At 54.7% G+C, this 56,997-nt stretch carries 53 protein-coding genes, 1 tRNA gene and 2 pseudogenes (2 of these 56 only partly in view); 34 read left to right on the top strand and 22 right to left on the bottom strand.

Features of this window, described 5'->3' with window-relative positions; all coding sequences use genetic code 11:
- The 3 genes in view from HV242_RS00565 to HV242_RS00555 are tightly spaced (at most 1 nt apart) and all read left to right on the top strand, a layout consistent with a single transcriptional unit that may run on beyond the window.
- A protein-coding gene (locus HV242_RS00565; RefSeq protein ID WP_032680004.1) for a glycosyltransferase family 9 protein crosses the window boundary here: on the top strand, window positions 1–503 show its end. Its footprint begins 592 nt before the window's first position; only the last 503 of its 1,095 coding nucleotides appear in the window; the start codon falls outside the window, past its left edge; it ends in the stop codon at window positions 501–503.
- A gap of 1 nt (window position 504) precedes the next feature.
- The gene (locus HV242_RS00560; RefSeq protein ID WP_050737639.1) at window positions 505–1,410 is read left to right on the top strand and encodes a sugar glycosyltransferase; all 906 of its coding nucleotides are present in this window, start codon (window positions 505–507) and stop codon (window positions 1,408–1,410) included.
- Window positions 1,397–2,560: an O-antigen ligase family protein gene (locus tag HV242_RS00555; RefSeq protein ID WP_050737640.1), complete on the top strand. Its 1,164-nt coding sequence runs from the start codon at window positions 1,397–1,399 to the stop codon at window positions 2,558–2,560. Before HV242_RS00560 ends, HV242_RS00555 begins: the two co-directional genes overlap by 14 nt.
- Window positions 2,561–2,574: 14 nt before the next feature.
- Here HV242_RS00555 and HV242_RS00550 read toward each other — a convergent pair whose 3' ends face one another.
- Window positions 2,575–3,537 (bottom strand): polysaccharide deacetylase family protein, encoded by a 963-nt coding sequence (locus HV242_RS00550; RefSeq protein ID WP_050737641.1) that lies wholly within the window; start codon window positions 3,535–3,537, stop codon window positions 2,575–2,577.
- A 150-nt stretch (window positions 3,538–3,687) separates the two neighbouring features.
- On the opposite strand from HV242_RS00550, the gene rfaQ reads away from it, so the two are divergent.
- From rfaQ to coaD, 7 genes are all read left to right on the top strand, one after another.
- A complete protein-coding gene (gene rfaQ, locus HV242_RS00545) occupies window positions 3,688–4,755 on the top strand; it encodes a putative lipopolysaccharide heptosyltransferase III (RefSeq protein WP_014168062.1) in 1,068 nt (355 codons plus the stop codon).
- The gene (locus tag HV242_RS00540) at window positions 4,755–5,882 is read left to right on the top strand and encodes a glycosyltransferase family 4 protein (protein ID WP_050737642.1); all 1,128 of its coding nucleotides are present in this window, start codon (window positions 4,755–4,757) and stop codon (window positions 5,880–5,882) included. The genes rfaQ and HV242_RS00540 overlap by 1 nt, the downstream gene beginning before the upstream one ends.
- Window positions 5,883–5,884: 2 nt before the next feature.
- Window positions 5,885–6,982 carry a glycosyltransferase gene (locus HV242_RS00535; protein ID WP_032679322.1) on the top strand — a complete coding sequence of 366 codons (1,098 nt, stop codon included), beginning with the start codon at window positions 5,885–5,887 and terminating at the stop codon, window positions 6,980–6,982.
- 14 nt (window positions 6,983–6,996) lie between these two features.
- Window positions 6,997–7,986: a glycosyltransferase gene (locus tag HV242_RS00530; RefSeq protein WP_020882686.1), complete on the top strand. Its 990-nt coding sequence runs from the start codon at window positions 6,997–6,999 to the stop codon at window positions 7,984–7,986.
- Between the two features lie 65 nt (window positions 7,987–8,051).
- Entirely contained in the window at window positions 8,052–9,326 is a 1,275-nt protein-coding gene (gene waaA / locus HV242_RS00525) for a lipid IV(A) 3-deoxy-D-manno-octulosonic acid transferase (RefSeq protein ID WP_014168058.1), read from the top strand.
- Window positions 9,326–10,096 carry a glycosyltransferase family 2 protein gene (locus tag HV242_RS00520; RefSeq protein WP_044866711.1) on the top strand — a complete coding sequence of 257 codons (771 nt, stop codon included), beginning with the start codon at window positions 9,326–9,328 and terminating at the stop codon, window positions 10,094–10,096. Before waaA ends, HV242_RS00520 begins: the two co-directional genes overlap by 1 nt.
- 3 nt (window positions 10,097–10,099) lie before the next feature.
- A complete protein-coding gene (coaD, locus tag HV242_RS00515; protein WP_014168056.1) occupies window positions 10,100–10,579 on the top strand; it encodes a pantetheine-phosphate adenylyltransferase in 480 nt (159 codons plus the stop codon).
- Window positions 10,580–10,581: 2 nt separating this feature from the next.
- On the opposite strand, the gene mutM is transcribed toward coaD, so the two are convergent.
- The 4 genes from mutM to radC form a co-directional block, all read right to left on the bottom strand.
- Window positions 10,582–11,391, bottom strand: a complete 810-nt coding sequence (mutM, locus tag HV242_RS00510) for a bifunctional DNA-formamidopyrimidine glycosylase/DNA-(apurinic or apyrimidinic site) lyase (RefSeq protein ID WP_032679319.1) — start codon at window positions 11,389–11,391, stop codon at window positions 10,582–10,584.
- Between the two features lie 74 nt (window positions 11,392–11,465).
- Window positions 11,466–11,633, bottom strand: coding sequence for a 50S ribosomal protein L33 (gene rpmG / locus HV242_RS00505; protein WP_003024094.1), 168 nt, complete (start codon window positions 11,631–11,633; stop codon window positions 11,466–11,468).
- Between the two features lie 22 nt (window positions 11,634–11,655).
- Window positions 11,656–11,892 carry a 50S ribosomal protein L28 gene (gene rpmB, locus HV242_RS00500; RefSeq protein ID WP_002436699.1) on the bottom strand — a complete coding sequence of 79 codons (237 nt, stop codon included), beginning with the start codon at window positions 11,890–11,892 and terminating at the stop codon, window positions 11,656–11,658.
- Between the two features lie 217 nt (window positions 11,893–12,109).
- Window positions 12,110–12,775: a RadC family protein gene (gene radC, locus HV242_RS00495; RefSeq protein WP_020882690.1), complete on the bottom strand. Its 666-nt coding sequence runs from the start codon at window positions 12,773–12,775 to the stop codon at window positions 12,110–12,112.
- 172 nt (window positions 12,776–12,947) lie between these two features.
- Between radC and coaBC the strand changes: the two genes are divergently transcribed.
- The 3 genes from coaBC (at window position 12,948) to slmA (ending at window position 15,312) form a co-directional block, all read left to right on the top strand.
- Window positions 12,948–14,159: a bifunctional phosphopantothenoylcysteine decarboxylase/phosphopantothenate--cysteine ligase CoaBC gene (gene coaBC / locus HV242_RS00490; protein WP_025206464.1), complete on the top strand. Its 1,212-nt coding sequence runs from the start codon at window positions 12,948–12,950 to the stop codon at window positions 14,157–14,159.
- Entirely contained in the window at window positions 14,137–14,595 is a 459-nt protein-coding gene (gene dut / locus HV242_RS00485) for a dUTP diphosphatase (protein WP_014168052.1), read from the top strand. Before coaBC ends, dut begins: the two co-directional genes overlap by 23 nt.
- A gap of 120 nt (window positions 14,596–14,715) precedes the next feature.
- On the top strand, window positions 14,716–15,312 hold the full coding sequence (slmA, locus tag HV242_RS00480; RefSeq protein WP_020882692.1) for a nucleoid occlusion factor SlmA: 597 nt from the start codon (window positions 14,716–14,718) through the stop codon (window positions 15,310–15,312).
- A gap of 39 nt (window positions 15,313–15,351) precedes the next feature.
- Here slmA and pyrE read toward each other — a convergent pair whose 3' ends face one another.
- Together pyrE and rph are read right to left on the bottom strand one after the other, a co-directional pair.
- Window positions 15,352–15,993: an orotate phosphoribosyltransferase gene (gene pyrE / locus HV242_RS00475; RefSeq protein ID WP_014168048.1), complete on the bottom strand. Its 642-nt coding sequence runs from the start codon at window positions 15,991–15,993 to the stop codon at window positions 15,352–15,354.
- Between the two features lie 68 nt (window positions 15,994–16,061).
- Window positions 16,062–16,778 (bottom strand): ribonuclease PH, encoded by a 717-nt coding sequence (gene rph, locus HV242_RS00470; RefSeq protein ID WP_013094888.1) that lies wholly within the window; start codon window positions 16,776–16,778, stop codon window positions 16,062–16,064.
- A gap of 125 nt (window positions 16,779–16,903) precedes the next feature.
- Between rph and HV242_RS00465 the strand changes: the two genes are divergently transcribed.
- Together HV242_RS00465 and HV242_RS00460 are read left to right on the top strand one after the other, a co-directional pair.
- Entirely contained in the window at window positions 16,904–17,767 is an 864-nt protein-coding gene (locus HV242_RS00465) for a YicC/YloC family endoribonuclease (protein WP_020882693.1), read from the top strand.
- 251 nt (window positions 17,768–18,018) lie between these two features.
- Entirely contained in the window at window positions 18,019–18,636 is a 618-nt protein-coding gene (locus HV242_RS00460; protein ID WP_020882694.1) for a trimeric intracellular cation channel family protein, read from the top strand.
- A 68-nt stretch (window positions 18,637–18,704) separates the two neighbouring features.
- Here the strand turns inward: HV242_RS00460 and ligB are convergent, their stop codons facing one another.
- Window positions 18,705–20,375, bottom strand: coding sequence for an NAD-dependent DNA ligase LigB (ligB, locus tag HV242_RS00455; protein WP_050737643.1), 1,671 nt, complete (start codon window positions 20,373–20,375; stop codon window positions 18,705–18,707).
- Window positions 20,376–20,626: 251 nt separating this feature from the next.
- Here ligB and gmk point away from each other — a divergent pair, with 251 nt between their 5' ends.
- From gmk to recG, 5 genes are read left to right on the top strand one after another with little or no spacing between them, the layout of a single operon-like run.
- Window positions 20,627–21,250 carry a guanylate kinase gene (gmk, locus tag HV242_RS00450; RefSeq protein WP_014168044.1) on the top strand — a complete coding sequence of 208 codons (624 nt, stop codon included), beginning with the start codon at window positions 20,627–20,629 and terminating at the stop codon, window positions 21,248–21,250.
- 54 nt (window positions 21,251–21,304) lie between these two features.
- The gene (gene rpoZ / locus HV242_RS00445; RefSeq protein ID WP_000135058.1) at window positions 21,305–21,580 is read left to right on the top strand and encodes a DNA-directed RNA polymerase subunit omega; all 276 of its coding nucleotides are present in this window, start codon (window positions 21,305–21,307) and stop codon (window positions 21,578–21,580) included.
- A 19-nt stretch (window positions 21,581–21,599) separates the two neighbouring features.
- Complete coding sequence (spoT, locus tag HV242_RS00440) at window positions 21,600–23,714, top strand: bifunctional GTP diphosphokinase/guanosine-3',5'-bis pyrophosphate 3'-pyrophosphohydrolase (RefSeq protein ID WP_014168043.1); 2,115 nt, start codon at window positions 21,600–21,602, stop codon at window positions 23,712–23,714.
- A gap of 4 nt (window positions 23,715–23,718) precedes the next feature.
- Complete coding sequence (gene trmH / locus HV242_RS00435) at window positions 23,719–24,408, top strand: tRNA (guanosine(18)-2'-O)-methyltransferase TrmH (RefSeq protein WP_014168042.1); 690 nt, start codon at window positions 23,719–23,721, stop codon at window positions 24,406–24,408.
- A gap of 3 nt (window positions 24,409–24,411) precedes the next feature.
- Window positions 24,412–26,493 carry an ATP-dependent DNA helicase RecG gene (gene recG, locus HV242_RS00430; protein WP_014168041.1) on the top strand — a complete coding sequence of 694 codons (2,082 nt, stop codon included), beginning with the start codon at window positions 24,412–24,414 and terminating at the stop codon, window positions 26,491–26,493.
- A gap of 2 nt (window positions 26,494–26,495) precedes the next feature.
- Here recG and gltS read toward each other — a convergent pair whose 3' ends face one another.
- Window positions 26,496–27,698, bottom strand: a complete 1,203-nt coding sequence (gene gltS, locus HV242_RS00425) for a sodium/glutamate symporter (RefSeq protein WP_014168040.1) — start codon at window positions 27,696–27,698, stop codon at window positions 26,496–26,498.
- A 225-nt stretch (window positions 27,699–27,923) separates the two neighbouring features.
- Between gltS and xanP the strand changes: the two genes are divergently transcribed.
- Window positions 27,924–29,315, top strand: coding sequence for a xanthine/proton symporter XanP (xanP, locus tag HV242_RS00420; protein ID WP_020882697.1), 1,392 nt, complete (start codon window positions 27,924–27,926; stop codon window positions 29,313–29,315).
- A gap of 119 nt (window positions 29,316–29,434) precedes the next feature.
- The gene (locus tag HV242_RS00415) at window positions 29,435–31,138 is read left to right on the top strand and encodes an AsmA family protein (protein ID WP_063858523.1); all 1,704 of its coding nucleotides are present in this window, start codon (window positions 29,435–29,437) and stop codon (window positions 31,136–31,138) included.
- Window positions 31,139–31,198: 60 nt separating this feature from the next.
- Here HV242_RS00415 and yicI read toward each other — a convergent pair whose 3' ends face one another.
- Window positions 31,199–33,517 (bottom strand): alpha-xylosidase, encoded by a 2,319-nt coding sequence (yicI, locus tag HV242_RS00410; protein ID WP_050737645.1) that lies wholly within the window; start codon window positions 33,515–33,517, stop codon window positions 31,199–31,201.
- A 12-nt stretch (window positions 33,518–33,529) separates the two neighbouring features.
- A complete protein-coding gene (locus HV242_RS00405; protein ID WP_020882700.1) occupies window positions 33,530–34,921 on the bottom strand; it encodes a glycoside-pentoside-hexuronide family transporter in 1,392 nt (463 codons plus the stop codon).
- 287 nt (window positions 34,922–35,208) lie between these two features.
- Here HV242_RS00405 and HV242_RS00400 point away from each other — a divergent pair.
- Window positions 35,209–35,303 (top strand) — tRNA-Sec (locus HV242_RS00400).
- A 322-nt stretch (window positions 35,304–35,625) separates the two neighbouring features.
- Here HV242_RS00400 and HV242_RS00395 read toward each other — a convergent pair.
- Window positions 35,626–36,063, bottom strand: a complete 438-nt coding sequence (locus HV242_RS00395) for a GNAT family N-acetyltransferase (RefSeq protein WP_047355965.1) — start codon at window positions 36,061–36,063, stop codon at window positions 35,626–35,628.
- Window positions 36,064–36,125: 62 nt separating this feature from the next.
- Here HV242_RS00395 and HV242_RS00390 point away from each other — a divergent pair, with 62 nt between their 5' ends.
- A complete protein-coding gene (locus HV242_RS00390) occupies window positions 36,126–36,281 on the top strand; it encodes a hypothetical protein (protein WP_153852750.1) in 156 nt (51 codons plus the stop codon).
- A gap of 75 nt (window positions 36,282–36,356) precedes the next feature.
- Here the strand turns inward: HV242_RS00390 and HV242_RS00385 are convergent, their stop codons facing one another.
- On the bottom strand, window positions 36,357–37,403 hold the full coding sequence (locus HV242_RS00385) for a class I SAM-dependent methyltransferase (protein ID WP_050737646.1): 1,047 nt from the start codon (window positions 37,401–37,403) through the stop codon (window positions 36,357–36,359).
- Window positions 37,404–37,480: 77 nt separating this feature from the next.
- On the bottom strand, window positions 37,481–38,005 hold the full coding sequence (locus HV242_RS00380) for a lipocalin family protein (RefSeq protein ID WP_020882704.1): 525 nt from the start codon (window positions 38,003–38,005) through the stop codon (window positions 37,481–37,483).
- 117 nt (window positions 38,006–38,122) lie between these two features.
- Between HV242_RS00380 and HV242_RS00375 the strand changes: the two genes are divergently transcribed.
- The 4 genes from HV242_RS00375 to HV242_RS00360 all read left to right on the top strand — a co-directional run bounded on the left by HV242_RS00375 (window position 38,123) and on the right by HV242_RS00360 (window position 41,657).
- Window positions 38,123–38,848 carry a MerR family transcriptional regulator gene (locus HV242_RS00375; protein ID WP_014168030.1) on the top strand — a complete coding sequence of 242 codons (726 nt, stop codon included), beginning with the start codon at window positions 38,123–38,125 and terminating at the stop codon, window positions 38,846–38,848.
- 99 nt (window positions 38,849–38,947) lie between these two features.
- Window positions 38,948–39,358, top strand: a complete 411-nt coding sequence (gene uraH, locus HV242_RS00370; protein WP_050737647.1) for a hydroxyisourate hydrolase — start codon at window positions 38,948–38,950, stop codon at window positions 39,356–39,358.
- Window positions 39,359–39,460: 102 nt separating this feature from the next.
- Entirely contained in the window at window positions 39,461–40,420 is a 960-nt protein-coding gene (locus HV242_RS00365) for a YbgA family protein (RefSeq protein WP_050737648.1), read from the top strand.
- 148 nt (window positions 40,421–40,568) lie between these two features.
- Window positions 40,569–41,657, top strand: a complete 1,089-nt coding sequence (locus tag HV242_RS00360) for an AAA family ATPase (RefSeq protein ID WP_050737649.1) — start codon at window positions 40,569–40,571, stop codon at window positions 41,655–41,657.
- A 528-nt stretch (window positions 41,658–42,185) separates the two neighbouring features.
- Here HV242_RS00360 and HV242_RS24385 read toward each other — a convergent pair.
- The 5 genes and pseudogenes from HV242_RS24385 to HV242_RS00335 form a co-directional block, all read right to left on the bottom strand.
- Window positions 42,186–43,061 (bottom strand): annotated as a pseudogene (locus HV242_RS24385) (VENN motif pre-toxin domain-containing protein); the annotation flags it as partial.
- A pseudogene (locus HV242_RS24435) lies at window positions 43,039–43,404 on the bottom strand (hypothetical protein); the annotation flags it as partial. The pseudogenes HV242_RS24385 and HV242_RS24435, both read right to left, overlap by 23 nt.
- A 5-nt stretch (window positions 43,405–43,409) precedes the next feature.
- Entirely contained in the window at window positions 43,410–44,363 is a 954-nt protein-coding gene (locus HV242_RS00345) for a GlxA family transcriptional regulator (RefSeq protein ID WP_047355961.1), read from the bottom strand.
- Between the two features lie 26 nt (window positions 44,364–44,389).
- Window positions 44,390–45,169, bottom strand: coding sequence for an MBL fold metallo-hydrolase (locus HV242_RS00340; RefSeq protein ID WP_050737652.1), 780 nt, complete (start codon window positions 45,167–45,169; stop codon window positions 44,390–44,392).
- 94 nt (window positions 45,170–45,263) lie between these two features.
- Entirely contained in the window at window positions 45,264–46,151 is an 888-nt protein-coding gene (locus HV242_RS00335) for a LysR family transcriptional regulator (RefSeq protein ID WP_020882709.1), read from the bottom strand.
- 198 nt (window positions 46,152–46,349) lie between these two features.
- On the opposite strand from HV242_RS00335, the gene HV242_RS00330 reads away from it, so the two are divergent.
- Both HV242_RS00330 and HV242_RS00325 read left to right on the top strand, forming a co-directional pair.
- Complete coding sequence (locus HV242_RS00330; RefSeq protein ID WP_050737653.1) at window positions 46,350–47,546, top strand: MFS transporter; 1,197 nt, start codon at window positions 46,350–46,352, stop codon at window positions 47,544–47,546.
- A 2-nt stretch (window positions 47,547–47,548) separates the two neighbouring features.
- Window positions 47,549–48,577, top strand: a complete 1,029-nt coding sequence (locus tag HV242_RS00325; protein ID WP_025206508.1) for an alpha/beta hydrolase — start codon at window positions 47,549–47,551, stop codon at window positions 48,575–48,577.
- Between the two features lie 43 nt (window positions 48,578–48,620).
- Here the strand turns inward: HV242_RS00325 and nlpA are convergent, their stop codons facing one another.
- Window positions 48,621–49,421 (bottom strand): lipoprotein NlpA, encoded by an 801-nt coding sequence (nlpA, locus tag HV242_RS00320; protein ID WP_020882712.1) that lies wholly within the window; start codon window positions 49,419–49,421, stop codon window positions 48,621–48,623.
- A 108-nt stretch (window positions 49,422–49,529) separates the two neighbouring features.
- A complete protein-coding gene (locus tag HV242_RS00315; protein WP_014168018.1) occupies window positions 49,530–51,047 on the bottom strand; it encodes an MDR family MFS transporter in 1,518 nt (505 codons plus the stop codon).
- A gap of 78 nt (window positions 51,048–51,125) precedes the next feature.
- On the opposite strand from HV242_RS00315, the gene HV242_RS00310 reads away from it, so the two are divergent.
- Window positions 51,126–51,773: a TetR/AcrR family transcriptional regulator gene (locus HV242_RS00310; protein ID WP_050737654.1), complete on the top strand. Its 648-nt coding sequence runs from the start codon at window positions 51,126–51,128 to the stop codon at window positions 51,771–51,773.
- Here the strand turns inward: HV242_RS00310 and HV242_RS00305 are convergent.
- Window positions 51,770–52,189, bottom strand: a complete 420-nt coding sequence (locus HV242_RS00305) for a GNAT family N-acetyltransferase (protein WP_014168016.1) — start codon at window positions 52,187–52,189, stop codon at window positions 51,770–51,772. The two genes, HV242_RS00310 and HV242_RS00305, sit on opposite strands and share 4 nt — an antisense overlap.
- A 186-nt stretch (window positions 52,190–52,375) precedes the next feature.
- Here HV242_RS00305 and HV242_RS00300 point away from each other — a divergent pair, with 186 nt between their 5' ends.
- From HV242_RS00300 to HV242_RS00290, 3 genes are all read left to right on the top strand, one after another.
- A complete protein-coding gene (locus tag HV242_RS00300; RefSeq protein ID WP_050737655.1) occupies window positions 52,376–52,945 on the top strand; it encodes a TetR/AcrR family transcriptional regulator in 570 nt (189 codons plus the stop codon).
- Window positions 52,946–53,091: 146 nt separating this feature from the next.
- Complete coding sequence (locus HV242_RS00295; RefSeq protein ID WP_032679304.1) at window positions 53,092–54,213, top strand: efflux RND transporter periplasmic adaptor subunit; 1,122 nt, start codon at window positions 53,092–53,094, stop codon at window positions 54,211–54,213.
- On the top strand, window positions 54,213–56,997 hold the 5' portion of the coding sequence (locus tag HV242_RS00290) for an efflux RND transporter permease subunit (RefSeq protein ID WP_047954863.1). 326 nt of this gene lie beyond the right edge of the window; 2,785 of the gene's 3,111 nt are visible here — the first part of the coding sequence; the start codon lies at window positions 54,213–54,215; its stop codon lies beyond the right edge, outside the window. The genes HV242_RS00295 and HV242_RS00290 overlap by 1 nt, the downstream gene beginning before the upstream one ends.

The following is a 56,997-nucleotide window of genomic DNA, read 5'->3' as shown; positions in this document are numbered from 1 at the left end:
TTTCTGCCGGTAACAAAGCAAAGACGGTTCCCCCGGCAATCTGGAAACGTATTGTCGATCATCTTGCCGACCTGCCCTGCGAGTTTTATGTTTTTGGCGCACCGAACGAGCAGCCGTGGATGGATGACATCACCCGCGCTTACGGTGAAATTCCCAATTTTATCAACCTCATTGGAAAAATATCGCTCGAAGAACTGCCGTGGGCGATATCCAAAATGGATTGTTATATTGCGTCAGATTCAGGGAATATCTACATTGCCGATGCGGTGGGCGTCCCGGTGGTGTTGCTGTTTGGCCCTTGCTGCCATTATGAACAACGTCCGCTTGGCAAGGTATTGCTGATTGGGAAGGATGAAAATATAAACTCTTACGTCTTTGAAACGCGTTACTACTTCAGCCAGCCGAAAGAAGAACTCTTTGAGGTAACAGACGAAGATTTGGCGAGAATCAGTCATTTGTTGTCTACTGTTGCGCATAAAAATAGTGAAATCGAGAAGGCTTAAGATGGGCTCTCTGACTAAGCAGTTTTACCGTTATACCCATAAACGAAACATGCGTCACAATGAAAATTTGTGGCCGTATGTGAAGATTGCGCGAAATGAAAGCGGCGAGATTTCTGATTTTGTCTATCGTGGTCAGCCCGTTCAACTTACAGCCCTTACTTCTCTCAAAAATGCATTTAGCGGAGAAGTGTTAATTACCGCCACTGGCCCCTCAGTCAAAAAAATAGATTTTTCTACATTACCCGTAGATGTCATTCGTACGGGGGTAAATGGGGCATGGCACCTTCATAACCAGCTTAATTTTAGCCTTTACTTTATTGTTGACATGACTTTTATTGACCGGCAAACAGCGTTGTTAAAGCGTATCGTGGCCAATAAAAATTTGCTTCTGTTTACAACGGCTATGGGGGTGGTTAAGCTTATTGACCGTTTTTCATACGAAAATATCTACTGCCAGATAGCCATAATCGAAGATATTTGCTACAAAACGTATAAACCCTCAATCAAACGCGAAGCGCTTTTTAATACCCTCAAGGATCGTCCTGGGATCGTTTTTTCTGAAAATACGCCAAATAGCGCTTTTAGCCTCGATATTTGTCAGGGTGTCGTTGATGCCGGTACAGTGGTTTACTGGGCATTGCAGATCTTAAATTACATGGGTTTCTCAAAAATCTATATTGCTGGACTGGATATGACACACTTTTCTAAACCGAGATTTTATGAGAAAACAGAAACCATGCTGCCTTCGTTTCTGGAAGATAAGGTACAGGATATTGTTCTTCCTGCACTCTCTCTTGCAAGTAAGATTTTTGCTTCTGCAAACAAAGAGGTGATTAATCTTTCCCCTCAAAGTGCTATACCTTCTTCTGTTTTTGTCAGAAAGGATTTTACGGATGTATTTAAATAGACTGCCGCGTATTACATTTTACCCTTTTGTAGCATTTATGTTTTTAAGCATGATATTCTGTGGGGTATCTAAGGTAAATATTCTTTTCCACGTTTCCCTGGCCCTTTTTCTTATCACCATAATGATGGTAAAAAGCGCCAGAGAGCGGTTTATACATGACAAAGAATTTCTTCCAGCACTTGGGCTGCTAACCCTATTTGTCCTTTATTTTTCACTCTCGAACCTTTGGGCCGAGACATCACACTTAAGTTCTGCTCTTACCCATTCATTTTACATCCTCATTTTCTTCTGCCTGTACCGGCAATGTGAGCTTGAAAACAAGAAGACATACCTGATTGGTTCAGCTTATTTTGGAATTGTTACACTGACTTTACTGACATTAGTCTATGTTAATAAAACACATCTACTTATCGGACGCCTAAGACTTGCTTTTCCCTATGCGCCCGACAACGTCATTGATCTGGGCGGATATATGGCATTGGGGATTATTTTAAGTGCGATTCTCGTGCGAGAAACCCGCAGCCTTTGGTATTATGTTCCGGTTCCGTTGTTGTTGAGTGGCTTATTACTGACGCAAAGCCGTGGACCATTATTGGCGTTAATGATAGCAACAGCTGTCGTATTCTGTATTAAACCAAAATGGAACAAGAAATTTGTGTTCTTGTCCCTGGCCACTCTGCTTATACTGGGCATTACACTTTATTACAGCGGCTTTTACGACCTGCTTATAAAGCGGTTTGAAGATTCTAACCAGGCTGGCTCCGTTCGTTTTGGCATCTGGCAGCATGCTTTTGAAGTAACAAAAGAAAGATTAGTATTTGGCTGGGGATTTAATAAAGATCTGTCATTCATTAATGGTTATAAACAGCATGTGACGACTACACACAGCCTCTACTTCGGTGCCTTTCTTAAGGGCGGAATCGTAGGGCTAACGCTGTTTTTAGCGATGATTGCCTACGCATTCAGGCAATGCCTGAGACACCTTGCTGTAGACCACAAAGCCGAGGTTGCGGTACTGATTTTCGCTCTCGTATTTTATTCCACTCAGGGGATGTTCGTTATCAGTAATCCGCGCGAATACTGGGTGTTATTCTGGATACCATTAGCCATCATATTTAGTACACCCGTGAAAAAAACCGTTCAGAGATAATCTTTAGGCGCTGGTTAACCGGCGCTTCTTTTACTCCGATAAAACTCCGCCAGCGTCATCCCCACCGTCTTGTCCGACAGCCATGTAAACAACTGGTCCAAATCCTGGTACAACCCTTCAATGGCCGCATCATCTTTGAACGTAGGACTTCCGCCGGGCATAAATTCTGAAGAATGGAGCATAAACTCCACATAATCATTGCCCTGCGAAAAGCACTGTTGTGCGACCTTAATCATCTCAGACGCATTTCCACCGGACGGACGCAGCCAGTTAACTGACGGGGAACGGTATTTCCCACGCAGCCGATCGTAGCCCTGTTTAACGGTGTTTAGCCAGGCTGGGTGTTTATACTGAATACTCATCGGCACTTCGAGCAAAGGGCTCTTTCCCGGGCGGGAAATATCCTCTGTATCGATAAAGTAGGCATGGTCAGGGAAATGCTGATAATTCGTTCCTCCGTGACCCTGCGGTGCCCCTTTGGCATTTCGCCAGTTCACCCGCGGGGTGACGGAACAATCAACCTGATAACCCAGCTCTATCAGCAAGTTTGCGTAGCGACGATCAAACGCCCAACGCCCGGCACGGTGGCTCAGCATTTTGGTCTGGAAGGTCTCTTCCAGTAAGTGCGTCATAAAAAGCACTTTCTCGCGCATAATTTCATCTGAAAACTCAATCAGATAAGGTTGCCAGCGCCAGTCATCACCGGTGAGGTCATGTTCAGGTGGGCTGTTCCACGCATGAAGATGCATGCCAACCTCGCCCTGGCCGCGGGCAATCACATCTTTTGCGAACTCAATGAAAACCGGTTCGATCGCCATCTCATAGTTGGTCAGCCAGACCGGCTTAAAACCAAAACGCTCGCATAGCGCCTGAAATCGCGCCAGGTAGCGTGCGTTTTCCGTTTTGATAACACGGTGGTTTTGCCAGAGATTATCGCCTTCTGTATCAATGGTGATGATAAACGCTGGTTTTTTCATAATGAGTCCGTAAGACGTAAGAGTGAGGGCTATGTTACGCACTCTGCGAAGGAGGAGTAAACCCTTCCAGGGAAATTCCTGACATTATGGAGAAAGAGTGCAAGTCGCCATCAGGTCTATTAGAATTGCTGACAGTATACCGCTGATAAGATGATGATGATTAACCTACTCGACACGCCTGATTTACGTATTTTACTTATCAAACTTCGACATCATGGCGACATGTTACTCACAACTCCGGTCATTAATTCGTTACGTCAAAAATGGCCCACGGCGCAAATCGATGTTCTTCTTTATGAAGAGACACGCGATATGCTCGCCGCGCATCCGGCGATCGGCACCATCTACGGTATAGATCGTAAATGGAAGCAGCTCGGCACCCTGAAACATCTGCAAAAAGAGTGGCAGTTACTCTGTGCCTTAAGAGCGCAACGTTATCATCTGGTGATAAACCTTGCCGATCAGTGGCGCAGCGCCATTGTCACCCGTTTCACCGGCGCGCCAGTACGCCTCGGGTTCGCGTTTAACAAGCGAAAAAACGCGTTCTGGCGTTTTTGTCATACCGATTTGGTTTCCGTCGCCAATCACCCGTCTCTCCATACCGTTGAGCAAAATCTTTCTATTCTTTCACCGTTGCCCGTCCCGGCTCAGCCAGACGTCACTATGGCCTATCGCGCAGAGGACTGGGATCGCGCGCGCCAGCTACTGACACAACAGGGTGTGGCTGATAACTACGTGGTGATCCAGCCAACGTCACGCTGGTTCTTTAAATGCTGGGACGAAGGCAAGATGGCGCAAACCATCACCGCACTCCAGCAGGATGGCCACACTGTAGTTCTCACCGCTGGCCCGGACAAAAAAGAGCTGGCGATGATAGACCGCATTCTCGCCGCGGCGCCAAAAACGGGCGTAGTCTCTCTGGCCGGTCAACTCACGTTGCGCCAGCTGGCATCACTTATCGATCATGCGCGCCTCTTTATTGGCGTCGATTCCGTTCCGATGCACATGGCCGCCGCGCTTCAGACGCCGTGCATTGCTCTCTTCGGCCCGTCAAAACGGGTGTTCTGGTCGCCATGGCAGGTCAACGGTGAAGTCATCTGGGCTGGCGATTTTGGCCCACTTCCCGACCCGGACGCCATTGATACCAAAACAACTGAACGCTATCTCGACGCCATTCCCGTTGATGTCGTGGTCTCCGCCGCCAGGAGATACCTGTAATGAAACACCATCGTCTGGCGATTGTTCGCCAAAAATATCGTCCTGATGGCGGGGCGGAACGCTTCGTTTCCCGGGCACTTACCGCACTGAGCAACCAAAACCTGGAGCTCAACGTCATCACGCGTGAGTGGCAGGGGGAGAAGCAGGACGACTGGCATATCCATATTTGCGACCCGCGTAAATGGGGCCGAATCAGTCGCGAACGCGGGTTTGCACATGCCGCGCGTGCGCTGTGGGAACAGCAGCAGTTTGACATTGTGCAGAGCCACGAGCGTATTCCTGGCTGCGATATTTACCGCGCAGGGGATGGCGTGCACCGGCGTTGGCTGCTGCAGCGTGCGCGCATTCTGCCTGCCTGGCGTGCACAACTTCTGATGCACGATCGCTACCATCGCTACGTCATGCACGCCGAACGTGAAATGTATCAGGCTCCTGAATTGAAAGCCGTTATCTGCAATGCGGAGATGATCAAACGCGAAATCATCGAAGACTTTGATATTGACGCAAAAAAGATACATGTGATTTATAATTCAATTGATTCCAGCCGCTTCGTTCCGGCAACCGAAGGACAGCGCGCTGCACTGCGTCGGCAGCTCGGATTGCCTGTCGATGCCGTGGTGTTGTGTTTCGTCGGGTCAGGTTTTGAACGTAAGGGGCTGGCCAGCGCTATCCGCGCTATTGCGGGCACACCCGCGTGGCTGATTGTGGTTGGACAGGATAAAGCAGAAAGTCGTTACCGTGACCTTGCCCGTTCATTGGGCTGTGAGGGGCAAATTCGCTTCCTGGGGATGCAAAAAGAGACACTGCCATTTTACCAGGTATCCGATGGATTACTGCTGCCAACGCTGTATGATCCTTTTCCAAACGTCATTCTTGAAGCAATGGCCTGCGGTTTACCCGTCATTACTTCAGTGAGTTGCGGTGGTGCAGAGTTTATTGAGCAAGGTCAGAATGGCTTTTACTGTGATGCACTTGATATCAGCAGATTGAAGGAGGCAGTCATGACCCTTCCATCTTTGGATAAGAATAACGATATGGGACGGGCAGCGCGTGAGCGCGTAAAAGAAGCGACCCCAGAAAAATTATCAAGTCAGCTTATTTCGCTTTATCAAAAATTACTGGATTAAAAATGCGCATCCTAATGATTATTGATGGTTTGCCCGGTGGAGGAGCCGAAAAAACGGTTCTCACCCTCTCCAGCGGATTGATAGAAATGGGGCATCAGGTCTCCCTTTTCTCCCTGCGAAAGGTGTGCGACTACGCCATCCCGGCAGGCATTGATTATCAGGTCATTCAGGATACGTGTAAAAAGCCCTGGAGAAAGCTCACCGAGATCCCGCGCCGGGCGCAACTGCTGGACAATGCCATTGAGCAAGCTGAGCGCAGCGGGAAGTTCGACGTCATATTCTCGCACCTGCATAAAACCGATCGTATCGTGGCGCACAGTCGTGCGCTGGATCGCGATAAGGTCTGGTTCTGCGTGCATGGCATGTTCTCATTCTCCTACCTGCGTCATCGCCACGGCCTTTCACGCTGGTTTAAGCATTACAAAATTCGTCATACCTACGAAAACCGAAACGTTGTCGCCGTCTCCGCCGCCGTGCTGAAAGATCTCTCAGAGACGCTGTCCATCGACCTTCGTCGCAAAGCGGTTATCCATAATCCCTTTGATATTCCTGAAATCCAGCGTCTGGCGGATGCGCCTTTTGAGATGCAGGGGCAGGATTACATTATTCACGTGGGTCGTTTTCATGAACATAAACGCCACGACCGCCTTCTGCGTGCCTATGCGCAGAGCAAAATAGACGCATCGCTGGTGATGATGGGCAACGGTTCTGACACCAAAATTCAACAGCTTAAACAGTTAGCGAAAGAACTCGGGATCGAAGACAAGGTTATTTTCCGCCCCTTCGAGTCCAACCCTTATCCGTGGATTAAAGGCGCACGGCTTTTAGTGTTAAGTTCTGACTGTGAAGGTTTTGGTAACGTACTGGTAGAATCCATCATCTGCCAGACGCCGCCTGTCAGTACGAACTGTCCTGGCGGGCCCGCTGAAATCCTCACGGGTACGCTGGCGCGCGGGCTGTCGGAGATGAATGACGAATCACTGGCGAAAACACTGGCCGATCTCTATACCTCCCCGCCTGTCGTTGATAGCGCAACGATCGCGTCGTTCGGGATAAACGCCATTTGCCAGCAATATGTTGCGTTGGTAGACAATCAATAATAATCAGGTTTCTTATGCAAAATTCAGCGCCATTATTAAGCGTAGTGGTTGCCGTTTATAACGGCGAAGCTTTCCTGGATCAGTTCTTTACCTGCCTTGCGAATCAACAGATCGACAGTATGGAGGTCATCATCGTCAATGATGGCTCCACGGACAGTTCGATGCAGATAGTCGAAACCTGGCGTGAAAAACTGCCGCAAATGCAGGTTATCGAACAGGAAAATCAGGGTGTATCAATTGCGCGCAATACCGGTCTGGCCGTCGCTACCGGCCAATATCTCTCTTTCCCGGATATTGATGATGTCTTTAAGCCGGGCATGTATCAGCGCTTGCTTGATATGGCCGTCACGCAGAATCTGGATGTCGCCACCTGCAACGGAAACTACGTCTGGGAAAACAATAAGAAACCTTCACGGCCGATTTTCCCGGAAGACAAGCTGGCCTCGACAGGCGTCATGACCGGTGCGGCATGGTTAAAAAAAGCGCTCGACTCACGCAAGTTTCTGCATGTGACCTGGCTGAATATCTATCGCCACGACTTTATTCGTCAGAACGGTTTTCGTTTTGAGCCCGGTCTGCGCCATCAGGATATCCCGTGGACTACCGAAGTCTTGCTCGCGGCTGACCGCGTGCAGTACACCAGTGAACGTTTTTACGACTATTACATTCACTCCGCATCGGTTTCTCATATGCCGGACAATGATGACACGCTGATTCGCTCGGCGCGCCATTACATGAAAATTCTGCAGATGCTGGATGCCATCAACCAGCGTTACCCGGAAAAAGTGAAAGATATCCCCGCCTGCCACTGGCAAATCGCCAAAGAGGGGCTTGGGATCATTCATACCTTCGACAATATGAAGGATGTACAGAAGAAGTCGATGATAATAAAAGAGTTCTTCGACACGGGTATCTGGAGGCTTATCTGGAAAAGTGCCAAAAGCCCTCGTTTGCGCTGGCGCCTGGGCCGACGCTACTTCCGTTTAAAACGGTATCTGGCATAAGAGATAGCTTTACCCGGCTTAAATGCTTAGAATTTCCCCGCCGAAACTAAAAAACGGATAATCGCTTGGAATTGTTGTATACCGCCCTGCTCTACATCATCCAGCCACTGGTGTGGCTGCGACTGTTGCTTCGTAGCCGTAAAGCGCCTGCGTATCGTAAACGCTGGGCTGAACGCTATGGTTACTGCCGCAATAAAGTCGTGCCGGACGGTATTTTGCTGCATTCCGTTTCTGTGGGCGAAACGCTGGCGGCGATCCCGCTGGTTCGCGCCCTTCGTCACCGCTATCCGTCACTGCCGATCACGGTCACGACCATGACGCCGACGGGGTCTGAACGCGCATTATCGGCGTTCGGTAAAGACGTTCAACACGTCTATTTGCCTTACGACCTGCCTTGCGCCATGAACCGCTTCCTGAATACCGTTCGCCCGAAACTGGTGATCGTCATGGAAACAGAACTGTGGCCAAATATGATTTCCGCCCTGCATGCCCGTAAAATTCCGCTGGTGATTGCCAACGCGCGCCTTTCAGAGCGCTCGGCGAAAGGTTACGGCAAGTTAGGTAAATTTATGCGCCGCCTGCTCAGCCGAATAACGCTGATTGCCGCGCAGAACGAAGAAGACGCGGCGCGCTTTCTCGCTCTGGGCCTGAAGCGCAACCAGCTGGCGGTGACGGGTAGCCTGAAGTTCGATATCTCCGTCACGCCTGAACTCGCCGCCCGTGCGATTACGCTGCGTCGCCAGTGGGCACCGCGTCGCCAGGTGTGGATTGCAACCAGCACCCATGACGGCGAAGAAGCCATTATCCTGCAGGCCCATCGTAAGCTGCTGGAAAAATTCCCCGATTTGCTGCTGATTCTGGTCCCTCGTCACCCCGAACGTTTTAAAGATGCGCGTGAGATGGTGCAGAAAGGCGGCTTCAGCTTTACCCTGCGCAGCAGCGGTGAGATCCCCTCCGGCAGCACTCAGGTGGTGATTGGCGATACAATGGGCGAGCTGATGCTGCTTTACGGCATTGCCGATCTGGCTTTTGTCGGCGGCAGCCTTGTGGAGCGCGGCGGCCATAATCCGCTTGAGCCGGCCGCACACGCCATTCCGGTGCTGATGGGTCCACACACGTTTAACTTCAAAGATATCTGCGCTAAATTGCAGCAAGCCGACGGGTTAATTACCGTGACCGACGCGGACTCGGTGGTCAAAGAGGTCTCAACCCTTCTGACCGACGAAGACTACCGCCTCTGGTATGGTCGCCATGCTGTCGAAGTGCTGCATCAGAACCAGGGCGCACTCACTCGTCTGCTGCAACTTCTGCAACCTTATCTGCCTCAGCGGAGCCACTAATGTCAACGCGTCTGTCGGTCGTGATGATCGCCAAAAACGCCGCCGACCTGCTTCCGGACTGCCTGGCCTCCGTCGCCTGGGCTGACGAAATTGTCCTTCTCGACTCCGGCAGCGAGGACAACACGGTGGATGTCGCCCGTGCCGCGGGTGCAAAGGTCTTTATCGATACCGACTGGCAAGGCTACGGCATCCAGCGACAGCGCGCGCAGCGCTATGCTACTGGCAATTACGTGCTGATGCTGGACACTGACGAGCGCATCACACCAGAGCTCCGCCAGACCATTCAGGCGGTGCTGGCAGCACCTCAGCCTGGCGCAGTATACAGCATTGCACGTCGCAACTATTTCCTTGGCCGTTTTATGCGCCACAGCGGCTGGTATCCAGACCGCGTAATGCGCCTCTACGAGCGTGAGCGATATCAGTACAACGATAATCTGGTCCATGAATCCCTGGCATGCGACAGTGCCCCCGTCATTCCTCTGACAGGCGATCTGCTGCATCTGACCTGCCGGGATTTCGCCAGCTTCCAGCGCAAACAGCTTAACTATGCCACCGCATGGGCACAGGAGCGCCACCTGCGCGGCAAGAAGGCCACGCTGACCGGAATTTTTACCCACACGCTGGGGGCATTTCTGAAAACACTGCTGCTGCGAGGCGGCGTGCTGGACGGTAAACAGGGGTGGTTACTGGCGGTGGTGAATGCCCAGTATACTTTCAACAAATACACCGAGCTGTGGGCGCTTTGCCGCGGCTACTCAGAGAAAACGTGAGCCATGAGCACAAAAGCGATTTATCCGGGTACCTTTGATCCCATCACCAACGGTCATCTTGACATCATCACCCGTGCGGCATGCATGTTTGATAAGGTGATTCTGGCGATCGCCGCCAGCCCCAGTAAGAAACCCATGTTCGATCTCAATGAGCGCGTTGCACTTGCCACTGACGCTATCTCACATCTGCCAAACGTCGAGGTGGTGGGCTTCAGCGATCTGATGGCCAACTTCGCCCGTGCCCGGCAGGCTAACATTTTGATCCGCGGGTTACGCGCGGTGGCTGACTTCGAATACGAAATGCAGCTGGCGCACATGAATCGCCACCTGATGCCAGAGCTGGAGAGCGTGTTCCTGATGCCCTCAAAAGAGTGGTCATTTATCTCTTCCTCGCTGGTCAAAGAAGTGGCGCGTCATCACGGTGACGTGACCCATTTCCTGCCGGCTAACGTCCATCAGGCGTTGATGGAAAAATTAAAGTAGCCCTATTTCTGGCACTGACGGCAATAGAACGTGGCGCGCTGGGCGTGCTTCGTTGCAATAATCGGTGTCCCACAGACTCTGCACGGCTCACCCTTACGGCCATATACCTGCAGCTCCTGAGCAAAATAGCCGGGTTTACCGTCGCTCTGCAGGAAGTCCTTCAGGGTGGTCCCCCCTTGCTCAATAGAACGCAACAGCACCGCTTTAATCACCCGGACCAGCAGTTCACACTCCTGGGATGACAGCGACGAGGCCAGCCGATCGGGATGGATCCCGGCGGCAAACAGCGATTCGCTGGCATAAATATTCCCTACTCCCACCACCAGCTTATTGTCCATCAGCCACGGTTTGATCGGGGTTTTCTTCTTTGCACACTTCGCTTTCAGGTATTCCGCGTTAAATGCCTCTGAGAGCGGCTCTGGCCCCAGATGCGCCAGAACGCTGTGTCCTTCAAGCTCTTTGGTCCACAGCCATGCGCCAAAGCGTCGTGGGTCGGTGTAACGCAGCACTTTACCGTTGCTCATCACCAGATCGACATGGTCATGCTTTTCCGCGGGCAGTTCTTCGGTAAGGATGCGCAGACTACCAGACATACCGAGATGGATGATAATCCAGCCGTCGGGCAGCTCCAGCAGCAGATATTTGGCGCGACGCTGGACGCTGAGAATCGGTTTATCGCTTAAAGCATGGATTTCATCGGACACCGGCCAACGCAGGCGACCGTTGCGAACGATAGCATGAAGAATAGTCGCGCCGACCAGATGCGGCTCAATACCGCGGCGGCTGGTCTCTACCTCAGGTAATTCAGGCATGGTTCCTCCGGAGTAAGATGCAGAATGCAAAAAACCCCGCAGTTGCGGGGTTTTTCAATACAAGGAGGCTAAAATTATTTGATTTTAGCTTCTTTGTACAGTACGTGCTGGCGTACAACTGGATCGAATTTTTTCAGTTCCAGTTTTTCCGGCTTAGTACGTTTGTTCTTCGTGGTGGTGTAGAAGTGACCTGTACCAGCAGAAGAAACCAGCTTGATTTTCTCGCGAATACCTTTAGCCATGATTTATTTCCTCTTTAAGTACTTAGTACTTTTCGCCACGGGCACGCAGTTCGGACAGAACTGTATCAATGCCTTTCTTATCGATTACACGCATACCTTTAGCAGATACGCGCAGGGTGACAAAACGCTTCTCGCTCTCAACCCAGAAACGGTGAGAGTGCAGGTTCGGCAGGAAACGGCGTTTAGTCGCGTTCAGTGCGTGGGAACGGTTGTTACCGGTCACCGGACGCTTGCCAGTAACTTGGCAGACTCGGGACATGTCTATTCTCCAAAAATCAAATTAGCTCGAGCTTCGTATGGGGTATCGGCGCCTCGTCAGGCTTTACAGCCCGGTCATCGCATAGTTCTATTGAACTCTCGATTGCCAGGCCCAAATGCCAAACCCGAGATTCTCAAAGGTGGCGTAGTATACGCTGACTCGGCGGTGTGCTCAAGTCCCGAACAGACAAAGATCCCGATGGATCGCGAGAAATAGCCTAAATCCAGCCATGTTCTGCAAAAGAAATGTACTCGCCGCGACCAATTATCAGATGGTCGAGCACACGAATGTCCATGAATTGACAGCATTTGATAATGCGTTCGGTCATCTCTTTGTCAGCTCTGCTTGGTTCTGCACAGCCAGAAGGGTGATTATGCGCGAGTATCACGCCGGCTGCATTCACTTTTATCGCTTCCCGCACAATTTCTCGCGGATGAACCTCAACGTGGCTCAGTGTTCCGGAAAAAAGACGGCTATGTTTTAGTACCCGGTTCCTGTTATCAAGAAAGATCACCATAAAGATCTCGCGCTCCAAATCTGATAGCTGGCTCTGGAGAAATACGCGTGTCATATCCGGGGTGAGTATGGGATCTTCCTCTTCCATACGGACGTCGTAAAAACGGCGGGCCAGTTCAGCAATCCCCCTCAGTTGGGCGAACTTCGCCACGCCAATTCCTTCGACGTGCCTGAATTCCGTCAGATCCGCCGTCAATAAGCCATACAGCGAACCAAAATGGTCGATGAGCTCCTTTGCCAGCGTAAATACCGTTTTGCCGGGCGTTCCGGTGCGTAAAAAGAGTGCCAGCAACTCGTCGTCCTTTAACAACGTGACGCCATAGCGCAGCATTTTTTCACGCGGTAGCAGCAGTTCAGTCTCTTCCATGCCTGTCTCCTTCGATTTGCCATCATGCTGCCACAGCCACCCCCGGCGCTCGACGCCCACTTTTCATTCCTGCGTAACGCCTCGCAAACTGGCCGAAGGACAAAATCACCCCCTTTTTGGGATTGTGATAAAATGCCCGCTCTCTGGTGAAACCCAACAGGAAAGAATCATGATGAGCCTGGCCGGTAAAAAAATCGTTCTTGGCGTGAGCGGCGGTATCGCTGCCTATAAAGCGCCGGAGCTGGTGCGTCGTTTGCGCGAGCGCGGGGCGGATGTGCGGGTCGCGATAACGGAAGGCGGCAAAGCCTTTATCACGCCTCTGAGCCTGCAGGCCGTTTCAGGGTACCCCGTCTCTGACAGCCTCCTTGATCCGGCCGCCGAAGCCGCGATGGGCCATATTGAGCTGGGAAAATGGGCAGACCTGGTTATCCTTGCCCCCGCCACAGCAGATTTAATTGCCCGCGTAGCAGCCGGCATGGCAAACGATCTGGTCTCGACCATTTGCCTGGCCACGCCCGCACCTGTTGCCGTCGTCCCCGCGATGAACCAGCAGATGTACCGCAACGCCGCCACCCAACATAATCTGACGACGCTGGCCTCACGCGGCCTGCTCATCTGGGGGCCGGACAGCGGTAGCCAGGCGTGTGGTGATGTGGGTCCTGGTCGTATGCTTGACCCGCTGACCATCGTTGAGCTGGCCGCCGGCCATTTTTCGCCTGTCAACGATCTACAACATCTCAACATCATGATTACCGCGGGCCCAACGCGCGAGCCGCTGGACCCGGTGCGTTACATTACCAACCATAGCTCCGGTAAAATGGGCTTTGCGATTGCTGCCGCGGCGGCAAAACGCGGTGCAAAGGTCACGCTGGTGAGCGGCCCGGTCTCGTTACCGACCCCGCCATTTGTGCAGCGTATTGATGTCACCACCGCCCTGGAGATGGACGCCGCCGTACAGGCGCATGCGCAGAACCAGCAGATTTTTATTGGCTGTGCGGCTGTTGCAGATTACCGTGCCGAAACCATTTCCGGGTCAAAAATTAAAAAGCAAGGCGATGAATTAACACTAAAAATGGTGAAAAATCCGGACATTGTTGCGGGTGTCGCCGCACTGAAAAGCCATCGTCCTTACGTTGTTGGGTTTGCCGCAGAAACAAATAATGTGGAAGAATATGCCCGGCAAAAACGTACCCGCAAAAACCTCGATTTGATTTGCGCGAACGACGTATCGCTGGCCACGCAAGGATTTAACAGCGACAGCAACGCACTGCACCTTTTCTGGCAGGATGGAGATAAAGTCTTACCGCTTGAGCGCAAGGAACTCCTGGGCCAACAATTACTGGACGAGATCGTTACCCGTTATGATGAAAAAAATCGACGTTAAGATTCTGGACCCGCGTGTTGGTAAGCAATTTGCGCTGCCAACCTATGCCACCTCCGGCTCTGCCGGTCTTGACCTGCGCGCCTGTCTCGATGACGCCGTAGAGCTGGCTCCGGGTGCAACCACCCTGATCCCAACCGGCCTGGCAATCCACATTGCTGACCCGTCGCTGGCAGCGGTGATCCTGCCGCGTTCTGGTCTGGGTCATAAGCATGGAGTGGTACTGGGTAACCTGGTCGGCCTGATCGACTCTGACTACCAGGGTCAACTGATGGTTTCCGTCTGGAACCGTGGTCAGGACAGCTTCACCATTGAACCGGGCGAGCGTATCGCACAGATGGTCTTTGTACCGGTGGTTCAGGCAGAATTTAACCTGGTGGAAGACTTTGACGCCACCGACCGTGGCGAAGGCGGCTTCGGCCATTCCGGGCGCAAATAACCGCCCGACCGACACGTATCTCACAGCGCCATAATGCAATAACAAACCGCAAACGTCAGTTTGCGGTCGCTGTGTGGATGCCAGCCTGGCAAGTGCTTATTTTCAGGGGTATTTTGTAACATGGCAGAAAAACAAACCGCGAAAAGGAACCGTCGCGAAGAAATACTTCAATCTCTGGCGCTGATGCTTGAATCCAGCGATGGTAGTCAACGCATCACCACCGCAAAACTGGCCGCCTCCGTGGGCGTGTCTGAAGCGGCGTTGTATCGTCATTTTCCGAGCAAAACCCGGATGTTTGACAGTCTGATCGAATTTATCGAAGACAGTCTGATCACTCGCATCAACCTGATTCTGAAAGACGAAAAAGACACGACTGCGCGTTTGCGTCTGATTGTGCAGCTCATTCTGGGCTTTGGTGAACGCAATCCGGGCTTAACCCGTATCCTGACTGGCCACGCGCTGATGTTCGAGCAGGACCGATTGCAGGGCCGTATTAACCAGCTCTTCGAGCGTATTGAAGCACAACTGCGCCAGGTCCTGCGCGAGAAAAAAATGCGTGAGGGTGAAGGTTACAGCACCGATGAAACGCTGCTGGCAAGTCAGATCCTGTCGTTTTGCGAAGGCATGCTCTCCCGCTTTGTTCGCAGCGAGTTTAAATACCGTCCAACGGACGATTTTGACGCCCGTTGGCCGTTAGTGGCGGCACAGCTGCAATAATCTTCACGCCCGGTAAGCAGAACGCCACCGGGCTTGATATTACACGCCGAAAGCTTCGCGATACCCACGTACCGCAGCCAGATGATCCGCCATCTCAGGCTTCTCTTCCAGATACGCAATCAGGTCTTTCAGGGTGATGATCGACGTCACTTTACAGCCATAATCGCGCTCAACTTCCTGAATAGCAGAGATTTCGCCACGCCCGCGTTCCTGACGATCCAAAGAGATCAGCACGCCAGCAAGCGTAGCGCCGTTGGCCTGAATAATCTCCATCGATTCGCGAATAGCGGTACCAGCGGTGATCACATCGTCCACCAGCATAACGCGACCCTGCAGCGCGCTGCCTACCAGATTACCGCCTTCACCGTGGGTTTTAGCCTCTTTACGGTTAAAGCAGTACGGTACGTCGCGGTCGTGGTGTTCCGCCAGCGCAACCGCAGTGGTAGTGGCAATCGGAATGCCTTTATAGGCCGGGCCAAACAGCAGGTCAAAATCAATGCCGGAGTCCACCAGCGCTTCGGCATAGAAACGGCCTAACAATGCCAGATCGCGCCCGGTATTAAACAGTCCGGCGTTGAAGAAATAGGGGCTCTTACGCCCGGATTTCAGCGTAAACTCGCCAAATTTCAGGACCTGCTTGTTAAGCGCAAACTCAATAAACTCACGCTGCCAGGATTTCATGGGCTTACTCCTCCGACTTTTGCTTTTGTACGAACAAAAAAAAGGCGACTCATCAGTCGCCTTTAAAATCAATTTTCTAACGCCGCCTTCTGCGTCGTTACGATAGATTCAATTCCCCCTCGGGCCAACGCCAGCAAGGTAAGAAGCTCTTCATGGGTGAACGGCTCACCTTCTGCCGTGCCCTGCACCTCAATGATGCGACCGTCTTCAGTCATCACCACGTTCATGTCAGTCTCAGCAGCGGAATCTTCAACGTATTCCAGATCGCAAAGCGCTTCACCGTTAACGATACCCACGGAAACAGCCGCGACCATCCCTTTCATCGGATTCGTTTTCAGCTTACCGGCTGCAACCAGCTTATTCAGGGCATCAGCCAGCGCCACACATGCACCGGTAATCGACGCCGTACGCGTACCACCGTCTGCCTGAATGACGTCGCAGTCCAGAGTAATGGTAAATTCACCCAGTGTTTTCAGATCAACGGCGGCGCGCAGCGCACGTGCGATCAGACGCTGGATTTCCATGGTACGGCCGCCCTGCTTGCCTTTTGCCGCTTCGCGGGCGTTACGGGTATGGGTTGCACGCGGCAACATGCCATATTCCGCAGTGATCCAGCCCTGGCCCTGACCTTTCAGGAAGCGTGGAACGCCCTCTTCGATGGACGCGGTGCACAGCACTTTGGTGTCACCAAACTCAACCAGTACGGAGCCTTCTGCGTGTTTTGTATAGTTACGGGTCAGGGTGACGGGACGCACCTGATTGGCGCTACGACCTGCTGGACGCATGATGAAATCTCCGGCTTGAAACGAATGTGGCTGCGCATTATACGGATAAAGGACGCTTATTCCTATCCTGAGAAGCCCCCGAAAGCTATAATCCCCCCATCTCTCCTTTAAAAACGGGAATGTCTATGATCCGCAGTATGACCGCCTACGCCCGGCGTGAAATCAAGGGTAGCTGGGGTAGCGCCACATGGGAAATGCGCTCGGTAAACCAGCGCTACCTGGAAACGTATTTCCGTATGCCGGAGCAGTTCCGCAGCCTTGAACCTGTTGTGCGCGAGCGTATCCGTGCTCGTCTGACGCGCGGTAAAGTGGAATGTAACCTGCGTTTTGAGCCTGATGCCAGCGCCCAGGGTGAGCTGATCCTCAACGAAAAACTGGCGAAACAGCTCGTCACTGCAGCGAACTGGGTCAAGATGCAAAGCGATGAAGGGGAAATCAACCCGGTCGATATTCTGCGCTGGCCTGGCGTCATGGCCGCCGGTGAGCAGGATCTGGACACGATTGCCGCTGAAATTCTCAGTGCCCTCGACAGCACGCTGGATGACTTTATCATTGCCCGCGAAACTGAAGGCCAGGCCCTCAAAGCGATGATTGAGCAGCGTCTGGAAGGCGTGACCACCGAAGTGGCTAAAGTCCGTACCCATATGCCTGCGGTCCTGCAATGGCAGCGTGAGCGCCTGGTGGCCAAACTGGAAGAAGCGGAAGTTCAGCTGGAAAATACCCGTCTGGAACAAGAGCTGGTGCTGATGGCACAGCGCATTGACGTCGCCGAAGAGCTGGATCGTCTGGAAGCGCACGTTAAAGAGACTTACAACATCCTGAAGAAGAAAGAAGCCGTAGGGCGTCGTCTCGACTTTATGATGCAGGAGTTCAACCGCGAGTCGAACACCCTGGCCTCTAAGTCGATCAATGCTGAAGTGACCAACTCCGCCATTGAACTGAAAGTGCTGATTGAGCAGATGCGCGAGCAGATCCAGAATATCGAGTAACGCTTTATTCAAGCCGCTTTCTCATCATGGCCCCGTTCAGGGGCCATTTTTTTATCGGAACAGGCTATCGGCGGCAAACGCCTATAACATGAATAATTGTAATGTGAAAATTACCGTTTATCGCCATCACACCCAGCCAAACAACGTTCAGTCATTACCAAAAATAAGGCTAACGTCCTCACACAAGAAAAACTAAATCGTGACAGACCGCACAAAACGCTACCCTGTTGCCCTCACTATCGGGGGAACACATGCTGCTACATATCCTTTATCTCGTCGGGATCACTGCCGAAGCCATGACCGGTGCACTCGCTGCCGGACGCCGTCGTATGGATACGTTTGGGGTCATCATTATTGCTACCGCCACCGCGCTGGGAGGCGGATCGGTACGCGATATCCTGCTGGGGCATTACCCTCTCGGCTGGGTTAAGCACCCCGAGTACATCATCATTGTGGCTGTCGCCGCAGTGCTGACCACTATCCTTGCTCCTGTAATGCCCCATCTTCGACGTCTGTTTTTAGTGCTTGATGCTCTGGGCCTGGTCGTGTTCTCCATCATCGGGGCACAAATTGCGCTGGATATGGGCGAAAGCCCGGTGATTGCCACTATTGCCGCAGTCGTGACGGGCGTATTTGGCGGCGTACTGCGCGATATGTTCTGCAAACGCATTCCCCTGGTGTTTCAAAAAGAGCTCTACGCCGGGATATCCTTTGCATCAGCCGTTCTGTATATCGCTTTACAGCATTATGTTTCCAGCCATGACGTCGTGGTCATCGCCACCTTGTTATTTGGCTTCACGGCTCGCTTGCTTGCGCTGCGCTTGAAACTGGGACTGCCCGTGTTTCATTACACTCAGGACACCCACTGACTGGCCGCTATCTATACTCCCCAATAAGATAGCGGCGTTTATCCGCGATAAGCGACAGCAAGCTCATGTCAGAATCCTTGCACTCCCTGTTTGCCGAGCCAGGCAACCAGGCCGGCAATGCCAGGATCATGTATAAACGCAACGAGCTGCCGGGCTTTCTCCTTTCCTGTGCCGGGAAGCGCCTGCCAGTCTGCTGCGTTACGCTCACGCATTTTCTGCCACGTCAGGTCTCCCATAGCGTTTAGCGAGGCCTGCGTCAGCGGAACACCCAATGCCATGATCCAACGAATAAAGGGTCGCTCACGTACCAGATTAAAGCGATGCCAGAGCGCCAGCCCGCGTGCTGCGGAAAACCCCGGGGTAGACTGCAGCTGCGCCTGCGTTAATGTCAGCCATGAGAAGATATGTTCAAAATGATGCGCCTGATGCAGCGCCCGCCAGCCTGACTCACCGACTCCTTCAATATTCAGCACGTGCTTTGAACTAAGCCACGTCAGGCGGGCAAAGAACTGCTCCATACACGCCGGCGAGGCGTAAAAACAGCTCTGCGCATGATAATGCGAGGCCGGGGGTGTGGGCTTTTGTCTCTCTTCCCCCCGCCAGACCACCTTATCGAACCGCGGGATACCCTGCCCGGCCAGACTGACCTGTATCTGATCACCCGTCGCAATATCCAGCCTTTGCCAGCGTTCAACGGACCCAAGACTGACCCGTTGTACCTGCTTATCATCCAGCAGGACAGGGACCAGCGCCGCCACGACCGAGATTTTTCCCGTGCGCCCCACGGCAAAATGAATATCTCTTACTTCGGCGATCTGTGCGACCGGGGGATATTTCCATGCGACGACCCAGCTGCCTTCTCCGGGCAACCAGTTTTCGCCGGGAGGAGCATCCGCGGACCGCACCACAATGCCGTCCGTGGCAAAGGGTAATGCCGTGTTGTGCCACGTCGAGCGCTGTTTCTCGACTGCATCAACAGTCTGTACAGGCAGGGTATAACGTGCCGTCAGGGAAAAGCCGGCTTTAGATAACTCAGACAGCGCACTCGACATCACTTTCGGCCCATCCGGCCAGGCCCAGATAAATATCCCTGTCTGGCTCAGAAGTGGACTGTCCTTTTGCCGCATCATCGCGCCCGCCACTTTTGCCCGTGCGTTCATTCCCCCCATCTGTCGCTGAAGATGGTTGTCGCGTAACCAAAAAAGCTCTCCCTGTAAGACACTGTTGGCCAGCGCACCGGTCACTTTTTTGGGCACTGCGGGAATTAAATACACTTGTGCAGTCCAGTCTTCACCTTTAAGCCCATCACCACGACTGATAGCCTGGGTTAACTTTCCGTCGCGATACACCAGCGTCACTGCCACCCCGTCGACTTTTGGCTGCATCCAGAGAGTGTCACGACCACGCATCCACTGGCGTAGCTCTTCTTTACTGGCCGCTTTATGCACTCCAGTATGGGCAACAGGATGTCTTACGCTCCCCGTTAGAACTGGTAAGGCCTCCTCAGAAGGTATATCGCCGAAGCAGCGCTGCCACTGCTTTAAACGGCCATTGAGCTGGTCATAGACGTCGTCATTCACCTCGCTCACGCCCTGCTTCCAGTAGGCATCATCCCAGCGTTTGACTTGCGCACTCAACGTCGCAATCTCTTTCTCTGCTTTTGCCTGAGACCACACGGGACACACCGCCGCACCATAGCCGCACCACAACAGCATTAATCCGCTCATCCATCGCCACATCGCCACCCCTCCTTTGCGTTGGTGGAGGTATAACCCGACGCGGAAAACCGTGCTAATGGCCATCTTTCACTCTGCGAGGCGTTGTCAGACGTTTATTTTTATTGCTGCAAAACAGCTGTAAAACCTGAAAACGGCGCGCAAAATTCAATAATGCAGGGGAAAAAGTGTGACAAAGGCTACGTCACACAGCGGCGACGTGTATAATAAGCCCGTATGTAGGACTTCTTCGTTAACACATACAAAAGACTCTCATGGCTCAAGGCACGCTTTATATTGTTTCTGCCCCTAGTGGCGCGGGTAAATCCAGCCTTATTCAGGCACTGTTAAAAACCCAACCGCTGTACGACACACAGGTTTCTGTTTCTCACACCACGCGTAAACCGCGTCCGGGTGAAGTGCACGGTGAACACTATTTCTTTGTTGATCACGATGAATTCAGAGCGATGATTGGCAGAGACGCGTTTCTTGAACACGCAGAAGTTTTCGGTAACTACTACGGCACTTCGCGTGAAACCATTGAGCAGGTTCTGGCCACGGGCGTAAATGTGTTCCTGGATATCGACTGGCAGGGCGCACAGCAGATTCGCAAGAAAATGCCTGATTCACGCAGTATCTTTATTTTACCGCCATCGAAAGATGAGCTGGATCGCCGACTGCGTGGCCGCGGTCAGGACAGCGAGGAAGTGATCGCCCGGCGTATGGAGCAGGCAGTTGCAGAAATGAGCCATTACGCGGAATATGATTACCTTATTGTGAATGATGATTTTGATGCCGCGCTGAGCGATCTCAAAACCATTCTTCGCGCAGAACGCTTGCGTATGAGCCGCCAGAAGCAGCGACATGACGCATTAATCACCAAACTGTTGGCAGACTGAACCCACTTTCAGTATCATGCCCAGTCATTTCTTCACCTGTGGAGCATTTTAAGTATGGCACGCGTAACTGTTCAGGACGCTGTAGAGAAAATTGGTAACCGTTTTGACCTGGTGCTGGTCGCCGCGCGTCGCGCTCGTCAGATGCAGGTAGGCGGTAAAGATCCGCTGGTACCGGAAGAAAACGATAAAACTACCGTTATTGCACTTCGCGAAATCGAAGAAGGTCTGATCAACAATCAGATCCTCGACGTACGTGAGCGCCAGGAGCAGCAAGAGCAGGAAGCCGCAGAACTGCAGGCCGTAACCGCCATTGCTGAAGGTCGTCGTTAATTAAACCTGCGGGTCGCCCTTGTATCTGTTTGAAAGCCTGAATCAACTGATTCAAACTTACCTGCCTGAAGACCAGATTAAGCGTCTTCAGCAGGCGTATCTCGTTGCACGTGACGCTCACGAGGGCCAGGCACGTTCAAGCGGTGAACCCTATATCACGCACCCGGTAGCGGTGGCCTGTATTCTGGCCGAGATGAAACTCGACTACGAAACGCTGATGGCTGCCCTGCTGCATGATGTGATCGAAGATACCCCTGCCACCTACCAGGATATGGAACAGCTGTTTGGCAAAAGCGTTGCCGAGCTGGTGGAAGGGGTCTCTAAGCTTGATAAGCTGAAATTCCGCGACAAGAAAGAGGCGCAAGCCGAAAACTTTCGCAAGATGATTATGGCGATGGTGCAGGATATCCGCGTCATTCTTATCAAACTTGCTGACCGTACCCACAATATGCGCACGCTGGGCTCACTTCGCCCGGACAAACGTCGCCGCATTGCCCGTGAAACCCTCGAAATCTACAGTCCGCTGGCGCACCGTTTAGGTATCCACCACATTAAAACCGAGCTGGAAGAGCTGGGTTTTGAAGCGTTATACCCGAACCGCTATCGCGTGATTAAAGAGGTGGTGAAAGCCGCACGCGGCAACCGTAAAGAGATGATTCAAAAGATCCTCTCTGAAATTGAAGGACGTTTACAGGAAGCGGGAATTCCGTGCCGCGTCAGCGGTCGCGAAAAACATCTGTACTCCATCTACTGCAAAATGGTGCTCAAAGAGCAGCGTTTTCATTCGATCATGGATATCTACGCGTTCCGCGTGATCGTCCACGACTCTGATACCTGCTACCGCGTGCTGGGCCAGATGCACAGCCTGTACAAACCGCGTCCAGGGCGCATGAAAGATTACATCGCCATTCCAAAAGCGAACGGCTATCAATCTTTGCACACCTCGATGATCGGTCCACACGGCGTGCCTGTTGAAGTGCAGATCCGCACCGAAGACATGGACCAGATGGCGGAGATGGGTGTGGCTGCACACTGGGCTTATAAAGAGCACGGTGGCGAAAGCAGTACAACCGCACAAATCCGCGCCCAGCGCTGGATGCAAAGCCTGCTGGAACTGCAGCAGAGTGCAGGTAGCTCGTTTGAATTTATCGAGAGCGTTAAATCCGATCTCTTCCCGGATGAGATTTACGTTTTCACCCCAGAAGGCCGCATTGTCGAACTGCCTGCAGGCGCTACGCCGGTCGACTTTGCTTACGCCGTGCATACCGATATCGGCCACGCCTGCGTGGGCGCGCGTGTCGACAGGCAGCCTTATCCGCTCTCTCAGCCGCTTTCCAGCGGCCAGACGGTGGAAATTATTACCGCACCGGGCGCACGTCCGAACGCGGCCTGGCTGAACTTTGTCGTGAGTTCCAAAGCACGCGCCAAAATTCGCCAGTTGCTGAAAAACCTCAAGCGCGATGATTCTGTCAGCCTGGGGCGTCGTCTGCTCAACCATGCGTTGGGTGGTAGCCGTAAGCTGGCTGAAATCCCGAAAGAGAACATTCAGCGTGAGCTGGAGCGCATGAAGCTCGCCTCGCTTGATGACCTGCTGGCAGAAATCGGTCTCGGCAACGCCATGAGCGTGGTCGTGGCGAAGAACCTGCAGCAGGGTGATACCACGGCGATCCCGACGACGACGCAAAGCCACGGTCATCTGCCGATCAAAGGCGCGGACGGCGTACTTATCACCTTCGCGAAATGTTGCCGTCCTATCCCGGGTGACCCGATTATTGCGCACGTCAGTCCGGGTAAAGGGCTGGTTATCCACCACGAATCCTGTCGTAACATCCGCGGTTATCAAAAAGAGGCGGAGAAGTTCATGGCAGTCGAGTGGGATAAAGAGACGGCACAGGAATTTATCACCGAAATTAAGGTGGATATGTTCAACCACCAGGGTGCCCTGGCGAACCTGACGGCAGCAATCAATACGGCCTCTTCCAACATTCAGAGCCTGAACACGGAAGAGAAAGATGGCCGCGTCTACAGCGCCTTTATTCGTCTGACCGCCCGTGACCGCGTGCATCTGGCGAACATTATGCGCAAGATCCGCGTGATGCCGGACGTGATTAAAGTCACCCGTAACCGAAACTAGACTTATGAATTCAAAACGTTACGAGCGTATCTGCGAAATGCTCGCCAGGCGTCAGCCTGACCTGACGGTCTGCATGGAGCAGGTCCACAAACCTCATAACGTCTCTGCAATTGTCCGTACCGCAGACGCCGTAGGCGTGCATGAAGTGCACGCCGTCTGGCCGGGTGCCCGCATGCGAACCATGGCTTCAACTGCCGCAGGCAGTAACAGCTGGGTGTCCGTCAAAACCCACCAGACTATTGGCGAAGCCGTATCGCACCTGAAAGGTCGCGGTATGCAGGTCCTGGCCACTAACCTGTCCGCAAAAGCCGTCGATTTTCGTGAGATCGACTACACCCGCCCGACCTGTATTTTGATGGGTCAGGAGAAAACCGGGATCACCCAGGAAGCGCTGGATCTGGCGGATCAGGATATCATCATCCCCATGATCGGCATGGTGCAGTCTCTCAATGTCTCCGTGGCCTCTGCGCTCATTCTCTATGAAGCGCAGCGCCAGCGTCAGAACGCGGGCATGTACAAGCGCAGCAACAGCATGCTGCCGGAAGAGGAGCAGCAGCGCCTGCTGTTCGAAGGTGGTTACCCGGTGCTGGCTCGCGTCGCGAAACAGAAAAAACTGCCTTACCCCCACGTCAACGCGCAGGGCGAAATTGAAGCCGATGCCGAGTGGTGGGCCACCATGCAGTACGCAGGATAACCGATGAAAGGCCGTCTGCTGGATGCCATACCGCTCAATAGCCTGACGGGCGTAGGTGCGGCGCAAAGCAGTAAACTGGCAAAAATTGGCCTGCACACCGTGCAGGATCTCCTGCTCCATCTCCCCCTGCGTTATGAAGACCGCACCCAACTCTATAAGATTGGCGATCTGCTGCCTGCCATTTACGCCACCGTTGAAGGCGAAGTACTGAACTGCAATATCACCTTCGGCGGACGCCGGATGATGACCTGTCAGATCAGCGACGGCACCGGCATTCTCACCCTGCGCTTTTTCAACTTCAATGCGGCCATGAAAAACAGCCTTGCGACCGGTCGCAGGGTGCTGGCCTATGGTGAAGCCAAACGCGGGAAATACGGCGCAGAGATGATCCACCCGGAGTATCGCGTTCAGGGAGATCTGAGCACGCCGGAGCTGCAGGAGACTCTGACCCCGGTTTATCCGACGACCGAAGGCATCAAGCAGGCAACGCTGCGTAAACTCACCGACCAGGCGCTGGAACTGCTGGATACCTGCGCCATTACCGAGCTACTGCCGCCTGAGCTGGCTCAGGGCATGATGAGTCTGCCCGAGGCGCTGCGCACCCTGCACCGCCCGCCGCCAACCCTGCAGCTTAGCGACCTGGAAAGCGGCAAACACCCCGCTCAACGGCGTCTTATCCTTGAGGAATTACTGGCTCATAACCTGAGCATGCTGGCGGTACGGGCGGGCGCGCAGCGTTTTCATGCCCAGCCCTTAAGCCCGCGAGATGAACTCAAAGATAAGCTGCTGGCCTCCCTGCCGTTTAAACCCACCGGTGCACAGGCACGCGTCACGGCCGAGATTGAACGCGATATGGCGCTTGATGTGCCCATGATGCGCCTGGTTCAGGGGGATGTGGGTTCCGGTAAAACGCTGGTTGCAGCCCTGGCAGCCCTGCGCGCGATTGCCCATGGCAGACAGGTGGCGCTAATGGCCCCCACTGAACTGCTGGCTGAACAGCACGCTAATAACTTCCGCGCGTGGTTTGCCCCGCTTGGGATTGAAGTGGGCTGGCTTGCCGGGAAGCAAAAAGGTAAAGCGCGTCAGGCACAACAGGACGCCATTGCCAGCGGTCAGGTACAGATGATTGTCGGCACGCACGCGATTTTCCAGGAGCAGGTGCAGTTTAATGGTCTTGCCCTGGTGATTATCGACGAACAACACCGCTTCGGTGTACACCAGCGTCTGGCGCTGTGGGAGAAAGGGCTGCAGCAGGGCTTCCATCCGCATCAGCTGATCATGACTGCCACACCTATCCCGCGCACCCTGGCAATGACCGCCTACGCCGATCTCGATACATCGACCATCGACGAACTGCCGCCGGGCCGTACACCGGTCACCACGGTCGCCATTCCGGACACACGCCGGAGCGATATCATCGACCGCGTGCGCAACGCCTGCACTCACGAAGGCCGTCAGGCCTACTGGGTCTGCACGTTAATTGAAGAGTCTGAACTGCTTGAAGCGCAGGCTGCGGAAGCGACGTGGGAAGAGCTGAAACTGGCGCTGCCCGAGCTGAACGTGGGTCTGGTTCACGGGCGGATGAAGCCTACTGAGAAACAGGCGGTGATGCAGTCGTTCAAACAGGGTGAACTGCATTTGCTGGTTGCCACAACGGTGATTGAAGTGGGCGTAGACGTGCCCAATTCCAGCCTGATGATCATCGAAAACCCGGAACGTCTTGGCCTTGCGCAACTCCATCAGCTGCGCGGCCGCGTTGGCCGCGGTGCTGTCGCCTCTCACTGCGTGCTGCTCTACAAAGCACCGCTCTCGAAAACCGCACAGATGCGTTTGCAGGTGCTGCGCGACAGTAACGACGGTTTTGTGATTGCACAAAAAGACCTGGAGATCCGCGGCCCAGGCGAACTGCTGGGCACGCGTCAGACGGGTAACGCCGAATTCAAAGTGGCGGATTTACTGCGCGATCAGGCCATGATCCCCGAAGTTCAGCGCCTCGCACGCCATATTCATGAGCGCTACCCCGAACAGGCGGCAGCGTTAATTGAGCGCTGGATGCCGGAAACCGAACGCTATTCTAACGCCTGATCTCAGGCAAACATCGGCAGCATCAGGTAAAGCTTGATCACCAGCGCGTTGACGATATCAATGAAGAACGCCCCGACCATCGGGACCACCAGAAACGCCATATGCGAAGGCCCAAAACGTTCGGTGATCGCCTGCATGTTGGCGATAGCCGTCGGCGTTGCCCCCAGACCAAACCCACAATGCCCCGCCGCCAGCACTGCTGCATCGTAGTTTTTGCCCATCATGCGCCAGGTAACAAACATGGCGTAGAACGCCATAAACAGTGCCTGAACGGCCAGAATAGCCACCATCGGCAGCGCCAGCGAGGCCAGCTCCCACAGCTTGAGGCTCATCAGGGCCATCGCCAGGAACAGCGACAGGCAGACGTTGCCAAGCACCGATACGGCACGTTCAAATACGCGGTAGAAGCCCATCAGCGCCAGCCCGTTACTCAGCAGCACCCCAACAAACAGCACGCACACAAACGTCGGGAGCTCGAACGCTGAACCTGCCAGCCATTGCGCAACCACTTTGCCCACCGTCAGGCAGATGGCAATCATCGCGATAGTTTCAATCAACACCAGCGAAGTGATGGTGCGTCCGACGTCGGGTTTTTCAAAGGCAGTGGGCACCAGCTCATCGTCCGGTCTTCCGTCTGGCGTACCAGAGTGCTTCACCAGATACCGCGCCACCGGCCCGCCGATCAGGCCGCCCAGCACCAGACCGAAGGTGGCGCAGGCCATCGCCACTTCGGTGGCATTTTCAAAGCCGTAGCGCTCAGTAAACAGCTTGCTCCACGCCGCCCCGGTACCGTGGCCACCAGAGAGGGTGATTGATCCGGCCAGCAGCCCCATCAGCGGATCCAGGCCCAGCAGCGTGGCCATCCCGATACCAATGGCGTTTTGCATCACTAGCAGCCCTACCACCACGATCAGAAATACGCCGAGCACTTTGCCACCCGTCCGCAGGCTCGCCAGGTTGGCATTCAGGCCAATGGTGGCAAAGAAGGCCAGCATCAGCGGATCTTTCAGGGACATATCAAAATCAATTTCCCAGCCCATGCTTTTCTTCAGCACCAGCAGGGCCAGCGCCACCAGCAGTCCGCCGGCAACAGGTTCAGGAATGGTGTATTTCTTCAGAAGGGAAACGCTGTGTACGAGCTTACGGCCAAGCAGTAAGACCAGCGTTGCGGCAACAAGGGTCGACAACGTATCGAGATGAATCATAAAAGGCTCCTGTTATGCGCGTGTTCCATACACACGCGGCGTTATCCTGGGCCGGCTTGCGCTCGTCATGAGCCGCCGGCGCAAAAAGTGTAATTTTTTTTCCCCATGGGTTGTAGAAAACCTGCTCACAGCGGCAGATTTTCTTGTCTTTTTTTGTTGGCAATCGTTTGCTTTTACCAGGTGGTCAGATAAAATGCCCGCTTTTCCACCGTGGGATTGCCGCCGATGTCCGTTAACACCCTTGAGTCTTCCGATGCGCAACCGATTGCGCAGAAGCAAAATAGCGAACTGATCTACCGCCTTGAAGACCGTCCGCCTCTTCCTCAGACGCTCTTTGCCGCCTGCCAACACCTGCTGGCTATGTTCGTTGCGGTGATCACCCCGGCGCTGCTGATCTGCCAGGCGCTTGGTTTACCGGCTCAGGATACACAGCACATCATCAGTATGTCCCTCTTTGCCTCCGGCGTGGCGTCCATTATTCAAATTAAAGCGTGGGGCCCGGTGGGGTCTGGATTGTTGTCGATCCAGGGCACCAGTTTTAACTTCGTCGCACCGCTGATCATGGGCGGTACAGCCCTCAAAACCGGCGGCGCGGATGTTCCGACCATGATGGCGGCGCTGTTTGGCACGCTGATGCTGGCCAGCTGCACCGAGATGGTGATCTCCCGGGTACTGCACCTGGCGCGTCGCGTGATCACGCCGCTGGTATCCGGCGTGGTGGTGATGATCATTGGCCTGTCGCTGATTCAGGTTGGCCTGACCTCCATCGGTGGCGGTTATGCGGCAATGAGCGACCACACTTTTGGTGCACCGAAAAACCTGCTGCTGGCCGGCGTGGTGCTGGCAATCATTATTCTGCTTAACCGTCAGCGTAACCCGTATCTGCGTGTGGCATCGCTGGTGATCGCCATGGCGGCCGGTTATCTGCTGGCCTGGGCGCTGGGTATGCTGCCGGAGAACACCCCGCAGACCAACAGTGCGCTGATCACCATTCCAACGCCGCTGTACTACGGCCTGGGCATTGACTGGGGTCTGCTGCTGCCGCTGATGCTGGTCTTTATGATCACCTCGCTGGAGACGATTGGCGATATCACCGCCACGTCTGATGTCTCCGAGCAGCCGGTCTCCGGCCCGCTGTATATGAAACGCCTGAAAGGCGGCGTGCTGGCGAACGGCCTGAACTCGTTTGTCTCTGCGGTCTTCAACACCTTCCCGAACTCCTGCTTCGGCCAGAACAACGGCGTGATCCAGCTGACTGGCGTTGCCAGCCGCTACGTCGGTTTTGTGGTGGCACTGATGCTGATCGTCCTCGGCCTGTTCCCGGCGGTAAGCGGTTTTGTGCAGCATATACCTGAACCGGTGCTGGGCGGCGCAACGCTGGTGATGTTCGGGACCATCGCGGCTTCCGGTGTACGTATCGTCTCTCGCGAACCGCTGAACCGCCGCGCCATCATGATCATTGCCCTGTCGCTGGCCGTGGGTCTGGGTGTTTCACAGCAACCGCTGATCCTGCAGTTTGCCCCGGACTGGGTGAAAAACCTGCTCTCTTCCGGCATTGCGGCAGGCGGTATCACCGCGATTGTTCTGAACCTCGTTTTCCCGCCTGAGAAAAATTGATCGCCCTCACGGCAGGCTGTCAACGCCTGCCGTGACATCTCTTTACACCATTCCCGCCTTGAGCATTGCGCATAAATCGTGCATAACTCCCTTATGTGCGTTTCGCGGGATGGAAGACCATGAAATTTATTGGAAAGGTACTCGTCTATCTTCTGGTGGCCCTGCTCATTGTGGTGCTGGCGCTCTATATTCTGCTCCAGACCCGCTGGGGAGCATCTCAGGCCAGCAACTGGATAACGGTGAATACCGATTACGAACTCAATTTCGACCTGATGGATCACCGCTTTTCGTCACCTTCCCACATCATTCTGGAAAACGTCACGTTTGGCCGCGACGGTAAACCCGCCACGCTGGTGGCCAGGAAAGTCGATATTGGTTTGAGTAGCCGACAGGTCACCGATCCGCTGCACATGGACACCATTACCCTGTTCGATGGCACGCTTAATCTTTCTCCTCAGACGGCACCGCTCCCGTTCCAGGCGGACCGTTTGCAGTTGAACAACATGGCCTTTAACAGCCCCAATACGGAATGGGATCTCAGCGCACAGAAAGTAACGGGCGGCGTCAGCCCGTGGCAGCCAGAAGCAGGCAATGTGCTGGGTAAAAACGCACAGATCCAGGTAAGCGCAGGCTCGCTTACCCTGAACGGCGTGCCGGCCACCAACGTGCTGATCCAGGGACAACTCAACGGCAAAGAGGTGGTGCTGAACACCATTGGTGCCGATATGGCGCGCGGTTCGCTCACCGGGTCCGCCCTGCGCAACGCTGACGGCAGCTGGATTATCGACACCATGCGTCTGAATGAGATCCGCCTGCAAAGCGATAAGTCGCTGGTGGATTTCTTCGCGCCTCTGACCACTATTCCCTCGCTGCAGATTGGCCGTCTGGAAGTGACTGACGCACGCCTGCAGGGGCCAGACTGGGCGGTGACCGATCTCGATTTAAGCCTGCGCAACCTGACACTCAGCAAAGGCGACTGGCAAAGTCAGGAGGGGCGTTTGTCCATGAACGCCAGCGAGTTTATTTATGGCTCTCTGCATCTGTTCGACCCGATCATGAATGCGGAGTTCTCCCCGCAAGGCGTGGCGCTGCGCCAGTTTACCTCCCGCTGGGAGGGCGGCATGGTACGTGCTTCCGGCAACTGGCTGCGCGAGGGTAACGCGCTGGTGCTGGACGATGTCGCCATCGCCGGGCTGGAATACACCCTGCCGCAGAACTGGAAAACGCTGTGGATGGAGCCGTTACCGGAATGGCTGAACAGCCTGACGCTGAAAAAATTCGGCCTGAGCCGCAACCTGGTTATCGATATCGACCCGGCCTTCCCGTGGCAAATTACCTCTCTTGATGGCTATGGTGCGAACCTGCAGCTGGCGAAAGATCGCCAGTGGGGCGTATGGGGTGGCAGCGCAACGCTGAACGGCGCGGCGGCGACCTTTAACCGCGTGGACGTGCGTCGTCCGTCGCTGGCGCTGAACGCTAACGCCTCAACGGTAAACATTACCGACCTGAGCGCTTTCACCGAAAAAGGCATTCTGGAAGCCACGGCGACGGTTTCACAGCTTCCGCCACGGCAGACCACAATCAGCCTGAACGGACGCGGCGTGCCACTCAACGTGCTGCAGGCGTGGGGCTGGCCGGCGCTGCCCATTGGCGGTGATGGCAATATCCAGCTAACCGCCAGCGGCAGCGTGCAGGCCAACACACCGCTGAAACCGACGGTTAACGGTAAACTGAATGCGGTAAATATGGATAAACAGCAGGTGCAACAGACGATAACGGGGGGAGAGGTGTCGACACTATCCTCGCCCCAGCCCTCTCCCTGAAAGGAAGAAGAAGCAAACCCTTCCCTCCCCCCGTTGGGGAGAGGGTCAGGGTGAGGGAAATTAAAGGTGTACCACCACCTCATTACCCTCCGCTTTCACCACCACGCCCCACTCGCTCCCGGCCTCTGAGCCGCCTTTTACGCCACTCAGTTTCTGCACGTTGCGCAAGCAGACCGACCAGGTTCGCGCGTCACCTGTGCCGGTAATGGTCACGGTGTCGCCACTGCGTGTGGCTTTCAGCGTAAATGCCACAGAACCGTCCGCCGCAGGCACTTCGCTCACCGCCATCGCGCCATCGCCCAGGTTAAACAGCTGGAAAGCTGTTCCCTCGTTCCAGGCGTAGTCCGGTTTCTGTTGATTGTTGCCCAACGCCAGCAGGGTGTTATCGCGCACATAGACCGGCAGGCTGCGGAAATCATGCTGCTGTTTATGCCAGCGGCTGCCCTTGATTTCATCGTTATGCCAGAGATGGGTCCAGCGCCCTTCCGGCAGATAAAACTGCACGTCACCGGCCTCAGAAAACACCGGGGCTACCATCACCGACTCCCCCAGCATGTACTGACGGTCGAGGTAATCGCATGCCGGATCGTCCGGGAACTCCAGCATCATCGCCCGCAGCATCGGTGTGCCATACTCGCGAGCCAGGGCAGCCTGGCGATAGAGATACGGCATCATCTGACATTTCAGCTGAGTGAAGTGACGCACCACGTCACAGGACTCATCATCGTACGCCCACGGTACGCGGTAAGATTTGCTGCCATGCAGGCGGCTGTGGCTGGATAACAGCCCAAACGCGCACCAGCGTTTGTAGACGTGTGCCGGCGCGGTGTTCTCAAATCCACCGATGTCATGGCTCCAGAAGCCAAAGCCGGACAGACCAATTGACAGCCCGCCGCGCAGGCTTTCCGCCATCGACTCGTAGTTGGCGTAACAGTCTCCACCCCAGTGCACCGGGAACTGTTGCGCACCTACCGACGCCGAGCGGGCAAACAGCACCGCCTCATCCGCGCCCACCGTTTCTTTCAGTACGTTCCACACCAGTTCGTTATATAGGTATGCGTAGTGGTTGTGCATCTTCTGCGGATCGGAACCGTCAAACCACTGGACGTCCGTCGGGATGCGCTCGCCAAAGTCGGTCTTAAAGCAGTCGACGCCAATATCCACCAGGCCCTTCAGCTTGTCGGCATACCACCGACACGCGTCCGGGTTAGTGAAGTCATAAATCGCCAGGCCGGGCTGCCATTTGTCCCACTGCCACAGGGAACCGTCCGGACGCTTGAGCAGGTAGCCCTTCTCTTTCAGTTCGCGAAATACCGGCGACTTCTGGCCGATGTACGGGTTAATCCACACGCAAACCTTCAGCCCTTTCTCCTTCAGGCGGCGGATCATCCCTTCCGGATCCGGGAAGGTCACCGGGTCCCATTCAAAATCACACCACTGGAAGGCCTTCATCCAGAAGCAGTCGAAGTGGAAGACATGCAGCGGCAGATCGCGCTCCGCCATGCCATCAATAAAGCTGTTCACCGTGGCTTCATCGTAGTTAGTGGTAAACGACGTGGTCAGCCACAGGCCGAATGACCACGCGGGCGGCAGCGCCGGGCGTCCGGTGAATCGCGTATAACGGTTGAGCACCTCTTTTGGCGTCGGGCCGTCGATCACGAAGTACTCCAGATACTCCCCTTCGACGCTGAACTGCACTTTGGAGACTTTCTCCGAACCCACTTCGAACGAGACGTTTTCCGGGTGGTTCACCAGCACCCCGTAGCCGCGGTTGGTCAGATAGAACGGGATATTTTTGTATGACTGCTCGGTACTGGTGCCGCCGTCGCGGTTCCAGGTCTCGACCGTCTGGCCGTTACGCACCAGCGCGGTAAAGCGCTCGCCGAGGCCGTAGACCGTTTCACCTACGCCCAGATCCAGACGCTCAAAAACATAATGACGATCGGTACGGGTATCCTGCACGTAACCGTTGTTTTTCAGCTGACTGCCGGTAATACGCTGTCCGTTGCGCAGAAAATCCAGCGCCCAGCACTCGCCTTTGGTGACGCGCACGCTGAGGTGACCGCTTTTCAGCTCAGCAAATTCGGCATTGTTTTCAATCTCAACGTTCATCTCTTTGATGACATTCAGAGGATAGTGCGGACCGTTGTTCAGCGCGCCATGGAAGTGCTCGATACGCACGCCGACAATCCCTTCCTGCGGGGAGAAAAGACGGACGGTGAACATCAGGGTATCAAGCTGCCAGGTACGTTCTCGTACATCACGCGGCGCCACGTACACCACAAGGTCATTGCCCTGCTGCTCTACATCGAACACCTGAACCGGGCAGGTGACGTTCAGGCCCGGTTGAATGAGCCAGTTTCCATCACTGATTTTCATACTCTCGTCCTCTTAGTTCTGTAATTCTTTACTCACCGGCAGGTTGTCAAACTCCTGCTGATTGCGGCGCGCGCCGTGTGCCAGCTCGCTCATGATTTTGGTCAGGAAAGGCGTTTTCAGGGTGTAGTAGCGTTTGGCGATGATGGCGCTCAGCACGTAGCAGACCGCCGGGGCCAGGGTGAACAGGCCGATAATGATGCTGATGGTCGCGCTGTTCTGGGTTTTAGCTGCGGCGTCATAACCCCCCCCTGCCAGCATCCAGCCGATCATTGCCCCGCCCAGCGCCAGGCCGAGTTTCAGCACAAACAGCGTGCCCGCGAAGCTGATGCCGGTAAGACGTTTGCCGTTGGTCCATTCGCCGTAGTCGACGGTATCGGACATCATGACCCACTGGATCGGCGTCACCAGCTGATGCAACACCCCAATCACAAAGATGAAGGTGAACATCACCACCGTGGCATGCATGGGAACGAAGAACATCGCCACGCTGACCACTGCCAGGGCGGCGTTGGTCCACCAGAAGATGCTGACCTTGCATTTCCAGTCGGTGAGCGGTTTCGCCAGCGCAGAGCCAATCAGGTTGCCGACACAGTAGGTGGTGAGGAACGCGACAAAGATTTCCGGCGAGCCCATGATCCAGGTGCAGTAGTACATCATCGCACCGCCACGCACGCAGACGGCGAGGATATTAAGAATGGTCAGCACACCAACAATACGCCACTGGTCGTTGTGCCAGATATCTCGCAGGTCTTCGCGCATGGAGGTGGTGCTCGGCGGCACCTGGATGCGCTCTTTGGTGGTGAAGAAGCAGAACGCCAGCATCAGGAACGCGACCACCGACAGCACGGCGATCCCGCCCTGGAAACCGAACGCTTTGTCATCGCCACCAATCAGGTTAACCAGCGGCATCATCAGTACCGTCGAGAGCATGCCGCCCGCGGTCGCCAGCACAAAGCGCCAGGACTGCAGGGAGATACGCTGCGTCGGGTCGTTGGTGATCACCCCGCCCAGCGCGCAATAAGGGATGTTAACCACGGTATAGAGCAGCGTCAGCAGCGTGTAGGTAATGGCGGCATAAATCATTTTGCCGTTGAGGCTGAGGTCCGGCGTGGTGTAGGCCAGCACGCAGACAATGCCGAACGGGATAGCTCCGAACAGTATCCACGGCCGGAATTTACCCCAGCGGCTGCGGGTGCGGTCAGCGATCAGGCCCATGCACGGGTCCGAAATCGCATCCAGCGCACGTGCCAGCAGGAACATCGTGCCGACAAACCCGGCAGGAATGCCGAAGATATCGGTATAGAAAAACATCATGTACAACATAACGTTATCGAAAATGATGTGGCTGGCGGCGTCACCCATGCCGTAACCAATCTTCTCTTTTACTGACAATACGTCGCTCATTTTTTTATCCTTCACGCTGTAGGGGGCGCTGAGACCGGTTACAGATTTTTAAACCATTGTTTCAGGAGCGGGTATTGCGTTTTCTGGTTAGCTGGTTACGTTTCTTGTTTTTTGTGATCGCGGTAAATATTGACGAGCACGAAATGCTAACCTGAGGATTTTCTTAGGAATTAACTGAAACAGGGGTGTTAAGGTCAAAAGAGAGGTGAAAAAAGTGTGCCGGGGTATGTGGTAAATGCCTGAAAGTAGCTATAATGCGCCCCGCCTCCATGTAGCAATGCAGGCGCGGAAGATCGTCATCTCCGGTGAGGTGGCTGGACTTCAAATCCAGTTGGGGACGCCAGCGTTCCCGGGCAGGTTCGACTCCTGTGATCTTCCGCCAAAATTCTTTGAAGAGATTATTCTCATATTTGTTCCACCATTAAACCCAAATAATAATTAAATCTATTCACTAAAATTTTTTATGTGACTCTTCTGCTTTTCAGTAATTCTTAAGTCATCCTTTTTAGTTTTCTTACCCACAAATATTCGGGCATTAAACTTTACCCAAGTGTTTCAACTAATTAATTACGTTGATATTTATCTGTTCGATTCTATTACGGATATCATAATAGCCAAACTTTAATCGTAAGGTATAATTCCTGAACGGCAAAACGCGTTTCATTTCATATCTAACGAGTAGGATATCTGCGTTAAGTTAGCATTCACTCACCCAACCGCATATGCAGCAACGGAAACGCATTCCCCTGTCCGTCCCGTTCTGAGCGCCCCACCTGCACAAACCCCATATGCTGATAAAACGCAACGCCCTGCGGGTTTTGCTCGTTTACATCCACTTCATTCGCACCAAAATGCGCAATGGCATAGTTCAGCAGTAATTTCCCCACACCTTTTCCCCGGCTCGCATCATCCACAAACAGCATTTCAATGCGGTTTTCATCCACGCCTAAAAAGCCATGAATAACACCCGCTTCATCGCGGGCAATCATAACCTTGAGATTGGGCAGATAGGCATTGAGCAATAACGGGCGCAGGGCCGCAATATCGCTTTCCTGTAAAAAGTGGTGGGTGGCACGAACGGAAGACTCCCAGATCGCGACCAGGCGTTCGAAGTGTGAGGGGTGTGCAGTATCTATTTTCATGGGGGGGATCATTATAGAGCGCAGCGATTAAATCAAGTATCCAGAAGCATGGAGGCAATAAAATGAAGACCTTAAATGAAGTAATAAACTCTCGAACCTGTGAAAGTCGAGAGCGTATCAAGGAAATGGCCCGGAAGTTGGTTCAGGAGACTGGTCAGCAGATAGAGCATGAAAAGCAAGAATCCCCAACAGACATTGAGAATAAAGAAACCAGCTAATCCTTCATGGTAGTTGTTCGGGTAAACCGAACAACTGAGGAACGGTAAATATTCTAGCGCCCTGTCCCCCCTAACCTAGCCCTCTCCATCAGGGAGAGGGAACTGACCGTGCGGTTTGTCATCCCCCACCTTAATCTCCATCACTGCATACACCCCGTCTTTTGGCACGACCACGGTGACGTTTTCCACCGGCACGCCTGCCGCGATATGAATATCCTGCAGCTGCCGGAGCGTCCGCGGGTAAATATCCTCCCAGCCGATACAGCGCAAAATAAAATCGATTTGTGAGCTGCTGGCCAGCATATTCGAGACAATCACCGCCCCGCCGGGCTTTATCAGCCGCAGCGCACGCTGGAGAAAAATCACCGCATCGGCATCGTTGAAATAGTCGAAAATCCCCAGCGCATCCACCAGTTCGGCCTGATGCTCGCCCAGCTCATGCAATAAATCTTCGTTACGCACCAGCGTATGGAGCAAGTTGCGCCTGAGCAGGGTCAGCTGTTCACCCACGATAATGCCTTCCTGCGCCGCCATGGTTTCGGCCCAACTGAGCGCCACAGGGTCTTTATCCACCAGCGTCAGATACACCTGCTGGCCGTCGAGCTTCGCCTCGCGCAGCGCCTCCAGCACGGGAATTGCAGCCCCGCTCGCCAGGCTCACCCAATTGTTATCGTTCCCGTTGCGGATGTATTTATCCACCATCGCAGCCAGTACTTTTGCACGGGAGCGCACACCAATGGCATCGTTCGCATGGATAAACCACTGGCGGCTGTCGCTGTCCATTCGGGTTCCGTCTGGCAGGCGCTCCTCCAGCGGGTTTTGCACCACAAAAAGCGCCAGCGCAGAGGGAACCAGCCGGGTACGCCACGCGGTGAGCGCCGGACGATTGCGGTAGGCTTGCCCGGAATAACGGTTCTGTGGGACAAGCACGGCCTGTCCCCCCTCTTCGTATTCAATCAACGGAGGACGAAGCGCCGGGTCGGCTTTCAACGCCCGATTAATCGAATTGATCTCACGGGCAGTGTCGTCCTTCATCGGCCACTGGTCGCTAATATCCGGAAATGACGCACTGAAAATGGTCATATTTTCCGGTGCGTCGCCGCGAAAAGGCTGCCAGTTCATGTCGTCGTCTCCCGTTGAGCTTTTAACGGAAGTCTATCCAGGCGAGCCAGTAAAACCCTACGAAGAAAGCACGATCTTCACTGCTTAACCCACACCAGCTGATCAACCTTGAAGCCCAGACTGCGTGCGGTATTCAGGTAGTCCTGCTTCACGGCATCCGGAATCGTCGGCGTACGAGACAGGATCCACAGATAGTCGCGGTTCGGCCCGCTCACCAGCGCATACTGGTACTTATCGTCCAGCTTGATCACGTTATAGCCGCCGTAGAAGGGGCCGAAGAACGACACCTTCAGCGCTGCCGTCGTCGGTTCGCCGGTAAAGTACGCTTTGCCTTCACTCTCATTCCACTTGTTTTTGACCGGGTCGAAACCCCGGTTAAGCACGCTGATGCCACCGTCGCTGCGCTCGCCGTAGGTGGCGGTCACCTGCTCCAGCCCGCGTTCGAAGCGGTTTTCCAGGCGGGCAACTTCATACCACTTGCCGAGATAGCGGCTGGCTTCAAAATTTGAAATGGGCTTTACGCCTTTCGGTGGCGTAGGGGATTTGCAGGCCACCAGAGTCAGGGCAATGGCGACACCCGTCACAACAGGCCATAGTTTCATGAGAATTCCTTTCATTTGCACGGTTGGAAGTAAAGTGTAGTGCACCGTTACGGCGCTTCATCCCGTGAGGGAAAATTCGTAGTATATTGAGAGTATTCCTCCACTCTGGACACGGACATGGCTTACTCCATCGGCGAATTCGCCAGACTCAGCGGGATCACCGCCACGACGCTGCGGGCATGGCAGCGTCGCTATGGTTTACTGAAGCCACAGCGCACGGAGGGCGGCCATCGCCAGTACAGTGATGAGGACGTTCAGCAGGCACTGAAAATCCTCGACTGGGTGAAAAAAGGCGTGCCCATCGGCCAGGTCAAACCGCTACTGGAACGCCCCGTCCCGCGCCGGACCAACAACTGGCAAACGTTGCTTGAGACCATGCTGCAACGCCTGCAGGACGGGAAAATTGAGTCCCTGCGCCAGATGATTTACGACGCCGGCCGCGAATACCCCAGGCCAGAGCTGGTTGCAAATGTGCTGCGTCCGTTGCGCAGCCAGATGTCAGCCAACATCCCTGCCGCCATGACCCTGCGCGAGATCCTCGACGGCATTATCATCGCCTATGCCTCGTTCTGCCTTGAAGGCGACAAAAAAGCGCCGGGTGATAACATCCTGCTTAGTGGCTGGTACCTGAATGACCCGTGTGAAATCTGGCTCGAGGCCCTGACGCGTACCGGACAAGGGCACCGTATCGATATTTTGCCTACTCCCTCCACGTCACTGGCGCCTGAGATTTTCCCCGAGCGCAAATGGCTTCTGGTGACCAGCGGTAAACTGACCGCCGCACGGAAAAAGCAGGTGGCACAGTGGCAGCAGCAGGTATCCCTTGAAGTGATTATCCTCTGATTATTTTCTCCTGCGGTAAACTTCACGAAAAGTTGAATATTTTTCCGTCCCGCAAATGCTAACGTTTTCCTGTGACTGACAACCCCACAGGAAAACACAATGAAAAAAACAACCCCTCTGCTGATGCTGGCCGCCATGGCCTTTACCCCTGCCGCGTTTAGCGCCCCTGCCGGCACCCTGAGCGTACATATTCTCGACCAGCAAACCGGGATGCCGCCATCTGACGTTACCGTCACGCTGGAGAAGCAGCAGCAGAACACATGGACCCAGATTGCCAGCGGCAAAACCGACCACGACGGACGTATCAAATCACTCTATCCGCAGAATCAGGACATGCAGCCAGGCGTGTATAAAGTGACCTTTAAAACCGCTGATTACTTCCACGGCAAAAAACTGGACACCTTCTTCCCGGAGATCCCAGTGCTATTCACCGTGACCCGAACCAACGAGAAACTTCACATCCCGCTTCTGCTGAGCCAGTACGGCTACTCGACCTACAAGGGCAGTTAAGCCGTATTGATTTTAAAGGATAATAAAAAATAACTCCGCCAATACTTGGACAAATTACTCATGTTGTGTAAGTTTTAGATATACGAACTGGAGACACACACCATGACAATGAAACCTGTAATCGGTATTAGCGGATGTTTGACCGGTTCCGCCGTTCGCTTCGACGGCGGACATAAGCGTATGGGCTTTGTCATGGACGAACTGGCCCAGTGGGTGAATTTCAGGCCCGTCTGCCCTGAGATGGCCATCGGCTTGCCGACGCCACGCCCTGCACTGCGTCTTATCGTGACGGACAGCGGTGAAACCCAGATGCGTTTTAGCCACGCTCCGCACGAAGACGTTACGCAAAAGATGGCTGACTTTACGGCAGATTATCTGCCTAAAATCGGCGATCTGGCGGGCTTTATCGTCTGTGCAAAATCCCCCAGCTGCGGCATGGAACGCGTGCGGCTGTATGATGAAAACGGCAACCGGGGCCGCAAGGAGGGTGTCGGGCTGTTCACTGCCACCCTTCTTGAAACCCTGCCGTGGTTACCCGTGGAAGAAGATGGCCGCCTGCACGATCCGGTGTTGCGGGAAAACTTTGTTGAGCGTGTTTTCGCGCTTCATGAACTGAACACACTGCGCGCCCAGGGTCTGACGCGCCGTGCGCTATTGGACTTCCACAGCCGCTACAAACTTCAGCTGCTGGCGCACCATCAGGCGGGTTATCGTGAAATCGGCCCGTTCGTTGCCACGCTGCACGAGTGGGAAGATTTGGACGCCTTCTTTGTGGCGTACCGCGAAAAGCTGATGACCATCCTGAAGAAACCTTCCTCGCGGAAAAATCACACCAACGTGTTGATGCATATTCAGGGGTATTTCCGTAACCAGCTCAACAGTCGCCAGCGTGGCGAACTTCGCGACGTGATCCTGCACTACCGTAACGGGCAGTTGCCCATCCTCGCGCCGATCACGCTGCTGAAGCACTACCTGGCCGAATACCCTGACCGGTATCTGATGACGCAAAACTACTTTGATCCCTATCCTGATGATTTGGGTCTGCGTCTGGCAGTCAAGTGATCATAAAAATGCGAAGGCCCCATTGACCCTCAGAGGCCCAAAGCAGTACCCCGTTTAGACGACACCCTCACTGTCGTCTCTTTTTTTGCATTTAACCTTAAAGACTGTAATTATATACAGGCCTACAGTGCAAAAAAGGAGCCTGCCTGTGATCAAAAGCCTGCATATCCAAAACTACCGCTCGATTCACGACATGTCGCTGGAGCTGGAAGCGCTCAATATCGTCTTCGGCCCCAACGGTACCGGGAAATCGAATATCTACAAGGCGATATACCTGATGCACAGCGCGGCGCAGGGGCAGTTCTCCCAGGCGCTGGCAAATGAAGGCGGTATTCTGAAGGTGTTCTGGGCAGGTAAGACCCGTAGCGACCAGCTCCGGCGGATGAACCTCGCGGTGGAAACGGACACTTACGAGTACGAGCTGCAGGTGGGCTTTGTCGAGCAACTGCCCTATCCCTCCCAGTTTCAGCTCGATCCGGTCATTAAAGAAGAGTCCATCTGGCTTACCGGTCAGCGCCGTCGCCCTTCATCACAGCTGATGAAGCGCAGGAATCAGGCGGTATTTCTCAACAACGTGCACCACGAAAAAGTGACTCACAGCGGCACGCTGTATGAAAACGAATCGGTGTTCGGGCAGCTCGGTGAACCGCATCTCTACCCGGAAGTGTCGCAGATGCGTGAGTCCCTGCGTAACTGGCGCTTTTATCATGAATTTTCCGTCTCGTCCGGCTCGGCGATGCGTGCCCCGCAGGTCGGTTTCCGCTCCCCGGTACTGGCCAGCGACGGCGCCAACCTGGCGGCCGCATTTCAGACCATTGTCGAGATTGGCGATGAAATGTTGCTGATGCGCATTCTCGACCAGGCCTTCCCCGGCTGCGAGTTTTACAGCGACAACACCGGCGGACGTTTTCGCATGATGATGCAGCGCGAGGGGCTGAGCAGGCCGCTGGAACCGGCGGAGTTTTCCGACGGGACGCTGCGCTTCCTGTGCCTGGCGGTAGCGCTATTAAGCCCACGCCCACCGGCCTTTATCGCGTTGAACGAACCGGAAAACAGCCTGCACCCGCAGATGCTGCCCGCGCTGGCGAGCTTAATCGCCGAGGCCAGCCGCTACTCGCAGATCTGGCTCACCAGCCACTCGCCGGAGCTGGCGAAGTTGATTGAGAAGCAGCGGTCGTTTTCGCTGTATCAGCTGTCGATGGCGGAGGGAGAGACGCGGGTGGAGAGGCTGGGGTAGTTTTTTGTCTTCTTGCTTCATTAAATTGAGTAATTAATAAGTGACAACGCCTTCGACCAACCACCAGTGAACTGCGGGGATGCGCTGAAGGGCTGAGCGTCGTCAGTATTGACCAGCCAAAGATATGTGAATGACTAAGATCCCGGTTCAGTAAGCGAGATCTTAGTTTTACTCTTTTCTCAGATATACCATATGTATTTTTATTTTTTATGGGTAATCAAGACACTGGAATGTTGTATCACAGTAATTATGCCTCAGATCCAGCCCATTATTTTTTGCTACAACTTGCCGAATTTTATCATTTTTTTAGCACGTTAGCGATCAATAACATTACTCCAGCAAAACTACCAATGTATATACTTATTTTACCTAAAAACAAAATAATACTCGGTGAAAAAGATATTGGTATTCCTTTATAAACTAAGAAAAAAACCTCTCCGCATGCATATAAAACGATCCCTGTCAGAAAAATTGAAACCATACTAAATACTATAAAAAAAACCAGAGGAAGAGTATATTTTAGTATTTTCATCTACCATCTCCTACTTGCTTCATTTTATACTCTGTATACTTACCTCCAACTTCTGAAGAAATACTACCACCAATGTCACCAATTGAGCTTGGCACATTGCTTGGTTTCATTTCTTTTGAAAGACCATAATCCCCTTTTACTTCAGTAAACTGTCTTAGGTCAGTGTTAAACTTGGGATCCCAACCACCTTTCCACCAGTTCGCACCAGCGTTAACTCCCCATTTAAAGCCATTGCCAATGCCATAACCCACAACGGAACCTGCACCATTTACTAACGCACCAGATATTGGATCTTTACCTTCAAGCCAGTTTCCTAATGCACCTCCGGCCGCATTCCAGCCAACTGTTCCTCCAATACCATTTCCGGCACTGATCACATTAACCCAGCCACCAATAATAGCTGTTGTTGGGTCTATAGTTCCATCAGCTAGATAGTTGATACCAGCATTAGCACCTGCGTCTAATCCCCATAAGACCTGAGCGCTACCGGGTAAGAGAGCTACACTGCCTGTTGCAAGCGCCACCCCTACGGCATCACGTTCATTCATTGCTTTCTGACATGCGGCCCCACTCGGATTATCGGAACAGGTCGCCATATCGACGCCGTGCTGGCGTATCCACGCTGCCTGAGCCTCTTCACTACCGCCGAATAAATTATTCTCAACACTATTCTTCCCTGTACTGGCCCCGGCCGCCGCACCAGCCGTATTTCCCCCGGCAAGCCCGCCAGCTATGCCCGCTGAAACAGATGCCAGCGTACTCACGGTCTGCTTCTGCTCTTCCGTCAGCGTCGACGGATCTGTGTCCGGATAGAGCTGTCTGGCAATCGCTGTCGCAATCAGTTCGCCGGATGCCGCCCCCACAGCGCCTGCTGTTGGTGATGCTTCCCCCCTTCAGGGTGACGTTGTTGCCCGCAATCACGCTGCCGTTATTGACGGTAACGTCCTTCGGCGACAGGTAAAGCTTCGGCACCATCACCGTTTCGCCGTTGACGGCGTCCTTCTCCCACCACAGTAAGCTGTGGTCGAGCGCAGCAATCTGATCCGCAGTCAGCGAGACGCCAAACTGCAGGCCCAGCGACTGCTGCGCCGCCGCGGCGTTATCCATCAGATCCAGATCGGAGCCGATACCGTTCAGGTAGCGGTTATCGGTCTGGTCGAGCACTACGTTGGAAACATAGCGGGTATCGAACGCCGCATCGCCGAGGAAGCCGTAATAAATTAATGACGAAGCCGAAAAGTCTTACGCCACTCTGCAGGACTCACGCCAAAACGCGCCTTAAATTGCTGGCGCCAGGTCACCGCAGAGTTAAACCCTACCAGCTCTGCCACGCTTTCAATGGGCATATTCCCGGCTTCTAACAGTATCTGGCTGCGCCGCAGGCGCTCGGTGGTCAGCCAGTCGGCCACGCTCATCCCGGTGGCTTTTACAAAATGGCGGGTAAGCGTGCGGCGGCTCATCGATACCACCTCTGCCAGCGAGTCCAGATTATGCGGTTCGGCAATGTGCTGCTGGAGATAGTCAATCAGATAGTTAATTCGTCCGTCACGGGTATCTTTCGGTACCGGCTGGGCAATAAACTGTGCCTGCCCCCCCTCGCGGTGTGGCGGCACGATCATACGGCGGGCAATCTGGTTGGCGACCACGCTGCCAAAGCGCTGGCGGATGATGTACAGGCAGCAGTCAAGCGCGGCAGCGGTACCCGCAGAGGTGATAATATTGCCGTCATCGACGTAGAGCGCATTGATATCCAGCTTTACGTCCGGGAAAAGCGTCTGAAACTGATGTTCAAACTCCCAGTGCGTGGCCGCGCGTTTACCGTCGAGAATGCCCGCATAACCCAGCACAAACGACCCCAGACAAAGCCCGACGATCTCCGCCCCGTTGTCTCTGGCCTGGACCAGGCTGTCGAGAAGCGTCTGGGGCGGGCGTTGCTGGACATGCTGCCAGTAAGGCACCACGACGATATCTGCCTGGCCGATGGCGGAGAAATCGTGAGTCGCGTTAAGCGCAAACCCGTCTTTGGATGTCAGTAATCCCGGTTTTTCGGCGCAGATCAACACACTAAAGCGCTTTTCGCCGGATACCGTATCACCAAACAAAATGCAGGGAACGGAGTAGTGGAACGGGCTGAACCCGTCTACCGCAACAATCGCGACATTGATTAGCGCCATGTATCTCTCCTTTCCCCTGGCGATGCTCAGAATATAACGGTTTCACCATCCTCGGGAATGCTCACCGCATCACCAATCAGGTTCGCGTCAACGTACTCACGCAGCGCATGGCGGGTCAACAGGCAGTGGTTGATGGCCTCCATATGGGTCGCCACAATTTTCGCCTGCGGCAGCAGGAAGTGGACGTTGAGCACATCTTCCTGGCCCATGATAATCGGCCCAAACCCGATGACGTGAGCATAGCCCGCGTTAAGCACCACCACATCCGGCTGATGCTTTTGCAGGTCGGCTGCCACTTCATCACGCCAGATGGTATCCCCGACAATGTAGAGCGTCTTCTCATCAGGATGACGTAAAACCACGCCACAGGCTTCACCCAGCCGTTCCGCCAGCTCCGGCACGGCGTAAGCACGATCGGTACCGTGCTGGCCGCCGCGGGTTTTCGCGATCCGGATATCGCCAAACGCCGTCTCCTCGGTCATTACCGTCAGGTGGGTAAATCCCTGGCTGCGCAGCAGCGCGGCGTCGCTGTCGTTCTGCACAAAGACAGGTTTATCTTTGCCGATCAGTTCCACTGCGGCGCGATCCCAGTGATCGTCATGGATATGGGTGACGATCACCGCATCCGCCTCCAGCAACGTGCTGACGTCAACGGGAAGCTCGACCATCGGGTTGCGGATCTCCGTATGCGCCGTGCCGGGGAAGCCCGGATAAGCGCCCTTCGGGGCCAGCATTGGGTCGATTAAGAAGCGTTTCCCGGCGTAGGTAATCAGCTGAGTGGCATTACGAATCTGAGTGATGTTCATGGGTATTCTCCTCATAGTGTGAAGAGGAGAATAGCCCGATGCCGCGCGTAACAATGTGGGCCACAGGGCGATGATCGATGAAATCGGGTCAACGTTATCGCATTCGCAGCGCATCCACCACCAGCGAAAAGGCCGGCGACGGCTGCTTTCGGCTCGGGTAGTAGAGATAATACCCCGGGAAGGGCAGACACCAGGGTTCCAGCACGCGGATTAACCGGCCTTCAGCAATATGATCGCCAAACTCGTCTTCGGGCAGGAAAGCAATCCCGAATCCCGCCAGGGCAGCTTCGACAATATGCCAGGAAGTATTAAAGGTCAGCTGGCCATTCACGCGCACGTTCAGATCGCCACCGTCCTGATCAAAATCCCAGACGTAAATCCCGCCGGATTTTATCATCCTCTGGTTAATGCACTGGTGCTGCGTCAGTTCATGCGGCGTTTGCGGAACAGGATGACGGGCGAAGTAGTCCGGCGAGGCGACCGCGGCCATACGCAACTGCGGGCCTATCGGCAACGCGATCATGTCTTTATCGATGGTATCTCCCATTCGAACACCCGCATCGAAGCGGTCGGCAACGATATCGCGAAAACCGTGATTGGCGTCGAACTCGATGTGAATGTCAGGGTATTGCCGCAAAAGTGGCGTCAACTTAGGTAACAGAGTACGCGATAACACATCGGGTCCACAGGTGATCCTCACCGTGCCGGCGGGCTTGTCGCGAAGCTCCGTCAACATGTCCAGCTCCGCTTCGATTTCATCGAAACGGTTGCCAATGGCGTTAAGCAAGCGTTCGCCGGCTGCGGTGGGGGAAACGCTGCGGGTGGTGCGGGTCAGCAGGCGGATCTGCATCCGGTTCTCCAGCCCGGTTATGGCCTGGCTTAACGCGGGCTGGGTCACGCCCAACTGTGCCGCGGCACGGGTAAAACTGCCCTCACGCGCCACGGTGACAAAAGCAAAAAGATCGTTCAGGTTACGCTTCATCACACCCTCATTTATAAGCCAAACTTATAAGCTCATTAAGCATTGATTAGCTAGTCAGAATACACCCGCCGTGTAAAATTTTCACTGTGACCTGACGTCAACCACATTCCAACCTTTCATCTGCATGCGTTATTCCCGTGAATAGCGCCCGGCCCCGGCTTGTCCGAATCTGGCCGAACGAATAACAAGGTAAACACGATGTCCGCTATGGTGAACGAAACATCAGCGCGCCAGTCCCGTGCCTGCTGGAGCGGCGTGCTGGCAATGACCCTCTGCGCTTTTACGCTGGTCGCCTCAGAATTTATGCCTGTAAGTCTGCTGACGCCCGTCTCGCGGGATCTCGCCGTCAGTGAAGGCCTGGCGGGCCTCGGGATCGCGATATCCGGCGCGCTGGCCGTATTGACCAGCCTGTTTCTCTCTTCTCTTGCGGGAGGCATTAACCGCAAATCGCTGCTGCTGGGCCTGACGGCGTTGATGGCCGTCTCCGGTCTGATTATCGCCGTGGCTGAGAGCTATCCCCTTTATATGCTGGGACGCGCACTGCTTGGCGTGGCCATTGGCGGCTTCTGGTCGCTCTCCGCGGCGACCGCAATTCGCCTTGTGCCACCGCATCAGGTTCAACGTGCGCTCGCCATTTTTAACGGTGGCAACGCCCTGGCGACCGTCGTTGCGGCTCCGCTCGGCAGCTGGCTGGGGGCGACAATCGGCTGGCGCGGTGCCTTTTACTGCCTGGTGCCCGTGAGCCTGCTCGCGTTTATCTGGCAGTGGTTCAGCCTGCCTTCCATGTCCGTGGAAAAGCGCACCGCGTCGTCCACCAGCGCCTTCGGCCTGCTGAAAAACCCTCTGGTGGCAAAAGGAATGGTCGCGTGCGGCGTCTTTTTCATGGGGCAGTTCGCGCTGTTTACCTACGTGCGTCCGTTCCTTGAAACCGTGACTTTCGCCAACGCGACGCAGTTATCGTTAATCCTGCTGGTGATTGGCGTGGCGGGTTTTATCGGCACCCTGTTGATCGGCACGTTTCTGCGCCGCGGATTTTACACCACGCTGGTCGCCATTCCCGTGGTGATGGCGCTGATTGCCGCGGCACTGATGGCCTTCGGCCATCACCTTGCCGCCGTCACCGCCCTGCTCGGCCTCTGGGGACTGGTCGCGACGGCCGCCCCCGTCGGCTGGTGGACCTGGGTTGCCAGAACGCTTCCTGAAAATGCCGAAGCGGGTGGCGGACTGATGGTGGCAATGGTGCAGCTCTCCATTGCGCTCGGCTCCACGCTCGGTGGCCTGGCCTTTGACCACAGCGGCTGGCAAAGCACCTTTGCACTCAGCGGTGTACTGCTTATCGCCGCTGCCATGTTCACGTTTTACACCTCACACAACGACACACTTCACAGGAGTTAATCATGAGAAGATTCACCATGGCGCTCGGGCTGTTAGTCAGCGCCTTCGCCGCCAGCGCTGCCGATATGTCCCGGGGCGCAGATAATTTCTACAAAAGCGATAAGGTTACGCAGCAGAAGGTGACCTTTAAAAACCAGTATCAGATGAACGTCGTCGGCAATCTGTATAGGCCAAAAGAGGCGGATAAAAACGCCAGACTGCCGGCGATCGTGGTCGGCCATCCGATGGGCGCGGTGAAAGAGCAAAGCGCCAGTCTCTATGCGCAAAAGCTCGCGGAACAGGGCTTTGTCACCCTGGCGATTGATCTCTCATTCTGGGGGGAAAGCGAAGGTAAACCGGGGCATCTGATCTCACCAGAAATCTATTCCGATGATTTCAGCGCGGCCGTGGATTATCTGAGCACTCAGTCCTTTGTCGATCCGCAGCGCATCGGTGCGCTGGGCATTTGCGGCAGCGGCAGCTTCGTTATTAGCGCGGCGAAAATTGACCCGCGCATGAAAGCGATCGCCACTGTCAGCATGTATGACATGGGCTCCGCCTTCCGCAACGGTCTCAACCATTCCGTGACGGTTGAACAGCGTAAAGCGATGATTGCCTCTGCCGCTGAGCAGCGTCTGAAAGAGTATCAGGGTGCAGAGACAGCCTACATTCCCGGGACGGTAAATAAGCTGGATGATTCTACGCCGGCTATCCAGCGTGAGTTCTTCGATTTCTATCGCACCGAACGCGGCGGGTACACGCCACAGGGCGAGAAAGAGGCGCTGACGACGAAACCGATGATGAGCAGCATCGGTAAGTTTATGAACTTCTATCCGTTCAACGATATCGAAACCATTTCACCGCGTCCGATGCTGTTTATCACGGGTGATAAAGCGCATTCGAAAGAGTTTAGCGAAGACGCCTATAAACGCGCCGGTGAACCGAAAGAGCTGTATATCGTGCCGAATGCAGGCCACGTTGACCTGTATGACCGCACGGATCTGATCCCGTTTGCAAAACTGGCCTCGTTCTTTAAAGCCAACCTGAAATAACCCGGTAAGGCGTATAACACCCTGTTATACGCCTTTGTCCTGACTACCAGCCCGGCACCGCGCCACCGTTAAAGAGAGTCTCTGCGGCCTTCGCCACTTCCGGCGACTGATACGACTGGATAAATTCCTTCACGTTTTCCGCGTCTTTGTTGTCTTCCCGCGTCACCACGATGTTCACATACGGCGAGTTTTTATCTTCAATAAACACGCTGTCATGCACCGGCGACAGCCCGGTTTGCTGGAGATAGGTGGTGCTGATAATGGCAACATCCACTTTCGGATCATCCAGCACGCGCGGCAGTTGCGCCCCTTCCAGCTCCATGATGTTCAAATGCTTCGGATTGGCGGTGATATCCAGCGCCGTCGGCAGCAGGCCAACGTCCGGCTTCAGGGTAATCAGCTTCTCTTTTTGCAACAGCAGCAATGCGCGGCCAAGGTTGGTCGGATCGTTTGGAATGGCGATGGTCGCGCCGTCCTTCAGCTCAGACACGGATTTTATCTTGCGGGAGTAGCCGGCCATCGGGAAAACAAAGGTATTCGCTACAGCAACCAGCTTGTAGTGATGCGCCTTGTTATCTTCTGCCAGGAACGGGCGATGCTGGAAGACATTGGCATCAAGATCGCCCTGACTGGTGGCATCATTGGGCAACAGCGAGCCGCTGAACCCCACCAGTTCCACATCCAGACCGTATTTCTCTTTCGCCACTTTTTTAGCGACTTCCGCGACATCCTGCTCAGCGCCGTTAATCACGCCGACTTTGATGTGTTTGGCATCGCTGCCGCCTTGATCGCAACCTGCCAGCAGCAGGCCAGCGAGAACCAGAGCACCCAATCGAAGTTTCACGAGACATATCCTTTTGATAAACGTTTCAGTGACTATATCGACAACGGTACGGCTGGCTAAAAAACGAAAAAGCATCAATAAGACGGATAAGTTATATGTGCGGGGGCGCTATTGATCCGACCTGAGCATGCCCGCACGGCGTAACGGCGTTTCACGTAAAAACCACGACAGTACAAACGCCAGCACCATAATGCTTGCCGCCAGCAGGAACACCGCGTGAATGGCTGAGCCAAACGCATCAAGGTAATCGAGCCGCAGGGCCTCTGGCAGCCGGTGAATGGCCGCAGGATTGAGCTCATGCGGTAACTCCGCCCCTTGCGGTAAACGGTCCATCAGACCCGATTGCAAAACGTGGGTGAAGACCGCGCCAAACAGCGCGACGCCGATGGCCCCGCCAATGGAACGAAACAGCGTGACCCCGGAAGTCGCTACCCCGTATTGATCGGCAGAGACGCTGTTCTGCACGGCCAGCACCAGTACCTGCATGACCAGCCCCAGACCCATCCCCAGCACGCCGGTAAAAATGTACAGCTGCCAGGTCGGCGAGTGGATCGAGATGCGCGTCAGCAGCACCATGCCCACCACGCCAAGCAGCGTACCGGCGATCGGAAACAGACGGTATTTTCCGGTACGGCTGATAATCCGCCCGCTGATGATCGAGGTTAGCAGCAGTCCGCCCATCAGCGGGATCAGCTGCAGACCGGCCTGAGTCGGCGTGGCGTCTTTCACAACCTGCAGATAGAGCGGCAGGAAGGTGACCGAGCCAAAGAGCGACATCCCGATAATAAAGCCAATCAGGCTGCAGAGCAGAAAACTGCGATCGCGGAACAGCGAGAGCGGAATGATCGGCTCCCAGGCCAGACGCTCCTCATAGATAAACCCGGCGATACCCGTCAGGCCAAAGGCCAGAATGCACCACAGCTGCGGGTCGTTCCACTGGCGTATCGTCCCGCCTTCAGTGGTAAACAGGATGATACACAGCAGCGCCATGCTGAGGTAAATCGCCCCCAGATAATCAATCTCGTGCTTGTTGCGCCGTGCGCTGCCGTGGAACACCGCGCCTATCACCAGCAGGGCAAAGAGGCCAAGCGGCAGGTTGATATAAAAAATCCAGCGCCAGGAGGCGTGCTGTACGATAAACCCGCCGATAAGCGGCCCGATCACCGTCGCCAGACCAAACACGCCGCCAAACAGCCCCTGATAGCGGCCACGCTCCGCAGGCGGAATAACGTCCGCCACGGCGGCCATACTGATGACCATCAGACCGCCGCCGCCCAGCCCCTGCAGGCCGCGCATCAGCACCAGTTGGGTCATGTTTTGCGCCAGACCGCAGAGCACCGACCCTGCCAGAAACAGCACAATAGCGATTTGAAGGACGATTTTACGCCCAAACAGATCGCCGAATTTTCCGTACAGCGGCACCACAATGGTCGAGCTGAGGATATAGGCCGTCACCACCCAGGAGAGCTTATCCAGGCCACCCAGTTCCCCAACGATGGTGGGCAACGCCGTGGAAACAATCGTCTGGTCCAGCGCCGAAAGCAGCATCACCAGCAGCAGCGCGCTGAACAGCAGCTTTATCGACGGCGCGTTTTGCGCAGGTTGAGTCATTACGTCGGACTCCATAAGAGATCGCTTGAAATTAATTAACTGGATAATTAATATTTAAGTAAGTGATGAATAAGATCAAGAGATCCTGCGACTATGCCAGCACATAAGGACAATTCTGAACCGCGCCGCCCTGGTCGACCACGCGGCGGAAAGCGGGCAACCGCCAGCCGCGAACAGCTGCTGGATATTGCGTTGAGCCTCTTTTCCCGCCAGGGAATCGCTCAAACCTCGCTGAACGCCATCGCCAAAGAAGCGGGCGTAACGCCAGCAATGCTGCATTACTACTTCAATTCACGAGAACAATTGCTCGACGCGATGATTGAGGAGCGCTTCCTGCCCTTACGTAATCGGATCGGCGCAATTTTTGCCGAAAACCCCGACTCGCCGGTCAACGCATTAACGCAAATGGTGAAGATACTGGCCGAGCTGGCGGAGCAGCACCGCTGGTTTGCCCCGCTGTGGATGCAGGAGGTCATCGGGGAGATGCCTGTACTGCGCACGCATCTGCACGCGCGGTTCGGTGACGACAAATACCAGGCAACGCTCGCCACCCTTAAACGCTGGCAGCAGGAAGGGCAACTGAACCGGGCACTCGCGCCAGAACTGCTGTTCACCACGCTGCTAAGCCTGGTGCTGGTGCCGTTCTCAAGAATGCGCAACGACGAGAGGCTACATGCCCTCTCGCCAGAGATCATTGTGCGTCATGCGCTGGCCGTGATGGGCAACGGCATCGGCGGTTAAAGGGATTTGGTCAGATAATGCCTTTGCATACCTGGGTACGGGTAATCCGGCAACGACATCTGCAGTTGATAGCCCTGCTTTTCATAGAATGGACGTGCCTGGAAGCTGACCGTATCCACCAGCGCATGGGTGCAGCCTTTGCGTCGGGCTTCGTCTTCTGCCGTTTTGATAAGCTGGCTGCCGACGCCCGATCCCCGCACGGTGTCGCTGACCCACAGAAAATCGATGTTTAGCCAGTCGCCTTTGCGCACGCCAATTAACCCGCCCAGCATCACGCCCTTATCGTCTCGCACATAAACGCCAATGTCGCCGCTAAAGTTTGAGAGATCTAAAAATTGTCCGTTGTAGGCGCGAAGCCCTGTTAATAATTCTTCTTTTTCATCGTGTGTGACGTTATCCGTCGTGCTCAGATGCATATTTTTCTCCTTATTTTCTGTGCAATCTTAATATTGCACAGCCTTTCCTTCATCAAAACTCCTTTTTTTCTCCATTCTTTAAACATTGAAATATTCATTCAATAAGTACTTAAAAAAAGTCTTTCCAATACGCGCCTGAAACGTATAATGAGAACGATCATTCTCACTTTTATAGGGTAACCGACGATGTGCACAAAACTGGAAGAACGCCAAAAGCAGCGTCAGGACGACATCATCGCTGCCGCGCGTCAGTGCTTTCGCGCCAGCGGTTTTCATGCGGCCAGCATGTCGCAGATCGCCAATGAGGCAAAGCTCAGCGTCGGGCAAATCTACCGTTATTTCAGTAACAAAGATGCGATTATTGAAGAGATGATTCGCCGTATCATCGACTCACGCATCGAAGAGATTCAGGGTAAAACGCTGGTCGAGGGGATGCCTCAGGCGCTCGCCTGGCGACAGACCCTGAATGAAGATGACGATGCGCTGATGCTTGAGATGTCGGCTGAAGCCACGCGTAATCCCCAGGTGGCGGCCATGCTGGTCGAAGCGGAAAAGCGGATGTTTGCTAATGCCTGCGCACACCTGAAAAAACAGTTTCCCCACCTGAGTGATGATCATATTCGCTGCTGCGTGGAGATTACTGCGGTAATGATTGAGGGGTCTATTTACCGTCGACTCACCCCCTTAAACGTACCCTCTGAACAATTAGAGCCTCTTTATCAAAATATTTTAAATATGCTTTTCTCTGCGAAGTAATCGCATGTGAATAATTAGCGGGAAGACGTTATTCCCTTATTAACATTTCCGGCTCTGCCGGAGATGCGGTATCGCTGTGCCTTTAAATAGCCCCCTTCCTTGTTAAGCCATTAACAGGGCAGGCATCGTTCACCCTGGAAAAAATTATGAAAGCCATAACAACCTCCATCGCAGCATTATTCCTCCTGACGGGGTGCGATAATGCACAAACATCTGCTCCTCAACATCCCCTCCCGCAAGTGGGGATTGTTACGCTCCTGAGCCAACCCGTTTCCGTGGTCAGTGAACTGACCGGACGCACCACGGCCGCCATGAGCGCGGAAGTGCGTCCTCAGGTGGGCGGCATTATTCAGAAACGGCTCTTTACCGAAGGCGATACCGTGCAAGCCGGACAGGCGCTGTATCAAATTGATCCTTCCAGCTACCGCGCCGCCTACGATGAAGCCGCCGCGGCCCTGAAACAGGCGCAGGCGCTGGTGCAGGCCGATTGCCAGAAAGCTCAACGCTATACACAACTGGTGAAAGACGACGGCGTATCGCGTCAGGATGCCGAAGATGCAAAGTCCACCTGCGCGCAGGACAAGGCCAGCGTGGAGTCGAAAAAAGCAGCCCAGGAAAGCGCGCGCATTAACCTCAACTGGACCACGGTGACCGCCCCGATTGCCGGACGTATTGGCATCTCTTCGGTCACCCCCGGCGCACTGGTCACTGCCCAGCAAGAGACCGCGCTCGCCACCATTCGCGGCCTGGACAATATGTACGTCGATTTAACCCGCTCCAGCGCCGATCTTCTGCGATTACGCAAACAAACGCTTGCCAGCAACAGCGAGACATTGAGCGTGTCGTTGATCCTTGAAGATGGCAGCACCTATCAGGAAAAAGGCCGTCTGGCCCTGACTGAAGTGGCAGTGGACGAATCCACCGGGTCGGTCACACTGCGCGCCGTCTTCCCCAACCCGCAGCATCAGCTTCTGCCCGGGATGTTTGTTCGCGCCAGAGTGGATGAAGGGGTAATGAGCGAGGCCATCCTCGCCCCGCAGCAGGGAATTACCCGTGATGCCAAAGGCAACGCCACCGCGCTGGTGGTGGGGGCCGGCAATAAGGTGGAACAACGTCAGCTGGAAACGGGTGACACCTACGGCGACAAATGGCTGGTGCTGAGTGGACTGAAGGCTGGCGATAAGCTGATTGTGGAAGGCACCGATAAAGTGACCGCCGGTCAGCAAGTTAACGCCGAAGAGATGAAAACCGCGGGAGGAAACGCCTGATGTTTTCCCGCTTCTTCGTGCGTCGCCCGGTTTTTGCCTGGGTGATTGCTATTCTGATTATGCTCGCCGGGGTGCTGGCAATCCGTACCCTGCCCGTCGCGCAGTATCCCGACGTCGCCCCGCCGTCGATAAAAATCTCTGCCACCTACACTGGCGCGTCGGCACAGACTCTGGAAAACAGCGTCACCCAGGTCATTGAGCAACAGCTGACCGGGCTGGATAACCTGCTCTATTTTACCTCCACCAGCAGTTCGGACGGCTCGGTAAGCATCACCGTCACGTTCGAACAGGGAACTGACCCGGATACCGCGCAGGTTCAGGTGCAGAACAAAGTTCAGCAGGCCGAGTCGCGCTTGCCGACCGAGGTACAGCAGGCCGGCATTACGGTGCAAAAATCGCAGAGTAACTTCCTGCTGATCATGGGCGTGTACGATAAAACCGACCACGCCAGCAGTTCGGATATCGCCGACTGGCTGGTGAGTAATATGCAGGATCCGCTGGCACGCGTAGAGGGCGTCGGCAGCCTGCAGGTGTTTGGTGCGGAATACGCCATGCGCATCTGGCTTGACCCGGCAAAGCTGGCGTCGTACTCGCTGATGCCATCCGACGTTCAGAGCGCCATTGAAGCGCAGAACGTGCAGGTTTCCGCCGGTAAAATCGGCGCTTTACCCGCGTCCGGTACCCAGCAGTTGACCGCCACCGTGCGTGCCCAGTCGCGCCTGCAGACGGTCGATCAGTTTAAAAATATCATCGTTAAGAGCCAGTCCAGCGGCGCAGTGGTGCGTATCGGCGACGTGGCGCGCGTGGAGATGGGCAGCGAGGATTACACGGCTACCGCCAGGCTGAATGGCCACCCGGCAGCCGGTATGGCGGTGATGCTCTCGCCGGGCGCGAATGCGCTCAATACCGCCACCGCGGTGAAAGATAAAATTGCCGAATTCAAACGGGCAATGCCGGAAGGCTATGATGTGGCCTATCCGAAAGACAGCACCGAGTTCATTAAGATCTCGGTGGAAGATGTGATTCAGACGCTGTTTGAGGCCATTATCCTCGTAGTAGTGGTGATGTATCTGTTTCTGCAGAACATTCGCGCCACGCTCATCCCCGCGCTGGCGGTGCCGGTGGTTCTGTTAGGCACCTTTGGTGTGCTGGCGCTGTTCGGTTATTCCATCAATACCCTGACACTGTTTGCGATGGTGCTGGCGATAGGTCTGCTGGTCGATGACGCCATCGTGGTAGTGGAAAACGTCGAGCGCATTATGCGCGATGAAGGTCTGCCCGCCCGCGAAGCCACCGAAAAATCGATGGGCGAAATTTCCGGTGCGCTGGTCGCCATTGCGCTGGTGCTTTCCGCCGTGTTTCTGCCGATGGCCTTCTTCGGCGGCTCAACCGGCGTCATCTACCGCCAGTTTTCGGTCACCATTATCTCAGCGATGATCCTCTCGGTGGTGGTGGCGCTGACCCTGACACCCGCGCTCTGCGGCTCGGTACTGCGCCATACGCCTCCTCACAAAAAAGGGTTTTTCGGCGCGTTTAACCGCTTCTACAGTAAGACCGAGCATGGCTATCAGAATAAAGTCCTGCGCGCGCTGCGCCGCTCCGCGGGCATGCTGGTGGTCTACGCCCTGCTCTGTGGCGCGATGGCCGTGGCAATGCTGAAGCTGCCCGGCAGCTTCCTGCCCACGGAGGACCAGGGTGAAATCATGGTGCAGTACACCCTGCCTGCCGGTGCGACAGCGGTACGTACCGCGGAGATCAGTCGTCAGGTTCGCGAGTGGTTCCTCACTAAAGAGAAAGCCAACACCGATGTGATTTTTACGGTCGAGGGCTTTAGCTTTAGCGGCAGCGGCCAGAATGCCGGGATGGCGTTTGTCTCCCTGAAAAACTGGTCCGAGCGTAAAGGCGACGAGAACACCGCTCAGGCGATTGCCCTGCGCGCCACTCAGGAACTCGGCTCCCTTCGCGATGCCACCGTCTTTGCCATGACGCCCCCGGCCGTAGACGGCCTCGGCCAGAGCAACGGTTTTACCTTCGAGCTCATGGCCAGCGGTAGCACCGATCGCGACACTTTGCTGAAGATGCGTAATCAGCTCATCGGCCAGGCGAATCAGGACACCTCCCTGCATGCCGTTCGCGCCAATGATTTGCCGCAGATGCCGCAGCTGCAGGTGGATATCGACAACAACAAAGCCGTATCGCTGGGGCTTTCCCTGAGCGACGTCACCGATACCCTCTCCAGCGCCTGGGGTGGAACCTACGTGAATGACTTTATCGATCGGGGCCGCGTGAAAAAGGTCTACATCCAGGGAGACAGCGATTACCGCGCCGTGCCTTCCGACCTCAACAAATGGTACGTACGCGGCAGCGACAGCACCATGACACCGTTCTCCGCGTTCGCCACTACGCGCTGGGAATATGGCCCGGAGAGTCTGGTGCGCTACAACGGCTCGGCGGCCTATGAAATTCAGGGCGAGAACGCCAGTGGTGCCAGCTCCGGTACGGCGATGACCCGGATGGAACAGCTGGCGAACAACCTGCCGGCCGGCACAACCTGGGCGTGGAGCGGGTTGTCGTTACAGGAGAAACTGGCGAGCGGTCAGGCAATGAGCTTGTATGCCCTCTCCATCCTGGTGGTATTCCTGTGCCTGGCCGCGCTGTATGAGAGCTGGTCGGTGCCGATTTCAGTCATTCTGGTGATCCCGCTTGGGGTGCTGGGTGCGGCGCTGGCCGCCTCGCTGCGCGGGCTGAGCAACGACGTCTATTTCCAGGTGGCGCTGCTGACCA

The sequence above is a fragment of the Enterobacter sp. RHBSTW-00593 genome (assembly GCF_013784105.1).
Classification (GTDB): Bacteria; Pseudomonadota; Gammaproteobacteria; order Enterobacterales; family Enterobacteriaceae; genus Enterobacter; species Enterobacter ludwigii.
Note: the sequence above shows the minus strand (reverse complement) of the source record. Positions and strands in the feature narration are given on the sequence as shown.

What these genes read in the sequence shown, in the direction of transcription:
- HV242_RS00560 (WP_050737639.1), top strand. Translation starts at nt 505, where the DNA reads ATGGGCTCTCTGACTAAGCAGTTTTACCGTTATACCCATAAACGAAAC.
- HV242_RS00555 (WP_050737640.1), top strand. Translation starts at nt 1,397, where the DNA reads ATGTATTTAAATAGACTGCCGCGTATTACATTTTACCCTTTTGTAGCA.
- HV242_RS00550 (WP_050737641.1), bottom strand. Translation starts at nt 3,537, where the DNA reads ATGAAAAAACCAGCGTTTATCATCACCATTGATACAGAAGGCGATAAT.
- rfaQ (WP_014168062.1), top strand. Translation starts at nt 3,688, where the DNA reads ATGATGATGATTAACCTACTCGACACGCCTGATTTACGTATTTTACTT.
- HV242_RS00540 (WP_050737642.1), top strand. Translation starts at nt 4,755, where the DNA reads ATGAAACACCATCGTCTGGCGATTGTTCGCCAAAAATATCGTCCTGAT.
- HV242_RS00535 (WP_032679322.1), top strand. Translation starts at nt 5,885, where the DNA reads ATGCGCATCCTAATGATTATTGATGGTTTGCCCGGTGGAGGAGCCGAA.
- HV242_RS00530 (WP_020882686.1), top strand. Translation starts at nt 6,997, where the DNA reads ATGCAAAATTCAGCGCCATTATTAAGCGTAGTGGTTGCCGTTTATAAC.
- HV242_RS00520 (WP_044866711.1), top strand. Translation starts at nt 9,326, where the DNA reads ATGTCAACGCGTCTGTCGGTCGTGATGATCGCCAAAAACGCCGCCGAC.
- coaD (WP_014168056.1), top strand. Translation starts at nt 10,100, where the DNA reads ATGAGCACAAAAGCGATTTATCCGGGTACCTTTGATCCCATCACCAAC.
- mutM (WP_032679319.1), bottom strand. Translation starts at nt 11,391, where the DNA reads ATGCCTGAATTACCTGAGGTAGAGACCAGCCGCCGCGGTATTGAGCCG.
- rpmG (WP_003024094.1), bottom strand. Translation starts at nt 11,633, where the DNA reads ATGGCTAAAGGTATTCGCGAGAAAATCAAGCTGGTTTCTTCTGCTGGT.
- rpmB (WP_002436699.1), bottom strand. Translation starts at nt 11,892, where the DNA reads ATGTCCCGAGTCTGCCAAGTTACTGGCAAGCGTCCGGTGACCGGTAAC.
- radC (WP_020882690.1), bottom strand. Translation starts at nt 12,775, where the DNA reads ATGGAAGAGACTGAACTGCTGCTACCGCGTGAAAAAATGCTGCGCTAT.
- coaBC (WP_025206464.1), top strand. Translation starts at nt 12,948, where the DNA reads ATGAGCCTGGCCGGTAAAAAAATCGTTCTTGGCGTGAGCGGCGGTATC.
- dut (WP_014168052.1), top strand. Translation starts at nt 14,137, where the DNA reads ATGATGAAAAAAATCGACGTTAAGATTCTGGACCCGCGTGTTGGTAAG.
- slmA (WP_020882692.1), top strand. Translation starts at nt 14,716, where the DNA reads ATGGCAGAAAAACAAACCGCGAAAAGGAACCGTCGCGAAGAAATACTT.
- pyrE (WP_014168048.1), bottom strand. Translation starts at nt 15,993, where the DNA reads ATGAAATCCTGGCAGCGTGAGTTTATTGAGTTTGCGCTTAACAAGCAG.
- rph (WP_013094888.1), bottom strand. Translation starts at nt 16,778, where the DNA reads ATGCGTCCAGCAGGTCGTAGCGCCAATCAGGTGCGTCCCGTCACCCTG.
- HV242_RS00465 (WP_020882693.1), top strand. Translation starts at nt 16,904, where the DNA reads ATGATCCGCAGTATGACCGCCTACGCCCGGCGTGAAATCAAGGGTAGC.
- HV242_RS00460 (WP_020882694.1), top strand. Translation starts at nt 18,019, where the DNA reads ATGCTGCTACATATCCTTTATCTCGTCGGGATCACTGCCGAAGCCATG.
- ligB (WP_050737643.1), bottom strand. Translation starts at nt 20,375, where the DNA reads ATGTGGCGATGGATGAGCGGATTAATGCTGTTGTGGTGCGGCTATGGT.
- gmk (WP_014168044.1), top strand. Translation starts at nt 20,627, where the DNA reads ATGGCTCAAGGCACGCTTTATATTGTTTCTGCCCCTAGTGGCGCGGGT.
- rpoZ (WP_000135058.1), top strand. Translation starts at nt 21,305, where the DNA reads ATGGCACGCGTAACTGTTCAGGACGCTGTAGAGAAAATTGGTAACCGT.
- trmH (WP_014168042.1), top strand. Translation starts at nt 23,719, where the DNA reads ATGAATTCAAAACGTTACGAGCGTATCTGCGAAATGCTCGCCAGGCGT.
- recG (WP_014168041.1), top strand. Translation starts at nt 24,412, where the DNA reads ATGAAAGGCCGTCTGCTGGATGCCATACCGCTCAATAGCCTGACGGGC.
- gltS (WP_014168040.1), bottom strand. Translation starts at nt 27,698, where the DNA reads ATGATTCATCTCGATACGTTGTCGACCCTTGTTGCCGCAACGCTGGTC.
- xanP (WP_020882697.1), top strand. Translation starts at nt 27,924, where the DNA reads ATGTCCGTTAACACCCTTGAGTCTTCCGATGCGCAACCGATTGCGCAG.
- HV242_RS00415 (WP_063858523.1), top strand. Translation starts at nt 29,435, where the DNA reads ATGAAATTTATTGGAAAGGTACTCGTCTATCTTCTGGTGGCCCTGCTC.
- yicI (WP_050737645.1), bottom strand. Translation starts at nt 33,517, where the DNA reads ATGAAAATCAGTGATGGAAACTGGCTCATTCAACCGGGCCTGAACGTC.
- HV242_RS00405 (WP_020882700.1), bottom strand. Translation starts at nt 34,921, where the DNA reads ATGAGCGACGTATTGTCAGTAAAAGAGAAGATTGGTTACGGCATGGGT.
- HV242_RS00395 (WP_047355965.1), bottom strand. Translation starts at nt 36,063, where the DNA reads ATGAAAATAGATACTGCACACCCCTCACACTTCGAACGCCTGGTCGCG.
- HV242_RS00390 (WP_153852750.1), top strand. Translation starts at nt 36,126, where the DNA reads ATGAAGACCTTAAATGAAGTAATAAACTCTCGAACCTGTGAAAGTCGA.
- HV242_RS00385 (WP_050737646.1), bottom strand. Translation starts at nt 37,403, where the DNA reads ATGAACTGGCAGCCTTTTCGCGGCGACGCACCGGAAAATATGACCATT.
- HV242_RS00380 (WP_020882704.1), bottom strand. Translation starts at nt 38,005, where the DNA reads ATGAAACTATGGCCTGTTGTGACGGGTGTCGCCATTGCCCTGACTCTG.
- HV242_RS00375 (WP_014168030.1), top strand. Translation starts at nt 38,123, where the DNA reads ATGGCTTACTCCATCGGCGAATTCGCCAGACTCAGCGGGATCACCGCC.
- uraH (WP_050737647.1), top strand. Translation starts at nt 38,948, where the DNA reads ATGAAAAAAACAACCCCTCTGCTGATGCTGGCCGCCATGGCCTTTACC.
- HV242_RS00365 (WP_050737648.1), top strand. Translation starts at nt 39,461, where the DNA reads ATGACAATGAAACCTGTAATCGGTATTAGCGGATGTTTGACCGGTTCC.
- HV242_RS00345 (WP_047355961.1), bottom strand. Translation starts at nt 44,363, where the DNA reads ATGGCGCTAATCAATGTCGCGATTGTTGCGGTAGACGGGTTCAGCCCG.
- HV242_RS00340 (WP_050737652.1), bottom strand. Translation starts at nt 45,169, where the DNA reads ATGAACATCACTCAGATTCGTAATGCCACTCAGCTGATTACCTACGCC.
- HV242_RS00335 (WP_020882709.1), bottom strand. Translation starts at nt 46,151, where the DNA reads ATGAAGCGTAACCTGAACGATCTTTTTGCTTTTGTCACCGTGGCGCGT.
- HV242_RS00330 (WP_050737653.1), top strand. Translation starts at nt 46,350, where the DNA reads ATGTCCGCTATGGTGAACGAAACATCAGCGCGCCAGTCCCGTGCCTGC.
- HV242_RS00325 (WP_025206508.1), top strand. Translation starts at nt 47,549, where the DNA reads ATGAGAAGATTCACCATGGCGCTCGGGCTGTTAGTCAGCGCCTTCGCC.
- HV242_RS00315 (WP_014168018.1), bottom strand. Translation starts at nt 51,047, where the DNA reads ATGGAGTCCGACGTAATGACTCAACCTGCGCAAAACGCGCCGTCGATA.
- HV242_RS00310 (WP_050737654.1), top strand. Translation starts at nt 51,126, where the DNA reads ATGCCAGCACATAAGGACAATTCTGAACCGCGCCGCCCTGGTCGACCA.
- HV242_RS00305 (WP_014168016.1), bottom strand. Translation starts at nt 52,189, where the DNA reads ATGCATCTGAGCACGACGGATAACGTCACACACGATGAAAAAGAAGAA.
- HV242_RS00300 (WP_050737655.1), top strand. Translation starts at nt 52,376, where the DNA reads ATGTGCACAAAACTGGAAGAACGCCAAAAGCAGCGTCAGGACGACATC.
- HV242_RS00295 (WP_032679304.1), top strand. Translation starts at nt 53,092, where the DNA reads ATGAAAGCCATAACAACCTCCATCGCAGCATTATTCCTCCTGACGGGG.